Annotated in this window: 48 protein-coding genes and 1 tRNA gene; 30 read left to right on the forward strand and 19 right to left on the reverse strand. The window is 41.8% G+C overall.

Translation table 11 applies throughout. The features are described 5' to 3' along the window. The first annotated feature begins 602 nt into the window (after positions 1–602). The 5 genes from WHS63_RS08445 to WHS63_RS08465 all read left to right on the forward strand — a co-directional run bounded on the left by WHS63_RS08445 (position 603) and on the right by WHS63_RS08465 (position 7,594). Positions 603–1,484, forward strand: a complete 882-nt coding sequence (locus tag WHS63_RS08445; RefSeq protein ID WP_445204723.1) for a Cbp1 family collagen-binding glycoprotein adhesin — start codon at positions 603–605, stop codon at positions 1,482–1,484. A 120-nt stretch (positions 1,485–1,604) separates the two neighbouring features. Further along, positions 1,605–4,283 (forward strand): type IX secretion system periplasmic lipoprotein PorW/SprE, encoded by a 2,679-nt coding sequence (porW, locus tag WHS63_RS08450; RefSeq protein WP_445204724.1) that lies wholly within the window; start codon positions 1,605–1,607, stop codon positions 4,281–4,283. Between the two features lie 4 nt (positions 4,284–4,287). Further along, positions 4,288–5,838, forward strand: a complete 1,551-nt coding sequence (gene porX / locus WHS63_RS08455) for a T9SS response regulator signal transducer PorX (protein ID WP_445204725.1) — start codon at positions 4,288–4,290, stop codon at positions 5,836–5,838. Between the two features lies 1 nt (position 5,839). Beyond that, positions 5,840–6,265 (forward strand): tRNA (adenosine(37)-N6)-threonylcarbamoyltransferase complex ATPase subunit type 1 TsaE, encoded by a 426-nt coding sequence (tsaE, locus tag WHS63_RS08460; protein WP_369489478.1) that lies wholly within the window; start codon positions 5,840–5,842, stop codon positions 6,263–6,265. Between the two features lie 114 nt (positions 6,266–6,379). After that, positions 6,380–7,594: an alanine dehydrogenase gene (locus WHS63_RS08465; protein ID WP_445204726.1), complete on the forward strand. Its 1,215-nt coding sequence runs from the start codon at positions 6,380–6,382 to the stop codon at positions 7,592–7,594. 5 nt (positions 7,595–7,599) lie between these two features. Here WHS63_RS08465 and WHS63_RS08470 read toward each other — a convergent pair whose 3' ends face one another. Continuing rightward, positions 7,600–8,376, reverse strand: a complete 777-nt coding sequence (locus WHS63_RS08470; protein WP_445204727.1) for an energy transducer TonB family protein — start codon at positions 8,374–8,376, stop codon at positions 7,600–7,602. 868 nt (positions 8,377–9,244) lie between these two features. Between WHS63_RS08470 and WHS63_RS08475 the strand changes: the two genes are divergently transcribed. The 8 genes from WHS63_RS08475 (at position 9,245) to WHS63_RS08510 (ending at position 17,873) form a co-directional block, all read left to right on the forward strand. Next, a complete protein-coding gene (locus WHS63_RS08475; RefSeq protein WP_445204728.1) occupies positions 9,245–9,721 on the forward strand; it encodes a 3'-5' exonuclease in 477 nt (158 codons plus the stop codon). 4 nt (positions 9,722–9,725) lie between these two features. Beyond that, positions 9,726–11,423 (forward strand): DUF262 domain-containing protein, encoded by a 1,698-nt coding sequence (locus WHS63_RS08480; RefSeq protein ID WP_445204729.1) that lies wholly within the window; start codon positions 9,726–9,728, stop codon positions 11,421–11,423. Beyond that, positions 11,420–13,588: a DUF262 domain-containing protein gene (locus WHS63_RS08485; RefSeq protein ID WP_445204730.1), complete on the forward strand. Its 2,169-nt coding sequence runs from the start codon at positions 11,420–11,422 to the stop codon at positions 13,586–13,588. The genes WHS63_RS08480 and WHS63_RS08485 overlap by 4 nt, the downstream gene beginning before the upstream one ends. A 59-nt stretch (positions 13,589–13,647) precedes the next feature. Then, positions 13,648–15,318, forward strand: coding sequence for an ATP-binding protein (locus WHS63_RS08490; RefSeq protein ID WP_445204731.1), 1,671 nt, complete (start codon positions 13,648–13,650; stop codon positions 15,316–15,318). A gap of 5 nt (positions 15,319–15,323) precedes the next feature. Further along, positions 15,324–16,253: a helix-turn-helix transcriptional regulator gene (locus WHS63_RS08495; RefSeq protein ID WP_445204732.1), complete on the forward strand. Its 930-nt coding sequence runs from the start codon at positions 15,324–15,326 to the stop codon at positions 16,251–16,253. Beyond that, complete coding sequence (locus WHS63_RS08500; protein ID WP_445204733.1) at positions 16,231–16,530, forward strand: hypothetical protein; 300 nt, start codon at positions 16,231–16,233, stop codon at positions 16,528–16,530. The genes WHS63_RS08495 and WHS63_RS08500 overlap by 23 nt, the downstream gene beginning before the upstream one ends. Before the next feature lie 18 nt (positions 16,531–16,548). After that, positions 16,549–16,851: a hypothetical protein gene (locus WHS63_RS08505; protein WP_445204734.1), complete on the forward strand. Its 303-nt coding sequence runs from the start codon at positions 16,549–16,551 to the stop codon at positions 16,849–16,851. Between the two features lie 101 nt (positions 16,852–16,952). Continuing rightward, on the forward strand, positions 16,953–17,873 hold the full coding sequence (locus WHS63_RS08510; RefSeq protein WP_445204735.1) for a PD-(D/E)XK nuclease family protein: 921 nt from the start codon (positions 16,953–16,955) through the stop codon (positions 17,871–17,873). Between the two features lie 93 nt (positions 17,874–17,966). Here WHS63_RS08510 and WHS63_RS08515 read toward each other — a convergent pair whose 3' ends face one another. The 9 genes from WHS63_RS08515 to WHS63_RS08555 form a co-directional block, all read right to left on the reverse strand. Next, positions 17,967–19,214 (reverse strand): aminotransferase class V-fold PLP-dependent enzyme, encoded by a 1,248-nt coding sequence (locus WHS63_RS08515; RefSeq protein WP_445204736.1) that lies wholly within the window; start codon positions 19,212–19,214, stop codon positions 17,967–17,969. Positions 19,215–19,218: 4 nt separating this feature from the next. Continuing rightward, positions 19,219–19,572, reverse strand: coding sequence for a four helix bundle protein (locus WHS63_RS08520; protein ID WP_445204737.1), 354 nt, complete (start codon positions 19,570–19,572; stop codon positions 19,219–19,221). 81 nt (positions 19,573–19,653) lie between these two features. After that, a complete protein-coding gene (sufD, locus tag WHS63_RS08525; RefSeq protein WP_445204738.1) occupies positions 19,654–21,021 on the reverse strand; it encodes a Fe-S cluster assembly protein SufD in 1,368 nt (455 codons plus the stop codon). Between the two features lie 28 nt (positions 21,022–21,049). Continuing rightward, complete coding sequence (gene sufC / locus WHS63_RS08530) at positions 21,050–21,802, reverse strand: Fe-S cluster assembly ATPase SufC (protein WP_445201574.1); 753 nt, start codon at positions 21,800–21,802, stop codon at positions 21,050–21,052. Positions 21,803–21,891: 89 nt separating this feature from the next. After that, entirely contained in the window at positions 21,892–22,281 is a 390-nt protein-coding gene (locus tag WHS63_RS08535; protein WP_445204739.1) for a four helix bundle protein, read from the reverse strand. 87 nt (positions 22,282–22,368) lie between these two features. Next, entirely contained in the window at positions 22,369–23,817 is a 1,449-nt protein-coding gene (sufB, locus tag WHS63_RS08540; RefSeq protein WP_445204740.1) for a Fe-S cluster assembly protein SufB, read from the reverse strand. 230 nt (positions 23,818–24,047) lie between these two features. Further along, positions 24,048–24,296: a NifU family protein gene (locus WHS63_RS08545; RefSeq protein WP_369489466.1), complete on the reverse strand. Its 249-nt coding sequence runs from the start codon at positions 24,294–24,296 to the stop codon at positions 24,048–24,050. Between the two features lie 20 nt (positions 24,297–24,316). Continuing rightward, on the reverse strand, positions 24,317–25,423 hold the full coding sequence (locus WHS63_RS08550; protein ID WP_445204741.1) for an Mrp/NBP35 family ATP-binding protein: 1,107 nt from the start codon (positions 25,421–25,423) through the stop codon (positions 24,317–24,319). A gap of 367 nt (positions 25,424–25,790) precedes the next feature. After that, positions 25,791–27,053 (reverse strand): phosphoglycerate kinase, encoded by a 1,263-nt coding sequence (locus WHS63_RS08555; protein ID WP_445204742.1) that lies wholly within the window; start codon positions 27,051–27,053, stop codon positions 25,791–25,793. 181 nt (positions 27,054–27,234) lie between these two features. Here WHS63_RS08555 and holB point away from each other — a divergent pair, with 181 nt between their 5' ends. From holB to WHS63_RS08585, 6 genes are all read left to right on the forward strand, one after another. Next, positions 27,235–28,383, forward strand: a complete 1,149-nt coding sequence (gene holB / locus WHS63_RS08560) for a DNA polymerase III subunit delta' (RefSeq protein ID WP_445204743.1) — start codon at positions 27,235–27,237, stop codon at positions 28,381–28,383. 55 nt (positions 28,384–28,438) lie between these two features. Beyond that, the gene (locus tag WHS63_RS08565) at positions 28,439–29,599 is read left to right on the forward strand and encodes a PSP1 domain-containing protein (RefSeq protein WP_445204744.1); all 1,161 of its coding nucleotides are present in this window, start codon (positions 28,439–28,441) and stop codon (positions 29,597–29,599) included. Continuing rightward, the gene (locus tag WHS63_RS08570) at positions 29,586–30,062 is read left to right on the forward strand and encodes a gliding motility lipoprotein GldH (protein ID WP_445204745.1); all 477 of its coding nucleotides are present in this window, start codon (positions 29,586–29,588) and stop codon (positions 30,060–30,062) included. Before WHS63_RS08565 ends, WHS63_RS08570 begins: the two co-directional genes overlap by 14 nt. 14 nt (positions 30,063–30,076) lie before the next feature. Continuing rightward, on the forward strand, positions 30,077–30,781 hold the full coding sequence (trmB, locus tag WHS63_RS08575; protein WP_445204746.1) for a tRNA (guanosine(46)-N7)-methyltransferase TrmB: 705 nt from the start codon (positions 30,077–30,079) through the stop codon (positions 30,779–30,781). Next, entirely contained in the window at positions 30,759–31,121 is a 363-nt protein-coding gene (locus tag WHS63_RS08580) for an MGMT family protein (protein WP_445204747.1), read from the forward strand. The genes trmB and WHS63_RS08580 overlap by 23 nt, the downstream gene beginning before the upstream one ends. A 215-nt stretch (positions 31,122–31,336) precedes the next feature. After that, a complete protein-coding gene (locus WHS63_RS08585) occupies positions 31,337–32,317 on the forward strand; it encodes a LuxE/PaaK family acyltransferase (RefSeq protein WP_445204748.1) in 981 nt (326 codons plus the stop codon). 1 nt (position 32,318) lies between these two features. Here the strand turns inward: WHS63_RS08585 and WHS63_RS08590 are convergent, their stop codons facing one another. Next, positions 32,319–33,467, reverse strand: a complete 1,149-nt coding sequence (locus tag WHS63_RS08590) for an aminopeptidase C (RefSeq protein WP_445204749.1) — start codon at positions 33,465–33,467, stop codon at positions 32,319–32,321. Between the two features lie 82 nt (positions 33,468–33,549). On the opposite strand from WHS63_RS08590, the gene WHS63_RS08595 reads away from it, so the two are divergent. The 3 genes from WHS63_RS08595 (at position 33,550) to WHS63_RS08605 (ending at position 36,350) form a co-directional block, all read left to right on the forward strand. Beyond that, complete coding sequence (locus tag WHS63_RS08595) at positions 33,550–33,852, forward strand: hypothetical protein (protein WP_445204750.1); 303 nt, start codon at positions 33,550–33,552, stop codon at positions 33,850–33,852. A gap of 116 nt (positions 33,853–33,968) precedes the next feature. Then, on the forward strand, positions 33,969–35,588 hold the full coding sequence (locus WHS63_RS08600) for an OmpP1/FadL family transporter (RefSeq protein ID WP_445204751.1): 1,620 nt from the start codon (positions 33,969–33,971) through the stop codon (positions 35,586–35,588). Positions 35,589–35,645: 57 nt separating this feature from the next. Then, on the forward strand, positions 35,646–36,350 hold the full coding sequence (locus tag WHS63_RS08605) for a tetratricopeptide repeat protein (protein ID WP_445204752.1): 705 nt from the start codon (positions 35,646–35,648) through the stop codon (positions 36,348–36,350). Positions 36,351–36,392: 42 nt separating this feature from the next. Here WHS63_RS08605 and WHS63_RS08610 read toward each other — a convergent pair whose 3' ends face one another. Both WHS63_RS08610 and WHS63_RS08615 read right to left on the reverse strand, forming a co-directional pair. Beyond that, entirely contained in the window at positions 36,393–37,355 is a 963-nt protein-coding gene (locus tag WHS63_RS08610) for an L-threonine 3-dehydrogenase (protein ID WP_445204753.1), read from the reverse strand. Between the two features lie 153 nt (positions 37,356–37,508). After that, positions 37,509–37,582 (reverse strand) — tRNA-Ile (locus WHS63_RS08615). Between the two features lie 83 nt (positions 37,583–37,665). Here WHS63_RS08615 and WHS63_RS08620 point away from each other — a divergent pair. Next, entirely contained in the window at positions 37,666–38,325 is a 660-nt protein-coding gene (locus tag WHS63_RS08620; protein ID WP_445199458.1) for an HAD family hydrolase, read from the forward strand. Positions 38,326–38,746: 421 nt separating this feature from the next. Next, positions 38,747–38,956 carry a hypothetical protein gene (locus tag WHS63_RS08625; RefSeq protein WP_445204754.1) on the forward strand — a complete coding sequence of 70 codons (210 nt, stop codon included), beginning with the start codon at positions 38,747–38,749 and terminating at the stop codon, positions 38,954–38,956. A gap of 553 nt (positions 38,957–39,509) precedes the next feature. On the opposite strand, the gene WHS63_RS08630 is transcribed toward WHS63_RS08625, so the two are convergent. After that, the gene (locus WHS63_RS08630; RefSeq protein ID WP_445204755.1) at positions 39,510–42,299 is read right to left on the reverse strand and encodes an AsmA family protein; all 2,790 of its coding nucleotides are present in this window, start codon (positions 42,297–42,299) and stop codon (positions 39,510–39,512) included. Positions 42,300–42,491: 192 nt separating this feature from the next. Between WHS63_RS08630 and WHS63_RS08635 the strand changes: the two genes are divergently transcribed. The 6 genes from WHS63_RS08635 to WHS63_RS08660 are packed head-to-tail and all read left to right on the forward strand — an operon-like array spanning position 42,492 to position 47,760. Then, positions 42,492–42,707 carry a DUF4492 domain-containing protein gene (locus WHS63_RS08635; protein WP_445204756.1) on the forward strand — a complete coding sequence of 72 codons (216 nt, stop codon included), beginning with the start codon at positions 42,492–42,494 and terminating at the stop codon, positions 42,705–42,707. An 8-nt stretch (positions 42,708–42,715) separates the two neighbouring features. After that, entirely contained in the window at positions 42,716–44,278 is a 1,563-nt protein-coding gene (locus WHS63_RS08640; RefSeq protein WP_445204757.1) for a cytochrome ubiquinol oxidase subunit I, read from the forward strand. 2 nt (positions 44,279–44,280) lie between these two features. After that, on the forward strand, positions 44,281–45,432 hold the full coding sequence (locus WHS63_RS08645; RefSeq protein ID WP_445204758.1) for a cytochrome d ubiquinol oxidase subunit II: 1,152 nt from the start codon (positions 44,281–44,283) through the stop codon (positions 45,430–45,432). A 12-nt stretch (positions 45,433–45,444) separates the two neighbouring features. After that, positions 45,445–45,567 carry a hypothetical protein gene (locus WHS63_RS08650; protein ID WP_445204759.1) on the forward strand — a complete coding sequence of 41 codons (123 nt, stop codon included), beginning with the start codon at positions 45,445–45,447 and terminating at the stop codon, positions 45,565–45,567. 30 nt (positions 45,568–45,597) lie between these two features. After that, positions 45,598–46,599, forward strand: a complete 1,002-nt coding sequence (locus WHS63_RS08655) for a radical SAM protein (RefSeq protein ID WP_445204760.1) — start codon at positions 45,598–45,600, stop codon at positions 46,597–46,599. A gap of 51 nt (positions 46,600–46,650) precedes the next feature. Next, the gene (locus tag WHS63_RS08660) at positions 46,651–47,760 is read left to right on the forward strand and encodes a chorismate mutase (protein ID WP_445204761.1); all 1,110 of its coding nucleotides are present in this window, start codon (positions 46,651–46,653) and stop codon (positions 47,758–47,760) included. Positions 47,761–47,763: 3 nt separating this feature from the next. On the opposite strand, the gene purS is transcribed toward WHS63_RS08660, so the two are convergent. From purS to WHS63_RS08685, 5 genes are all read right to left on the reverse strand, one after another. Beyond that, positions 47,764–48,021: a phosphoribosylformylglycinamidine synthase subunit PurS gene (gene purS / locus WHS63_RS08665; protein ID WP_445204762.1), complete on the reverse strand. Its 258-nt coding sequence runs from the start codon at positions 48,019–48,021 to the stop codon at positions 47,764–47,766. 47 nt (positions 48,022–48,068) lie between these two features. After that, complete coding sequence (gene pssA, locus WHS63_RS08670; RefSeq protein ID WP_445204763.1) at positions 48,069–48,827, reverse strand: CDP-diacylglycerol--serine O-phosphatidyltransferase; 759 nt, start codon at positions 48,825–48,827, stop codon at positions 48,069–48,071. Between the two features lie 24 nt (positions 48,828–48,851). Further along, on the reverse strand, positions 48,852–49,415 hold the full coding sequence (locus tag WHS63_RS08675; protein WP_445204764.1) for a phosphatase PAP2 family protein: 564 nt from the start codon (positions 49,413–49,415) through the stop codon (positions 48,852–48,854). Positions 49,416–49,417: 2 nt separating this feature from the next. After that, the gene (obgE, locus tag WHS63_RS08680; RefSeq protein ID WP_445204765.1) at positions 49,418–50,410 is read right to left on the reverse strand and encodes a GTPase ObgE; all 993 of its coding nucleotides are present in this window, start codon (positions 50,408–50,410) and stop codon (positions 49,418–49,420) included. A 308-nt stretch (positions 50,411–50,718) separates the two neighbouring features. Then, the coding region (locus WHS63_RS08685; protein ID WP_445204766.1) for an IS4 family transposase at positions 50,719–51,350 on the reverse strand (632 nt) is incomplete at its 5' end.

The following is a 51,350-nucleotide window of genomic DNA, read 5'->3' on the forward strand; positions in this document are numbered from 1 at the left end:
GAAATGCCTAACCCGATGGGTGCCCCGAGGGTGGAACTGCTGCGCGATACTATTCGCCACGCCTGCGGCGTGACTCATGTGGTATCGCTTACTAGACCCACCGCCACGTTCCACCCCCGACCCATTGCCGGGTCAGGCTTTTATGCCACTGCTTATGGCATTCCTATTGGTTGAGGAATTTCATTAATAGAGGGAATGAAAGTATAAAGAGATGCTTCGGCTGTGCTCAGCATGACAATAGTTTCAAGAACAACGAATAACGCTTCCAGCCCCATAGGGGCTAAACATTTGTAACTCCATGGCTTATCCTACTGTAAAGCAATGCACGCAATACCTTTTCCAAAGAGCACCACTGAAACGTTGCATCGCAACATAAATGCATGGCAAAGAGAGATTGCCGTAAAACAATCAAAAGGGTTGAATGTTCCAAGAGATGCTTCGGCGCTGCTCAGCATGACAAATACCAAAAATCTTTAGCAGAACAGTAGTGATTCATAAAAATTTTATGCTATCCAGTTTATTCCCAAAATTCCTGCTCCCTAAAACTCAACTAAACAAAGTTTTACCTAAATTGCACACTTCAAACCAATTATTTTACACATATGAAAGCACTGGGTATAGCAAGAGTAACTATTGTAATAATGTTTGCCTATTTGCTGGTATCGTGCGATGGTTCAAGCAAGAAAAAGATTGAACTACTCACCAAGGAAAACGAAGCCTTACGCAACGAGGCAAGAATTAAAGATTCTACCATTAATCAGTTTTTCGCCTTTATGGGTGAGATTGAGCAAAACCTGAGTGTTATTAAGCAGAAGGAGCAAACCATTAGCAAGAATGCCATTGCTGGTAGTGAGCTAAAGCCCGATGTGCGCCAACAAATTGATGAGGATATCCAAACCATCAACATGCTGATGGATAAGAACCGCCAAACCATTGCGGCACTACGAAAAAAACTGAAAGAAGCTAACCTTAAGGTGGCTGAGTTTGAACGAATGATTGCCAATGTTACCCAACAGCTTGAGGAGAAGGAACATGAAATTGAACAGCTTAAGGAAAATCTTACCCAACTTAACTTTACAGTAACCCAGCTAAATGCGCGCATCGATACGCTAATGGAGGAAAAGGTTGAGATGAGTGTAAAAATTCAAAGCCAAACCGAACAGCTCAACACGGCCTGGTACGCCATTGGCACAAGGCGGGAGCTGATTGATAATAAAGTTATCGACAAAACCGGTGGTTTCCTAGGGATTGGCAAATCGAGCAAAATGAAAGCTGAATTTAACCAGAACTACTTTGTACGTATCGATATAACTAAAACCGTGAGCATCCCTCTTTCGGCCAAAAAAGTGACTGTTGTTACAACCCATCCCAAGGAGTCGTATACCCTAACAACCAACGAGAAGGGAATAATTGAAGAGCTTAAAATTACCGATACCCAAAAATTCTGGTCGGTTTCAAAGTATTTGGTAATTGAGGTAGAGTAGCGTTTTTCCGTTGAAGAAGGTAAAGGAATTAAACCCAAAGTCCACAATTATTTGTAATATTGTGCCCCTGTATACTTTTTGGGGCTATTATCCGTTTTTGTAATGCAAAATTGTTTTGAATTGATAAAATCAAGTTACACCCGATTGCTGCTACTGTTAAGCATTGTTTTACTATTAGGGGTATGGTCGTGCTCAACACAAAAGAATACGTTTGTGAGCCGAAACTACCATAATCTAACCTCATATTACAATTACTACTACAACGCCTACGATAGCTACAAAAGCGGTACCTATAAAGCCGAAAAAGGAATAAACTACAATTACACCCTGCCATTACCTGTTTTGCTGATAGGCGAAAGCCAAGTGCCCGGAATTGTATCAAGCGATATGGAGCGCACTCTCAACAAGTGTACCATGCTACTGGCGCGGCACTCGATAACCGTAAAACCGGCACGTACCAAGAACACCCTAAGCCCTAAAGAAAAGGATTTCATGAGCCTTAACGAGTATGTTAAATGGGCAAGGGAATCGTGGCTGCTGGTTGGTAAAGCTCATACATGGAAACAGGACTTGACTAAAGCCCGCTCAACATTTGAGTTTGTCATCAGGCAGTTTCCTGGATTACCCATATGGTTTGAGGCACAGGTTTGGTTGGCACGAGTTGCAATTCTGGAGGGCGATTATGTTGATGCGCAGGATAGGCTAAAATCGGTTGAAAGTAACCGTAAGCGCCCTCGTAACAAGGAGTTTAACCATCTTCTTTCATCAACATGGTCTTACTACTACCAAAAGCAGCAGCAACCCGATGCAATTCTCCCACACCTTAGGAAAGCCATTGAGCTCGCCCCCAAAAGGAACGATAAAATTAGGTACACCTACATTCTTGCCCAAACCCTACAGCAGGTTGGGAAAAATGGCGAAGCCCTGGTTGCCTACCAAAAAGTTCTGAGGTTGAACCCCGCCTACGATATGGCCTTTAGCGCACGCATCCAAATGATTGCGCTTAGCCAAAAACAGGGCGACGAACTTAAGCGTGAACTTATCAAGCTATCCAAGGACGCTAAAAACGCCGATTACCTTGACCAGCTCTATTTCACCCTTGGAAATCTGGAGAAAAAAGATGGCAATATCGATAAAGCAATTGAGTACTATACCCTATCAGCAAAGCATAGCAAAAGCAATAGCAACCAAAAGGGAATGTCGTACCTGGTACTGGCCGACTACTACTTTTCAAAGAACGACTACACCCGCGCCCAGGCCTACTACGATAGCTCATACAACTCGTTGGATAATACCTACCCCGAGTTTGAACGAATTGAGCAGAAAGCAAAATACCTCAACTCACTGGTTGAAAACATTACCACCATTAAAACCGAGGATAGCCTGTTAAGGATTGCAGCCATGCCCAAGGAGGAGCGCGATGCCCTTATCAAAGCCATTATAGCCAACATTGAAGTTGAGGAACAGCGAGCTCGTGCAATGGAGCAGGAAGAAAGGAACCAATCCCTGCTTTACCAGCAAACCCAGCGATACCGAACCGAGAACACCCAGGAGGGTGGCAAATGGTATTTCTACAACCAGGCATCGCTAAGCTACGGACAATCGGAGTTTCAGATGAAGTGGGGCAAGCGTAAGCTTGAGGACAACTGGCGCCGAAAAAACAAACGGGTGCTCAGCAGCGACGAGGTTACAGTGGCTGGAACCGGGAACACCTCAGGACAAGAGCCCCAAAAGCAACTATCGCCTAAAACACCCGAGTACTACCTGGTTAACCTACCTTTCAGCGACTCGCTGAAACAGCTTTCCGTTGAGAAAATTAAAAACGCCATGCTCAGGGTTGCTGAAATTTACGAGGTTAACCTTTCCGATTATAACGAGGCTAAAGCAGCATACCTAAAGCTTGCGCAGCGATTTGCTGAACTCGATATTGCTGCAAATGCATACTACAGGCTATACCGTATGGCATCGCAGTATAACCGGCAGGACGATGCAGCCCTTTTCAGGAGTACGCTTATTACAAATTACCCCAAAAGCCCTTATGCAATACTCCTCTCAAACCCGGCCTATTTTGAGCAGCTGAGCAAGCAGCAGAATGAGGGCGAAGCCCTTTACCAAAAAGCGTATGAGTTTTACACCAAGGGTCAACTCTCCGAGGCCCTAAGCATCGTACAAGGGGGCTTAGCAAAAACTAAGAACACTCCCCTTGAGCCAAAGTTTATGCTGCTTGAAGCGCTTTGCCAGGCAAAAACTGCGGAACTTAAGGTGTTCAAAACCTCTCTTTCCAATCTGGCTGCAAACTTCCCCAAAACAGAGGAGGGTCAGTTAGCTGAAGTGATGCTGAAACAGGTAGAGCAGCGCGAGCTGCAGCTCATTTCCGGGCAAACCGATTTGGATATTGCTCCGGTAACCCCGCAAACCGAAATACAAGCATCAATTTATTCAACTACCGATGGCGAGCACATGTTTGTGATGCTGGTTCCCAATCGCTCCAACATCAACCAAACCAAATTCAACATCATCTCATTTAATGTTGATGAATTCCTTGATGCCGACCTCAATGTAGCCAATCAACCCTTTACCGATTACATTGAGATGATTACGTGTACGGGTTTGAAGGATAAACAAACGGCCATAAAGTACTTTAAGATGATAAGCAAGGAGCCAAAAGTGTTTGCAGGACTTAAACCTACCGATTACCAAATGTTTGTGATAAGTATCGATAACTTTGCACGCTTTTTGAGCGATAAATCGATACCCGATTACCTGAACTTCTTTAAGGCAAACTATAAAACAGAGTAGAACAATGCAGCCCACCATTCTATGGGTAGATGATGAGATTGATTTGCTCCGTCCGCATATCATTTTTCTGGAGCAAAAGGGCTACCATGTTCTTACCGCCAGCAACGGACACGATGCACTTGAGCTGGTAAGCCAGAACCCTATCGATTTGGTGTTCCTGGACGAAAACATGCCCGGAATTGGAGGGCTTGAAACCCTCCCAAAAATTAAGGCGATAAAATCGGCGCTGCCTGTGGTTATGGTTACCAAAAGCGAGGAGGAGAATATCATGGACATGGCGGTGGGTGCACAAATATCCGATTACCTTATTAAACCCGTTAACCCCAAGCAGGTGCTGCTGGTTGTAAAAAAGTTTATTCATGGCAAGGAACTGGTAACCGAAAAGCAGCTTGCCGACTACCGAAATGAGTTTAGGTTGATATCGGACTTAATTTCGGCCGCTAAAACCCACCTGGACTGGACAGAGATATACCGAAAGCTTGCCATGTGGCAGGTAAAGCTATCGGGTAATCCGGACTCAAACCTCAAGCAGATGCTCGAGATGCAGTTCGAGGAAGCCAATCAGGTTTTTGGTAAATTTGTTAAGGCAAACTACCTGCAATGGTTCCAAACCCAAGGAGACAAACCCTTGCTCTCACCATCGGTTCTGAAAAGCAAAGTTTTTCCCATTATCAGCTCCGGCAGCAAGGTTCTGCTACTGGTAATTGATAACCTCCGCTACGACCAATGGAAAACCATTGAACCCATAATTGCCGAAAGCTGGCAGGTTAGCAGTGAGGATACCTATTTCAGCATACTCCCTACTGCCACTCAGTACGCCCGCAATGCGCTTTTTTCAGGTTTGATGCCACTCGAAATCCATAAAACCTACCCCGATTTATGGGTTTTCGACGAGGAGGATGAAGGTAAAAACCTTTTTGAGAAACAGCTACTTACTGCACAGCTTCAGCGGCTTGGACTAAACACTAACTTCACTTATATAAAAACCGATACCCTGAAGGGTATTGCCGGAGGCCTAAACATCAAGGAGTTTTTAGGAAGCAACCTTGCGGTGCTGGTTTACAACTTTGTGGACGTAATGTCGCACTCCCGAACCGATTCCGAGATGATGCGCGGGTTGGCCGCCGACGAATCGGCTTACCTATCGCTAACCCGCTCGTGGTTCCTGCACTCCGACCTAAAGAAGTTTTTGGACCAAGCCGCAAGCCAGGGCGTACAGGTGGTGCTCACAACTGACCATGGCGCAATTCGCGTAAAAAATCCGGTGAAGGTAGTTGGCGATAGAGCCACATCAACAAACCTCCGCTATAAGCTGGGACGAAGCTTAAACTACAACCCCAAAGAAGTTTTTGAGATTCGCAAGCCCGAGGAGGCGCATCTGCCCAAACCCAACATTAGCTCCTCGTTTATCTTTGCCCTGGGAAACGATTTTTTGGCCTACCCCAATAACTTTAACTACTACGCATCGTACTACCGCGACACATTCCAGCATGGAGGCATATCGCTTGAAGAGATGATAGTTCCGCTTGTAACCCTTAACCCCATAAAGAGGTAATATGACCACCATTGAAATAAAAAGCATACAGCAGATTGACGAGGCAGCCCAAAGGGTATTGAACGCTATTCATGGTAAAAACATAGTTTGCTTTTACGGCACAATGGGAGCCGGCAAAACTACCCTTATAAGGGCAATCTGTAAGGCGCTTGGCGTTGCCGATGTGGTTACAAGCCCATCGTTTGCGCTGGTTAATGAGTACACCGACCGAAACGGCAAGCCCGTGTACCATTTCGACTTTTACCGCATTAAACGTATTGATGAAGTTTACGATTTTGGTTACGAGGAGTACTTTTATAACCCCGAAGCCCTATGCCTGATTGAATGGCCGGAACTCATTGAGCAGATCCTCCCAACCCAAGGGGTTGTAAACATCCAAATTGCTGTGAATGCCGACGGAAGCCGCACATTACAAATATCGGATTAGCTATAACCTTAAACCTTTGTAAATCGTAAAAATCTTACATATTGCTTTTATACCCTAACAGGTTTGTGCATAAGCTAATATGTGCTAACTTGCATTTTTAAAAAACTAACGGGCATGAACAGTCCTAAATTTTCCGAGTTTCCCCATGCAAAGGGATTGCTAGTTCAGGAGGAACGCATTGAATATAAGAAGAAGTACAAACAGCTTATTATTGGAATACCCAAAGAGGTTGACCCCACCGAGAGTCGAATTCCGTTAACGCCCGAAGCCGTTGAGATACTTGTACAGAGCGGGCATCAAATCATCATTGAAAAGGATGCCGGAAGGCAGGCTAACTACTCCGACATGGAGTACAGCGAGAAAGGTGCAAGCATAGTAGCCACGGCATCGGAGGTTTACCAAAGCGATATTGTTCTCAAGGTGGCACCCCTTACCCCTAAGGAGTATGAATACCTGCGCGAAAACCAATCGGTACTCTCATCGCTGCACCTGAACAACCACACCGGCGACTACCTCAAAAGCCTTATCCAGAAGCGTGTTACGGCCATTGCCTTTGAGAGCATATCCGATGCTGACGGCGAATTCCCGTTTGTTCGGGCCATGAGCTCCATTGCCGGGAGTACATCGGTGCTGGTTGCCGCCGAGTACCTTAGCAACGTGAATAAAGGGAAAGGTGTAATGCTAGGTGGGCTAACAGGAATATCGCCCACTGAGGTGGTTATACTGGGAGCTGGCACTGCCGGTGAGTATGCTGCACGTGCAGCGCTTGGACTAGGAGCCACTGTAAAAATATTCGACAACTCCATCAAGAAGCTGATGGATATACAAAATATTCTAGGGCAACGCCTTTTCACCTCAATATATCACAAGCAGGTGCTTGACAAGGTTCTGAAAACCGCCGATGTTGTAATTGGAACCTTAGCCCCCGATGAAACCAACCTAAGCTACCTGGTATCGGAGGACCAGGTTAGGTTAATGAAACGTGGTGCTGTAATTATTGACCTGGGAATTGACCGTGGAGGATGCTTTGAAACCTCGGAGATACGCGACCATAGCAACCCCTCGTATGTTAAGCATGGGGTAATCCACTACTGTGTGCCAAACATCACTGCCCGTGTGGCCCGAACAGCCTCAATTGCCATGAGTAACGTTTTTGTTCCCCTAATGCTTCAAATTGCACAGAGTGGCGGCTTGCTTTCGCAACTCAAGGAGGACAGCGGCCTACGCCATGGAGTTTACCTGTTTAACGGTATTCTTACAAACGAGTATCTGGGCAAGCTTTACGATATCCCCTCGCGCGATATCAACCTGCTCATGGCTGCCTTTTAGGAACATTACTGGGGGACAAAAAGGTAGGTAATACTACCCCGCTGGCGCGCAGTTCCCGAAACGGAAGTAAAAATACTTGCCATGGCTGCCTGAATGGCTGCCTGATTTATGCAGTCGTCGTTTACCGAGTTGGCCCTGTCGATAACCGCATCGGCTACCCGTCCATCGGGCTTTACCTCAATGTTAACCACAACCTGCCCGCCAAGCTCGCATTTATACGAAGGGACAGGCAGGTGCAAGGCCTTACGGCCTAAGAGGTAGTACGAAACCACGGTTGGCCCCTTATACTGGCCCTCCTTCGATTTTGGCACTGTCTTTTCGGGTGTATTGGGTATGTTTGCCTCGATATCCTTTTGCGACTGCTCGTAAAGCTCCCGGTTCTGCTGCATGCGCTCGTACACCTGATTGGCCTCGCGGTAAAGCTCATCGGCATCGGTATTCTTTTCGTCGCTCAGGCCAGCGTTCAAATCGCTTTTTGAGGCATCAACAGCAAAGTTTCGTATGGCCTCAGTCTCATACTCCGGTTTTAGCACATCGGGCGGGAGTGTGGGCTCAAGCTTTTGCTGAACAATAGCCTCCTCCTTGGGCTCCTCAAACTCCATCTCGATGGTTGAGCCGTAGTACTCCTTGCGGGTTTCAATTTTTAGCACCAAAAAAACAACAATCAAAAGCAGGTGCACAACAATAGTGCTCAGTATCCCAACCTTATGGTGGTTAACCCCCACCGTTATGGCCGAGTAAAACCGCTCAATGGCATCCTCTATTTTCTGGGCAAAGGGCATTATGGAGGCAGCTATACTATTTACCTCACAAATATAGTGTCTTAGCGGGAAAATTGGCTAGCGATAATGAAAATAAGATATGATGTTTGCTTTTAGCCGTTGTGTTAAGGTTCTAGTGAGGGAATAGACTATTTGATAATTTTCTTGCAAGTAGAGCAGCCTAACCCGTTAAAGTTTGACTTAATGCACAGGATGGCAAACCACTATTGCTTGAGCAATGGTAGTAAATCAACTGAAATACACACATATACCTGGTAATAGTATGGAAAAATTAATGTCCTTTTGATAATTTGAAATGATTCTTTAATTTAGCAATTAGTATGATTCTTATCATACATATAAACGAGTTAGCAACAAGCCGAAAAAAAACGACACAGCAGTAATTTTGCTGCAAAAAGACAAGACAGTGGAAACAGCCGACGCACAAAACAGCACATTTGCAAATCGCACAAGCAGACTCACGACCAAAATTTGCAAAAGAGCTGTTTGTTCCACCGCACAAAGAAAATTGCAACAGTACGACATGGATTGGCTGACTTGAAATTTAATTTTGACCCTAAATAAGGAATACCGAAAACTTTTAGAGTAGGCGTAAATTAAAACTAAAAAACTTATGGCTATTTTTATTGCGAGTATTGCGAAACTAAATCATCAAGCGTTTCAAGCTTAACAGCAAGTTCATGTCCACGACACCCATGGACCAGGTAAAGGAAAACACAAACTTTATGAAGGTGGAGAAAAATCACAATATGTTTGTAAGTATTGTGGCACAAAATCATCAAGTATTTCCAGCTTAACAGCTAGTAGTTGTTCTCGTCATCCAAATGGAGCAGAAAAAAGGAAAACATGCACCAGCATTATAAATAATATGGATTGTTTTACTGCTATTGATTTTGAAACTGCACAAGGTTACCGTTGGAGTATTTGTCAAGTTGGACTTGTTAGAGTTGAGCATGGGAAAATAACAAATGAAGTAAACCTATTGGTACAACCACCCAACAATTACTATTGGGATAGGTTTATTGATATTCATGGAATTACACCTGATGATACCGCCAAAGAACCGACTTTTGATAAAGTTTGGCATAAAATAGAACCATTTATTAAAGAGCAAACCGTTGTTGCCCATAACGGTTTGTCTTTTGATTTTCCAGTATTAAATAAAACTCTTGAATATTACGGAATGCAAGCGCCTGATTATGAAAAATATTGCACATACCGTATTTTTAAAGATAATCTTGCATCTTTATGCAATTTTTACAAAATCCATTTAGACCATCATGATGCTTTGAGTGATGCAAGAGCTTGTGCGGAATTGTTTTTAATTCATTTACAAAAGAGATAGATATATGAGTTGTTTAACAGAAAAGACAATCGGAGAACTTTTAGAAAATAAATTCTTTATTCCTTCATATCAAAGAGGTTATCGCTGGACTGAAAGACAGGTTGAAGATTTATTAAATGATGTTTGGGATTTTATTACCAAAACAGGAAAAAAAGATAACGAATGGTATTGCTTGCAACCTGTGGTTGTGAAAAAAACAAATAATCATTACGAAGTATTAGACGGTCAACAAAGATTGACAACAATATTTCTGATTTTAAAGCACTTGGAACGTTTCATAGAAAGTGAAAGGAAAAGTTTTGAAATAGAATATGAAACAAGGAATACAGAAAGCTCTAACAGCAAACTATTTCTACAAAGCATTGATTTAAAGAGCGAAAAGGAATCTAAAGAAAATATTGATTACTTTCATATCTTTCAAGCATATCAAAAAATTAAAGAATGGTTTCAAACAAAGGCAAATCAAGGTTATAATTCAATAAGTTCTAAGTTTGTTACTCCATTTTTAGAAAGCACGAAAGTTATTTGGTATGAAGTTTCGTCCGAAAAAGATGCAATTGAAATCTTTACCCGTATTAATATGGGGAAAATCCCATTAACAAACGCAGAATTAATAAAAGCCCTTTTTCTTAATAGTTCAAACTTTCCCGATTCCGATACTGAAGAAATAAGATTAAGACAATTAGAAATTGCATCTGAGTGGGACAGAATGGAATACTCATTGCAAAATGATGAGTTTTGGTATTTTATAAATAATTCAGATAATGAGCTACCAACTCGTATTGAGTTCCTTTTCAACATTATGAAAAATATTGATGGTGTAAAAAACGGCAACGACCAATATTCAACATTTCGTTTCTTTTCAGAAAAATTCAAATCAAAAAGCAAAGATGAGATTGATACAAACTGGAAAGAAATTAAAAGGATATTTCAAACTATTGAAGAATGGTTTACAGACCGAGAACTATATCATAAAATAGGGTTTTTAATTTCAGCAAATTCAGATATAACAGAATTGCTAAAAGAGGTGAAAAACAAACAAAAACAAGAATTTAGAAAACTGCTTGATATCAAAATTGCAGAAAAAGTTGAATGTGAGAATTTGGAAGAACTGGAATATGGAAAGCATTCGGATTTGATTCGAAAAATTTTATTACTGCATAATATACAAACAATGTTGAATAATAAAAATGAAACTATTCGGTTTCCTTTTGAACGATATAAAAAAGAAAAATGGGATATTGAACATATCCATGCAATTGCAACTAAGGTTAAAGTAAAATCTAAAGACCAAAAAACGTGGTTAATTTACAACTTTGTTAAAACAGAACAACATACTAATTTAGAGCTTAATTCACAGATAGAGAACGCAATTAATAAAAATAATCAAATTGCAGAAGATGATTTTCAGTCAATTGTCGAATATGTTTTAGGTGATGATGATAATACCATTCGCAACCTATGTTTGCTTGATAGAGGTACAAACCGTTCTTATAAAAATGATTCTTTCAAAAATAAAAGGAATAAAATAATTGAGAATGAAAAAAACGGAACGTTTATTCCTGTTTGTACAAGAAATGTGTTTATGAAATATTATTCAAAAGAACCGAAGGATTTTGAAATATGGAATGAAAACGACCGAACTGATTATCTTGATGATTTAAAAAGAGTTGTTTACAATTTTAAAAGCCAAGTTCTATGAAAATTGAAAGAATCGAAAAAATTGCAAATAATATGAAAGATATTGACGGTAAGGTTTTAGCCAATGAATTGGTAGAACGTTTAAATTCCTCATCGTTTTGGGAATTACTTACCGAAATGACCAAGATTCAGATTCCGATAATTCAACGTGATTTTGCACAAGGTAGGGAAAATGAGAAAACCAATAAAATAAGGTCTTTATTCTTAGAAAGCATAATTGAAGCACTTGAATCTGAAAAAGGTTCGCTTGAATTGGATTTTGTTTATGGGAATGTTGAAAAAGATGTTTTTCAGCCATTAGACGGGCAACAACGTTTAACAACTTTATTCCTGCTTCACTGGTATATTGCTCTAAAAACTGGTGAATTGCCGAACACGAAAAAGCATTTTATAAAGTTTACTTACGAGACAAGAATATCATCTAGAGAGTTTTGTAATGAGCTTGTTGATAATGGAGAGTTTTTGGGCATCGGGGAAAAAATAAGTGAAAAAATTTACGATTCAAAATGGTTCTTTTTGTCGTGGAAAAAAGACCCTACAATAAAGGCAATGTTAGTAATGCTTGATGCAATTGAAGAACGATTACAAAGCAAAAATGATGAGGAGTTAAAGATTTTTTGGCAAAAACTGACATCAGAAAACCCACCAATTTTATTTCATTTCAAGCAACTTAATGATATAGGCTTAACTGATGACCTTTATATAAAAATGAATGCGAGAGGCAAAGGGTTAACTGATTTTGAGAACTTTAAAGCCAAATTTGAAAAACATATAAAGAAGAATGTCTTTGAAAAGGAGCTTGAATTAAGTGAGAATAATAAAGAAAAATGGAAGGAACTTACAGAAAAAACCTTTTCACATAGAATTGATACAGTTTGGACAGACTTATTTTGGAAGCATAGAGGTGAAGATAATATTATTGATAACGAGATGATAAAATTTATTGCTGGTATAGCAATAAATAACTATGCTCAAAATCTTGAAATCTTGGAAAATTCAGAAGATGAATTAAGGACAAGAAAAATTCTCGAAGAAAAGAAAGAAAAAAATATTACTGACGAAGCTGTTAAAAGAGAAAGAATAGAACGCAGAATTACAGCCCTTTTTAATAATCCTGCCGATGTTAGTCCTTATGATTTTCCTACGAAAGAATCTTTTGAATATTTAAAAAAATGTTTTGATGTTTACTCAAAAAATCAGAATGATGAATTACTTCCAGCCAATGTAACTTTATGGGATTTTTGTATAACCAAAAAAGTAAAAATCAACAGTGATACAGAAATTGATAATAACTTGTTCATTGAATTTATCAAAAAAAATGAAACTACTTATTCCCAAAGAGTATTGTTCTATGCACAAACACAATACTTGGTAAATTTGGAAAACTTTGATTCCGAATCATTTTCAAATTGGCTAAGAGTAGTGAGGAACATCGTCCAAAATGCTACAATTGATAGTGCCTCTGCTTTTATTGGTGCAATTGGTTTAATCAATGAACTTTCAAGTGGATGCGAAAATATTTATGAATTTCTTTCCAGTACAACGCTTAAATCCGGATTTGCGACAAAACAAATCGAGGAGGAAAAATTAAAAGCGGCATTGATACAATCTGATAATAATTGGAAATCACAAATATTCAAAGCAGAAGACGACATTTTCCTTAAAGGTGAAATTAAATTTCTATTAGATTTTTCTAAAGTTGGCGAGGAATATAAGATTCAAGAATTTACCAGTATTTCTGACAAATTTTTATTGTTATTTGAAAGTAAGGATGATTTATTACGAAAAGCCTTACTAACACAAGGCAAATATCCAATTTGGGACGGTAGGACATCTTCTCTTGGTTGGGCTCATAGATACTCATTATTGAATACTGAAAATGAATGGAAAGATGCTTTCAGAAAAAAATCGGATGAGTTTATAAAGGCAGTTTATAAGTTAATTTCCAATTCGTTTAATTTGAGTGATGACAGAATCACAATTTTAAAAAATGTGATTCAGAACGCTACACCTTTAAATGATTATCGAAGCCATTTAATTAAAAATGACTCTCTTTTGAGAGACTGCTATCATAAAAGAATATGTTTAAACGAAAAAGAAACCATACTATATGTACTTGAGAAAACGAGGGTTGTAGGTGAAAATTACAAAGAAATTAAAGTATAAAACAACTGCGACATATATTGTCACACTCTGCCAGTATCTTTGTTCAAAATATTACAGATATGGAGCAGAATATAAAATTTAGATTATTGGAAAGTATAGGCAAAGTATATGAGCAATCAAAAGATTGCAAGCTTGATTCAGCATTTTTTGAGAAAGTTGATGTTGAATTAAAACATCTTTCCGATTATTTTAAGGTTTCTAGAAATCAGTCATTAATTGTCGCAATGGTTTTCGCCCTCAATTACAAAGGTGATACTGTTGATTTGAAAGACCTGATTGAGTATTTTGACTGTAATCCAATGAAATTATTGGAATTCAGTGATGATTTCGATGTGTTATATTCAAAGGGCATTTTAAAAAAGCAAAAATCTTCACACAGAGTTAGATTAGCTCTTTCAAACGACCAGTTTACAATAAATGAGAAAATTACAGAAGCAATCTTGAACAATAAACCAATGCCTGTAATTGAGCGTGAAGGATTTAAAGATGTGATAGAACTTCTTGAAAAATTTCATAAGTTAGGCGAACAACGAGATAGCGAAGAACTATCTACTTTTGAGCTATTCGCCCAAGCTAAAGAGCTTATTTCTTCAAATTTACATTTCCCTCTTATCAAGAAAATAAATGATTACCAGTTTAGTATCGAAGATACATATCTATTCCTTTACTTGATTTGGGAAACGATAACAGGGAATGAAACTACTGATATTGGACGTGTGACAGAGAGTATATTTGATAATCCTTCTGAAAGAGTTAAATATGTTCAAAAGATTATGTCGAATGAAAATAAGTTAATCAGTCAAAATCATTTAGAAATAGTCGAAGCTAATTTCTTTAGTTATACCGAAATGAAGCTATCTGAATCTTCGGTTAAGATGCTACAAGAATTAGGGTTAAAACTTTTCGCTAATATAAAGAAACGTGATAATATTATTGAACCAGCAAAAATAAACTCTAAAACTCTTTTTTTTAATGAATTTGAGAGTAAACAGCTCGATTTATTAAAGACATTGTTACAGGAAGATAATTTCAAGGAAACGCAAAATAGATTACAAAGTAAAGGTTTGCCGAAAGGTATTACTGCTTTATTGCATGGTTCGCCTGGCACAGGAAAAACAGAAACTGTTTTTCAAGTTGCTAAGGACACTAATAGGGAAATTGTGAAAGTTGATATTAGTCAATCAAAATCAATGTGGTTTGGTGAAAGTGAGAAAATTATAAAACGTATTTTCACTGATTACAAGGCTTATGCAAAAGACTGTGAGCGAATGCCCATTTTATTGTTCAACGAAGCCGATGCAATTATTACGAAACGGAAAGAGAATAGCACCTCGAATGTTTCACAAACCGAAAATGCAATTCAAAACATTATACTTGAAGAACTTGAAAGTTTTGAAGGTATATTTTTTGCCACAACCAACCTTGCAAAAAATCTTGATTCGGCATTTGAAAGGCGTTTTTTATTCAAAATTGAATTTCAAAAACCTGATATTTCGGTAAAAGCCAAAATATGGAATTCAAAATTACCAAGTCTTTCTGAATCAGAATGTGAAATACTTGCAAACCGCTTTGATTTCTCTGGAGGCCAAATTGATAATATTGTTAGAAAGGTTGAGATACATGAAATAATTCACGGTATTACAGTAGATTTTAATAGTATTCTTGATTTCTGCAAAACGGAATTATTATCAAAAAACAGAGGAGTTCGAATAGGTTTCACAAAAGCATAAAAATCATGTCGAAGAGAGAATCAATTGCACGATATAACCTGATAATTAAAAAGCTCAGAAAACAGCCGTCTTCATTTTCGGAAATTTCTGACTATCTCGCTTTTGAATCAGATTTGCAGGAATACAATTTCAATGTATCAAAACGCACATTTCAAAGGGACATCGAAGATATTCGTTCGATTTATAATATTGATATTCAATATGATTTTTCGAAAAAGGTTTATTATATTGACTTTGACGAGCAACCAGAAGTAAACGAGAGAATTTTAGAGGCTTTTGATACTTTTAACGCTTTAAATATTAGCGACAGGCTTTCAAATTATATTCACTTTGAAAAACGGCGGCCTCAAGGCACCGGAAATCTATATAGTTTGCTACATGCTATAAAAAATAAGGTTCAAATATCATTTTCTTATCAAAAATTCTGGGAGAATACGTCAACCCATCGAGTTGTAGAACCCTATGCTCTTAAGGAATTTAAAAGTCGATGGTATTTACTTGCTAGGGATTTAATGGATAAAAAAGTTAAAAGCTTTGCTCTAGACCGTTTAACACAATTAGTAATCACAAAAAAACAATTCGTATATCCTATTGATTTTGATGTGAATGAATATTATAGGTATTGCTTTGGAATAATTGGGCCGAATGCGAAAGAGCCTCAAGAAGTTATTTTGACCTTTAGTCGCTTTCAGGGGAATTATATTAAATCTTTACCACTTCATGAAACTCAACAAATAGAGTTTGAAAATGAAAATGAACTGAGAATAAAGTTAAAAATATTCATCACCCATGATTTTATTATGGAATTACTGTCATTTGGGGAGAATGTTAAGGTTATCAAACCAGAAAGTTTAGTTAATAGCATTAAAGAAGTGTATAATAAAGCGTTAAACTTGTATAAACCAAATCAAAATGAAAAAGGGAAGAGTGATTAATGTTACTTCAACATTGGAAGCAGCAGATTTCCATCTGCTTTCTGATGATTTCCAACAAGAACCAAATCAATCACATTTCTGTAAGAAAGGAATACATAAGAACTTGCATGTAGTGGGACTTGGAGGAGGAGGTTCCCTGACATTAGAGCATTACTACAATCAGGGGTTGCAAGCTAAATTGACATGTATAGCATCAAAAGAATTTCCAAAGCTTCCTTCAAAAATAAAGTCTATTCACTGCAACGTTCCCAAAAAATATGACAGCATAGATGATTAGTCGAATTACTACATAGCTTTGCCCAATGAAGTGAAATCGGTGTTTGACTCAAATGAGCATTTTATAATTTTAGTCGGGCTTGGAGGTTTAACAGGAACACTTCTAGGAAAATCTATTTTCAAACTTCTTAATAACAGAAATGCAAATTTTGAATTTATATTTAGTTTCCCTTTTAAGGGTGAGGGAAAAATGAGAATAGCTCGTGCAAAATCGGCTTTTGAAGAGTTTAAGGACTACCGCCAGTTTAAAAGTTTCTGCTTAGACGACTTGATTGAATATGGAAACTTAACCGTGTGTGATGCATTTCGAAAAGCAAATTAAATAAGTTATAAAATTTTCATGAATTCACTTTGATAATTAGAAAGAAAAAAATACATTCACCACAATTAATACGTCGTTAATAATAATGCCAAACAAGTTCAATGCAAAGACAACAAATGGTAATTCCAGAAATAATTTTCAATGAACCGCAAAAGACCTTCATGGAGATACTGAAAGTACATAACAAAGAAGTGCCTTTTGCTAATTTGCTGGCTTTCTTCTTCAATCCAAAAGAAGAACACAATTTAGAAACATTGTTTATCGACGCTTTACTTGAAAGTAATTTTACTCATAAAGGGGAAAATGCAAATAATGAAACATGTATAGGTAAAATTGTATACAATAAAAATGAAGTAAAAGTAAAAACTGAGGTACTAACTCACAATAAGAAAAGAATTGATATTCTAATTATTTCAGATGTTTTTGTTTTTTGTATTGAGTTTAAAATAAACCATGATTTAAATAATCCACTCGAAGATTATAAACAATATATAGAAAAGGAGTTTCCAAATAAACATTATTACTATTTCATATTAACTCCTTACGTAAAAGAAGTTATTGGTTCTGCTAAAGAATATTTTGAAAAGAATAATGAATTCAAACAAATTATTTTAAGCCATTTTATTAAAAATGTCAATGAAAAGTTGCAAGAATTATATCCAACATATGAAAGTGAAAATATGTATTATAAATATTATTTCAAGGACTTTATACAAACTGTTGAAAATAGAAAAATTCGTTCAAAAAGACACGATGTTTTTACATTTTTAAAGGAAAGAATAAATGAAAAAATTAAACCCTTTAATTGTGAATTTCATAAAAAAGGGTTTCTTGAAATTAGACTACAACATTTTAATTTAAAAATTAGGATAAAAAATTCAGGTTGGCAAATTGAAAAATGGTTTAAAGATGAAAATGGAAAATGGTTTAAGGATGAAAAAATAGTTTATATTGAAAAAAATAAAAATTATAATGATATTGTAAATGAAGTTGAGAAAATAATCAACAAAACTTACAATTAAAGTATGAATATCAGTGCCTAATTTTATTACAAACGTTGCGGACTTTTTCCCAAGCCTTTATCTGAAATTTACGCACACAAACAATGGTGGAGCCTAGCCAAACATCTCCTTTACTTTATGGAGGGCTTCCACCAGTCGGTCAATTTCCTCAAAGGTGTTATAGAAAGCCAGCGAGGCACGCACAGTGCCATCGATGCCGAAGTGATCAATAACGGGTTGGGTGCAGTGGTTGCCTGTACGAACGGCTATGCCCATCTTATCGAGTATCATGCCGGTATCGTACGGATGAATTCCGTTGAGCAAAAACGAGATGATGGCTGCCTTTTCCGGTGCATTTCCGTAAATGGTTAGCCCATCTATCTCCGTTAGCTTTTGGGTAGCGTATTTTAGCAGCTCATCCTCATATGCGGTGGCAATATCAGGGCCTATGCTTGAATAGTAGTTAAGCGCTGTAGCCAATCCGGCTGCGCCGATGTAGTTGGCTGTTCCCGCCTCAAACTTGAACGGTAACTCGTTGAAGGTGGTTTTGGCAAACGATACGGTTGCAATCATATCGCCACCACCCTGCCAGGGCACCATACGCTCAAGCCATTCCTCCTTACCGTAAAGCACACCTATACCGGTTGGGCCATAAATCTTATGCCCCGAGAAGGCATAAAAGTCGGCATCGAGCTGCTGAACATCAATTTTACCATGCTTTACCCCCTGAGCGCCATCAACCAGCACGGGGATGTTTTGGCTGTGCGCTATGCGCACAATCTCGGCTATAGGATTAACCGTTCCCAGGGTGTTCGACACCTGCGTTACAGCAACTATACGGGTTTTTGGGGTAAGTAATTCGGGTAATTTATTGAGCATTAGCTCGCCATTGCTATCAAAGGGAAGCACCTTTAGGGTTGCGCCCTTACGCTCGCAGAGCAGCTGCCAGGGCACAATGTTGGAGTGGTGCTCCATTTCGGTTACCAGCACCTCATCGCCCTGGCGGACAAACACCTCGCCAAACGAGTATGCCACAAGGTTGATTGATGCGGTAGTCCCAGAGGTAAATATTATCTCGGATGTTTTTCGGGCATTAAGGAATTTCCGAACAACCTCGCGAGCATTCTCGTACTCACGGGTCGATTCCTCGCTAAGCTTATGAACCCCACGATGAATATTGGCGTTTATCTCCCTGTAGAACCGCTCAATGGTTTGCAGCACGCAAAGGGGTTTCTGGGTTGTTGCCCCATTGTCAAAGTAAACCAAAGGCCGCCCGTAAACCTCGCGGGAAAGGATTGGGAAGTCAGAGCGACGGCTTATTAGGTTGTTCGTTGTTCGTTGTTCGTTGTTCGTGTTAAACATCTCTTTACTTTTTTTGATAGTAATTAATGAAGCCGTTTATTAACATTTTGCAGTTTTGTAGCTTTTGGAAGAGAGCGTCATAATCATTAGTATCTACTTTAAAAATCTCCTTGCACAAAATAAGTTGAGTTTCAAGTTCAAAAATAGAACCTCTTGCAATAAAAAGGAACTGGATTGTTTCTTTTGAAGTGTTTCGCCCAATACCCTCGGCAATATTTGAAGGAATTGAGATAGCTGCGCGTCTCATTTGATGGGATAGACCATATTCTTCATTTGATGGTAATTGCCTAGTGAAATGGTAAACTAATTTTGCCAATTCAATTGATGACTTCCACACATCAAGTTCCTTATAGTCCATATATTAAGGCGTTATTTCGAACAACGATCAACGAACAACTATCAACGAACCTTCCCCTCATCAACCCCTTTCAGTCCCTCCCTAACAGCAATGCATTGGGCAGTTGTGGCAGCGCGATAGTTCACCGCGAAGGCGTTTGTTGACCATATCGTCGATGCGCTCCCTGAGGGTGTCAATGGAAATTCGCTTAACTACCTCATGGGCAAAACCGAACATCAGCAGCAGCTTTGCCTCGCGCTCGCCTATGCCACGAGCCCGCATGTAGAAAAGGGCTTCGTTGTCGAGCTGGCCAACCGTGGCTCCATGGGAGCATTTAACATCATCGGCGTATATCTCAAGCTGTGGCTTGGTGTTCATACGGGCATCGGCTGTGAGCAGCAGGTTGTTGTTCGACTGGTAGGCCTGTGTTTTTTGGGCATCGCGCCTAACCATGATCTTGCCGTTAAAGGCACCGGTAGCCTGATCGTCGAGTATTCCCTTGTAGAGCTCATTGCTGGTGCAGTTGGGAACAGCATGGTCAATGAAAGTAAAGTTATCGGTATGCTGGGTGCGGTCAGTAAGGTAAAGACCGTAGAGCTGTGCATCGGCGCCCTCACCTGCAAGTGTAACAGCAAGATTATTGCGAATAAAACCACCGTGAAGCGAAAGAACGTTGGTAACCAGTCTGGAATCGGCCTGCAGGTGTGCAAAGGTGTGGGTAAGCTGAGCCGCATCGTTATGCTCATTCTGCATCTTCACAAACTCGAGCTGGGCATTGTTGCCCACAAAAATCTCTGTAACCACGTTTGATAGGAACCGCTTGGGTGAGAGGGTGTGGTCGCAAATTAGGACATTTGCCTGAGCGCCTTCCTCAACCACAATAAGGTTGCGATACTGCACCAGCTGATTCACATCGGACATGAGCAGGTTGATAATCTGAATGGGCTTGCTCTCCACCACATTCCGGGGGATGTAAATAAAAACACCATCCTGGGCAAAGGCTGTGTTCATGGCCACAAGACCATCGGTTTGGTTTTCGGCCAGAGAGTTATATCGATCCTTAACCAAATTGGGGAACCTAACAGCCGCTTCGGCTAAACTCCCGAAAATAACGCCATTGGGCAAGGTGATTAGCTTTTCGCCTTTGGGCAGGTAAAATCCGTTAAGCACCAATGCCAAATGGGTATCGAGTTCGGGAATATCGCAACGAAAAATATCATCTACATTAAACGCAATGCGTTTAGGTGCAAAATACTTTTCGTATTCGTAGGAGAAAAGCGGTTCAATTTTACTGTATTTATACTTTTCGTTTTTTTGTGAGGGAATTCCAAGCACGCTGAAATGCTTTAAAGCCTCTTGCCTGTGCTGATTAAGTATATCGGCACTTCCTCGGGTTATTAAATCGAGATTGTTCTGATATAGGTTAATCAGTTCCTCACGTATGGGTGTTGCTATTGTTTTATCGGACATATGGTTGCAGTTTTACCACCAAATTGATTTAGGCATTGTCGCCATTTTTAATCCAATCGTATCCCTTTTCCTCAAGTTCAAGGGCAAGTTCTTTCCCAGCACTTTTAACAATGCGACCATTGTAAAGGATATGTACATAATCGGGAACTATATAGTCGAGCAAGCGCTGGTAGTGGGTAATTACAATAACTGCATTATCGGGGCGTTTGAGCTTGTTCACACCATTTGCCACCACGCGTAGTGCATCGATATCGAGGCCTGAGTCGGTTTCGTCGAGTATGGCGAGCTTGGGTTCCAGCATGGCCATCTGGAAAATTTCATTTTTCTTCTTTTCGCCACCGGAAAAGCCTTCGTTCACCGAGCGGTTGGTAAGAGCCGAATCTATTTCGACCAGTTCCTTACGCTCACGCATCATCTTCAGGAAATCGGAAGCCGATAGGGGCTCTAATCCCCTGTACTTGCGGTGCTCGTTAACGGCAGCTTTCATGAAGTTAACCATGCTCACACCGGGAATCTCAACCGGATACTGGAAGCTAAGGAAGATTCCCTCGCGTGCACGCACCTCGGGCGACATCTCCAATAAATCCTTACCATTGAAGGTAACGGAGCCGTGTGTAACCTCAACCAGCTCACGACCGGTTAAAACCGATGCCAATGTGCTTTTTCCCGAGCCATTGGGCCCCATAATAGCATGAACCTCCCCGGCTTTTACCTCAAGGTTGATGCCCTTGAGAATCTCTTTATCGTTGATTTTGGCGTGTAAATCCTTGATTGTTAGCATATGTTTATGGTTTACTTATTTGTCATTATTTGCATTTAAAATTGATTCGGAATAAATCGGAATGATTCGGAATTACCGGAAGGATATAATTAAGTGTCTTTGTTTGCAATTGATTTCTTAATACTGTCATAGTATGAATTAAGTAATTGACTAATATCTGTGATCTGAAGCATCCAATTTTTAAAAATACCCTCATCAATGTACCCTAAATCTTTTGAAAGAATAGTGTAGTAGCGCGATTCCTCTAAACTACCCTGAGCGATATTGAAAAATCGCAATTTATCTAGTTTGCTGATTTTCTTGTATCCTTCAGCGATATTTGCAGGAACCGATCGGATAGAGTTGCGGAATTGAAGGGTAAGCCCATAAATTTCGTCTTTCGGATAACCTTTAGTAGTCCTGTATACTTCGAGCACTAAACTATGTGCCTTTTGCCATACAAGCAAATCCTCAAACGATTTTGATGCCTTCCTTTCCATTTTATTTTAATTCCTGATTAATTAGTTTCTTTCCGATTCATTCCGTTTCATTCCGAATCATTCCGTTTCATTAATAACTATTTTTCCTTACCCCACACTCCCTTCCAAACTTATCTGTAGCAGTTTTTGTGCTTCAACGGCAAACTCCATGGGTAACTTGTTGAGAACTTCCTTGGCGTAGCCATTAATTATCAGCCCAACAGCATCCTCGGTTGACAATCCGCGCTGGTTGCAGTAGAATATTTGATCCTCGCCTATCTTTGAGGTTGTGGCCTCATGTTCCACCACAGCCGTTGGATTATCTACCTCAAGGTAGGGGAAAGTATGTGCTCCGCACTTATCGCCAAGCAGTAGTGAGTCGCACTGCGAGAAATTGCGGGCGTTTTCGGCACCTTTGAGTACCTTAACCAGTCCGCGGTAGCTGTTATTGCTATGCCCTGCCGATATACCCTTTGAAACAATGCGGCTACGGGTATTCTTGCCAATATGAATCATCTTGGTTCCCGTGTCGGCTTGCTGACGGTTGTTGGTAACGGCCACGGAGTAAAATTCGCCGTATGAGTTATCGCCAAGCAGAATACAGCTGGGGTACTTCCAGGTTATGGCCGAGCCGGTTTCAACCTGTGTCCACGATATTTTACTGTTTCTGCCCTTGCATATGCCGCGCTTGGTAACAAAGTTGTAAATACCGCCCTTACCATCCTTATCGCCGGGGTACCAGTTCTGTACAGTAGAGTATTTAACCTCGGCATTTTCCAGTGCAACAATCTCAACAACCGCAGCGTGTAGCTGGTTCTCATCGCGCATGGGTGCGGTACATCCCTCAAGGTACGATACGTAACTATCATCGTCGGCAACAATGAGCGTACGCTCAAACTGACCGGTATTGGCTGCGTTTATACGAAAGTAGGTGCTAAGCTCCATGGGGCAGCGCACACCCTTTGGAATGTAACAAAACGACCCATCGCTGAATACAGCCGAGTTGAGCGCCGCAAAGTAGTTATCGGTCACCGGAACTACCGACGCCAAGTACTTGCGGACTAAATCGGGATGCTCACGAATGGCCTCACTCATTGAGCAGAAAATGATTCCCTGCTCAGCCAGGGTCTCACGGAAAGTAGTTTTAACCGAGGTGCTATCCATTACTGCATCAACTGCAACTCCCGCAAGCACCTTTTGCTCGTCGAGTGGGATCCCAAGCTTATCGAATGTTGCCTTAATTTCAGGATCAACATCATCCAGGCTGTTAAGCTTTGCATTTTGCTTTGGCGCAGCGTAGTAAATAATATCCTGGTAGTTAATTTCAGGTATCTCAAGGTGTGCCCATTTGGGCATTTCCATGGTTTGCCAATGCCTAAATGCCTTAAGCCTGAATTCAAGCATCCAATCGGGTTCCCCTTTCTTTTCCGAAATCATTCGGATTATATCCTCATTAAGTCCTTTAGGTATGGTTTCGGTTTCAACGTTGGTTACAAAACCGTATTTATACTCGGAACCAGTAACCTCTTCAAGTATCTTATCCTGTTCTTCTGCCATATCGGTTTAACACTTTAACAAAATAGCAACAAACTACAAAGGCTAATGTTTAGCGATTCACAGTTAAATTAGATTTAATCTAAATTAGGTGCAAAGATATTTGCTTTAAGTTGAATATGAAAAGGAAATGACCTAAAATAATGGTATGTTTTATATCAACTTGTATATCTCAGAATGTCAGTAAAATAAAAAGCCCCAACCGGGGCTTTAATCAAATAACTGGAATACCTTTAAAAGTTCAGGTTCACGGCAACCACTTCCTTAATTTCAGGAACATCGCGAATAATAGCTTGTTCCACACCATTCTTAAGGGTCATAATGCTATATGGGCAACTACCGCAAGCACCATGAAGTTTAACTTTAACAATGTAATCGTCCGTTACCTCAACAAGTGAGATATCGCCACCATCGTTCTGGAGGAATGGTCTGATTACTTCAATTGCCTTTTCTACTTTGGCTACAACTTGTTCTTTGGACATGACATGTATAATTGATTTGGTTATTTATGTTGAACATTAACTATCTGAGTGGGAGGTAACTCCCTGTTGCGCCACTCAACGCGCTCAATCAGGTTTTTAGCAAGCTCATCGAAGGCCTTACCGGTGATTGAGGCATGAATTGCCACGGGCTCACCATAATCGCCACCCTCGCGGATGCTTTGAACTATGGGAATTTGACCAAGTAGGGGTATTTTCATTCTATCGGCCAGCTTCTTGCAACCCTCCTTGCCAAAAATGTAGTATTTATTGTTTGGCAGCTCCTCAGGGGTGAACCATGCCATGTTCTCAACTAAACCAAGAACGGGCACATTGATGCTTGGGCTGGTAAACATGCTAATCCCTTTCACCGCATCGGCCAAAGCTACATCCTGTGGAGTGCTAACTATAACCGCACCAGTTACCGGAACTTCCTGAACCAAAGTAAGGTGAATATCGCTGGTTCCCGGAGGCATATCAATGAAAAGGTAATCGAGCTCACCCCAGGCTCCCTGATGGATTAGCTGCTTAAGCGCACTGGTAGCCATTGGCCCGCGCCAAACAAGAGCGCTATTGGGGTCAACAAAAAAGCCAATGGAAAGCAATTTAACACCGTAATTCTCAACCGGAACAATAAGTTCCATTCCCTCTTCCTTAACAATCTCGGGCTGGGTGTGCTCCATGTTGAACATCTTGGGGATTGATGGGCCATAAATATCGGCATCAATTAAACCAACCCTGGCTCCTGTTTTTGCAACTGCAACAGCAAGGTTAGCCGCAATGGTCGATTTACCTACACCACCCTTACCAGAGGCAATGGCAATGATATTCTTCACCTTACTGATTGATGCCTTCTGCTTCAAGGGTGATACCTTGGGTGCCACATCGGCAACTACCAAAATATCTACCTCTACATTCTCGCCAAACTTCTGCTGGATGGCTTTGGTGGCAGCTTTTTTCAACGATGATGCGAATGGGTCATTGCTCTTTGTTAGCTTAAGAGTAAACGATACCTTACTGCCTTCAACGATTAACCCCTGCACCATTCCCATGCTTACAATATCCTTACTGGTTTCGGGGTGCAAAACAGTAGAAAGCACCTCATTGACCGAATCCAACGATAAAACCATAGTTTTTATTTAGTTTAAATTAACCGCAAAGTTAGCTTTTAAATTGAAACATCGAAAGTTAAACAGCTAAAGTTGTAAAAGGTTGATGAAGGGGAAAAGGAGATATAAGTTTTAGCCCGTTAAACGTGAGCCGCGAAACTTTAAAAGTTAAATGTGTGACTTTAGGGGGGAATGAGTCAGAATAGAAAGAATGTGAAGGAGTTAAAGGAAGTTAGAGGAAGTTAGAGGAAACGTAAAAAAGCGAGGCCGAGATTGCATTAATCAACAAATTCAACTATATTGATATCAATACTTTTTTATGAAATATACGAATAAAAATGCCCTAAACTTTTTATGTTTAGGGCACAATATGGGTTTTATAATAATGTTAGCCTCTGATGGCTTTAATGCCTGGAAGTTCCTTGCCTTCCATATACTCCAGCATGGCACCACCGCCGGTTGAAACATACGATATTTTGTCGGCAAGCTTATTCTTGTTTACTGCGGCTACTGAATCGCCACCGCCAACGAGGCTGAATGCCCCTTTTGCTGTAGCCTCGGCAATAGCCTTAGCAATTTCCGAGGTGCCCTGGGCAAACTTATCCATCTCAAAAACACCCATTGGGCCATTCCAGAGTATGGTTTTGGACTTTAGGATAACATCGCTGAAAAGCTTAACGGTTTCAGGGCCGATATCGAGCCCCATCCACCCCGCAGGGGTTTGGTCAATCTTGCTGATATTGGTATTAGCATTTGCATCAAATGCATCGGCGTTTACGGCATCAACCGGCAGGTAAACATTAACTCCTTTGGCCTTAGCCTTAGCAAGTAATTCGCGGGCAAGGTCTAATTTATCGTCTTCACATATCGATTTTCCAATTTCACCGCCTTGCGCTTTAATAAAGGTGTAGGTCATTCCACCACCTATAATCAGATTATCAACGCGCTCAAGGAGGTTTTCAATAATGAGAATTTTATCGGAAACCTTAGCGCCACCCATGATGGCTGTGAAAGGTTTTTCGGGTGCTTTAAGCACCTTATCCATGGCCTTTAGCTCACTCTCAATCAGGTAACCAAACATGCTGTTACCGGGGAAATGAGCAGCAATTAACGCAGTGGAAGCGTGGGCACGGTGTGCAGTACCAAAGGCATCGTTAACATAGCAATCGGCAAGGCTGGCAAGTTTTTTTACAAACTCCTTCTGGCTCTCTTTAACTTTTGCCTTGGCTTCCTTTTTTTGCTCCTCACTAGCATCTTCGGGTAAACTATAGGGCTTGCCCTCTTCCTCCTCATAAAAACGAAGGTTCTCGAGCAATAGTACCTCTCCGGCCTTGAGCTCAGCAGCAAGCTTTTTGGCTTCATCACCTACACAATCGGGAGCAAACTTGATGCTCATCCCTAAGTTCTTTTCAATTGCGGGAATAACATGCTTTAACGAATACTTATCTTGTGGTTTCCCATCGGGGCGGCCAAGATGCGACATCAGAATGGCGGCACCACCGTCGTTCAGAATCTTCTTGATTGTTGGCAATGCGCCACGAATACGTGTATCGTCAGTAACCTCAAAGGTTTTCTTATCCAGGGGTACATTAAAATCAACCCTAACTATGGCTTTCTTCCCCTTAAAGCTGTAACTGTCAATGCTTATCATATTGAATTGTTTTTAGTGGGTTTGAAGCAAAAATACAAAATTCGAAGTGAATTGCAGAGTTTAAATCAATATTTTTCACGCAAACGGTTGAAAACAAAGCCTTGGGAAAGGCTTTCAAACTATAAGTTGACTATACCATAAAATTGCTAACTTTGGAGTTTAGTCAATAATTTGGAACGATATGTTTTTCAGCGATATAGTTGGGCAGGAGCAGGTTAAGGAGCGGTTGCTATTGCAGGTAAAGGAGAACCGTGTGCCACATGCAATGCTGCTTGCAGGACCTCCGGGTACAGGAAAACTTGCGTTAGCAGTTGCCTTTGCACAATACCTAATGTGTACTAACAAAAACGAGAATGATTCGTGTGGGGTTTGCCCCGCCTGCAAAAAGGTTTCGAAACTTATCCACCCCGACCTGCATTTTGTATACCCCGGCAAGGCAGGCAAGGAGAAATCCGATACTGCCGATGGCGCTACGGAAGCCGGCACCGACGTGCTTGCCATTTGGCGTAAAATGTTACTGGAAAACCCCTACATGGGCGAAACGGACTGGTACGACGCCATTGACCTTAACAACAAGCAGGGTATGATCAACGTGGCTACTGCCTCAGAGGTAATTCGCAAGCTCAGCCTAAAAAGTTACGAGAGCGATGTTAAGGTTATGATTATTTGGCTGGCTGAACGTATGAACGTGCAGGCATCCAATAAGCTTTTAAAGTTGATTGAGGAGCCCCCCGCAAAAACCTTTTTCATACTGGTTAGCGAAAACACAAACCTCATCCTCAAAACTATCCTTTCCCGCACCCAACAGGTGTATGTGCCACCCCTGCCGGCAAGCGAAATAGCCGTTGTTCTTACTGAGAAACATGGTATAGCACCTGATAAGGCTAGGGATATAGCCCGTATTTCGAATGGTAGTTTCTATGAGGCCCTTCGATTGATTAACCAGAACACAGGAGAGTATTTTGAGCAGTACCGAAATCTGATGAGGCTGTGTTATGCCAAACGTTACATTGACTTGCTAGATTGGGTAGATGATATCTCGCGCCTTGGGCGCGAGGAACAAAAGGAGTTCCTAAGCTACTCCCTAAAGCTTACCCGCGAAAGCTTAATGCTTAACATGGGGCTCGACAATATTACCTACCTGATGGGCGACGAAGCCGATTTTGGCAAAAAATTCTCCCCTTTTCTGGGGCCAGCAAATGTTAACCAGGTCACCAAAGCATTTTCCCATGCCTACGAGTGCATTGCCCAAAACGGTAATCCCCAAATCACCTTTGCCGACATGGTGTTTAGCCTGAGTAAGCATATTGGACCCAACCCTAAAACATAGTAGTTGGTTTTACGTTTAATTAGTTAACTTTGCAAGGTTTAGCTTGATATTGAATATGGAAAAAATATATACCCCAAGGGGCAACGCAGTTTACATAAACGAGGTTACTGACCATAGCTCCTGCGGCAATTGCTGCTCCAAACTTGGTGTTTACGATTGGGTTCAGGACCTACCGGAAACGCTCCAGGAATACGATATTGTTGAGATACAGTTCAAGAACACCCGTAAGGGGTTTTACCGCAATGTAAATCAGATAAGCCTACAGAAAGGCGATATTGTTGCCGTTGAGGCATCGCCCGGTCACGATATTGGTGTAGTATCGCTAACAGGATGGCTGGTTGAGCGCCAGATGAAGCGCATGGGTGTTGATCCCAAAACAGCGGAACTAAAAAAGATATACCGCCGGGCAAAAAAGGCCGATATTGAGAAGTGGGTCGAAGCCATGGCGCTTGAACACGATACCATGATCCGCTCCCGCAAGATAGCCGAAAGGCTAAAGCTCGACATGAAGATTGGCGATGTTGAGTATCAGGGCGATAAAACCAAAGCCATATTCTACTACATTGCCGATGAACGTGTCGATTTCCGTGAACTTATCAAGGTTCTTGCGGAGGAATTTAAGATACGGGTTGAGATGCGGCAGATTGGTGCCCGACAGGAAGCTGGTAGAATTGGAGGCATCGGCACATGCGGCCGCGAACTTTGCTGCTCTACCTGGATTGCCCAATTCGATTCGGTTACCACAAATGCAGCAAAAATTCAGGAGCTATCACTTAACCCCCAAAAATTAGCTGGCCAATGTGGTAAGTTGAAGTGCTGCTTGAACTACGAGCTTGCAAGCTATGTTGATGCCCGTAAGGACATACCCGAAGGTAACATACAGCTCGAAACCAAAGATGCCACTTACTATCACTTTAAAACCGATATTTTCAAGCGTAGTATGTGGTTTGGCTCAGAGCCATCGTCATCGGTAAACCTTATTGAGGTTCCGGTGGAACGTGTAAATGAGATAATTGAGCTAAACCGAAAAGGCATTAAGGTGCCCAGCCTACTCGATACTAATGTTGCCCCCCAAACTGCGGTTACCCATATCGATTTTACCGATGGCTTGGAGGATGATAGCATCACCCGCTTCGATAAGCAATCGAAACCAAAGCTGAAAAAACGTCGCAAACCCAAAGGACAAAACAAACATAAAAACGATGACAAAGCATAAGCTCTTAGTCATTTCGGCCATAACCATTGCGCTATTTGCCGCATGTTCCGATAACTATGTATACAACGGATACGTTGCTTTACCGCAAGAGCAATGGCATGCCGATAGCATTGCCAGTTTTCGAATTCCCGTATCGGATACAATGACCTACTACAACCTTTACGTGAACGTTAGGAATACCACCGATTACCCATTCCAAAACCTTTACCTGTTTATAGATATAGCTGCGCCCAATGGCGCAATTGCTCGCGACACATTTGAATGTTACCTTGCCGATGACCATGGCAAATGGTTAGGGAAAGGAAGGGGTAAATACCGCGATAACCGCTTTACCTACAGGCAAAATGTAAGGTTTGGTGCCGAAGGTGAGTACAGGATTACCCTGCAGCAAGCCATGCGGGTTGAGCAGTTAAAGGGTATCTCCGAAATTGGATTTAGGGTTGAGCTGGGAAGTAATAAATAAAGTTTGATTTTACTGTGGGGAAAAATAAGCTACGTCGTTTTGCCGAAAACGAAACTTTTGAGAACCTTTTCCAACCTTCGTTTCAGGAGGTTTTCAACACCGATTACAGATTAAAGGGACAATGGCAATCGGGTTTCTTTAAAAACCAAAACCCTATTGTCCTTGAACTTGGATGCGGAAAGGGCGAGTACACCGTGGGTTTAGCCCGAATGTTCCCTGATAAAAATTTTATTGGTATCGATATAAAGGGAGCCCGAATGTGGCGGGGTGCAAAAACAGCCCTTGAGGAGGGCTTGAAGAATGTGGCTTTTATCCGAACCCGCATTGAGCATATTAAGTCATTCTTTGCCCAGGACGAGGTTGATGAAATATGGGTGACCTTCCCCGATCCCCAGCCACGCCCATCGAAGGCAACCAAACGTTTAACATCGAGCCGATTTTTGAATTACTACATACAATTCCTAAAACCAAATGCCATAGTTCACCTTAAAACCGATAGTCAACCCTTACATGCCTACACTAAAGCATTGGTGGAGCAAAATAACCTTAAAATGCTGGTTTGCACCAGCAATCTTTACTCCGAGGTAAGCAACGATCCCATTCTAGGCATTAAAACCTTTTACGAGCAGCAGTTCCTTGACCAAGGGTTGCCAATTACTTACATTAAATTCCAAGTAAACCATTCAGGCCCTTTCCATGAGCCAAACATCGAGGAATAACGATAATTTCTTTGAACGGGTTTACCAGGTAACCCGGTTGGTTCCCTTTGGTCGTGTAACCACCTATGGAGCCATTGCCCGATACCTTGGAGCAACCCGCTCAGCCCGAATGGTTGGTTGGGCGCTAAACTCATCATCGATCCAGGAGGATTGGGTTCCTGCACACAGGGTGGTAAACCGAAAAGGTTTGCTAACCGGAAAAATCCACTTCCCCGGTAGCAATACCATGCAGCAACTCCTTGAGGCGGAAGGCATAAGGGTTGAAGATAATGCTGTGGTTGATTTCCATAAGCACTTCTGGGATCCTAACGTTGAGTTAGTAAAAGGAAGCAAAAAATAGAATAAAGTCGCATATTTGATCAGGTTCTTGAACTCCATAAACCAGAGCAGGCACTTGAATCTCGCTAACTCGGGACGGGTTTTGGAATCTTAAATTTGAAATTTGGAATGACTCAACAAACTCTAAAATTCGGGTTAGCATGATTAAGGAAGTCAACATTTTAGCTATATAAACCAAACCCCGTTTAACGATTAATGGTTCACGATTTATAAGCAATGGAAGTAGAAAAGATTTTTAATATAAGTTCTGATGCTGAATTTGAAAACCTTGCCCTTGAGGTATTTAGATTTCAGTATAAAAATGTTGATATTTACCGAACCTATATTGATTTACTAAAAGTTGACCCCAATAAGGTTGTGGAAATCAATCAGATTCCATTCCTTCCCATTCAATTCTTTAAGAGCAATCAAATACTTGCCAATGGGCTTTCGCCCGAAATAGAGTTTACAAGCAGCGGAACCACAGGTTCCGAAACCAGCAGGCATTATGTGGCTAAGGTTGACATTTACAAACAAAGCTACACCCTGGGTTTCCGCCACTTCTATGGTAACGAGCAGCAATACTGCATACTAGCTCTACTACCAGCCTACCTGGAACGCACCGGATCATCGTTGGTTTACATGGTCGATGGTCTTATCAGGCAGTCGGGAAACCCACACGGTGGTTTTTACCTCAACCAGCTTAACGAGCTAGCGGCAAAGCTTCAGATGCTCGATGAATCCGGTCAAAAGTGCCTGTTAATTGGAGTATCATTTGCCTTGCTTGACCTTGCCGAGATGCACAACCTAAGGCTTAAAAATACTATTGTTATGGAAACTGGCGGCATGAAAGGCCGCCGTAGGGAAATGGTTCGCGATGAGTTACATGGAATACTTACCGAAGCATTTGGCGTTGATAGTATCCATTCCGAATACGGTATGACCGAGCTACTATCGCAAGCCTACTCAAAGGGAAAAGGAATTTTCAGCTGTCCACCCTGGATGCGTGTTTTAATTCGTGAAACTAACGATCCGCTTACTATAGCGCCTGTAGGAGCTACTGGAGGAATTAACATAATCGATTTAGCAAACCTATACTCATGCGCTTTTATTCAAACGCAGGATTTAGGTCGACTGCATCACGATAGAACATTTGAGGTGCTTGGCCGTATGGATTCTGCCCCCATTAGGGGCTGCAACCTACTTGTTTACGGGTAGGCTACAATTCTAGCTTTTTCTTTATCTCCGCAGGAATGGCATTTTTGTGAACCATCACAGCTATGGTTTTCATACGCACATACGATTCGGACATGTATAGATAACCATCGTACACACCCTCAGTTCCCCAGCTGTTCTTGGTTAAAAAGTAAACCGTTCCATTCTGATCGGTAGCCATACCGGTTAGGTGCATTAAGTGGTCGTCGGTGGAGGTTAGGTTGTCAAAATTTGCCTGGCGGTTTTCCTGAGTAACCTTAATTTCGGGAACAGGTGCGTCAAAATTTGCCATGCGTGCGGTAAAATCCTTTTCAGTAATACCAGTCCATCGCTCCTTATCGGACCCACTAAGCTCTTCGAATTTTGAAACGGGCAACAGAGCCACACCCTTGCGGTATGCAAAACTCTTTTCGCTCACATCGCCATCCCAGCAAACGGAATAGCCATTCCCCAGGGCGTAGGTTATTACCTGCATCATCTCATCGAGCGGTAGATTGTAGTAAAGGTCGTGCGACCAGTTATCGGGAATTTCAAGCGATACCCTTTTGTAGAACGGATGATGGTTGAATGAGGTAAACTCAATGTAATCGTCAGGATTAAAGGGGACTTTTGATAAAGGTGAATTTCCTTTATCGGGGACAGCTCCAAGGTAAGCATCAAGAATTCCGCGGTATGCAGGGAACCATGCGGTTGACAATTTTTTGTTTGGATTTTTCACCACAGCATCCAGAAATGCTTTAAGCACAGCCTCAAGCTCAGCATGGGCGTGAACCTCGGAGCCGTAATTCAATCCCGGATATTCCTTTTCGGTTACCATGCCATACTTACGGATAATATTCATTACATCGTGCGCTTGTCCACCCTGACCAAAATTGTTGGCCCCCTGGAACCTAACATAGTTCTGTGCCTTCCCCTCATAGGCATAGCGCACAAAGTACATCTCGGAGATATCAAATACGGGCTGTCCCATTCGTATAAGCTCAGTTTCAACAAACGACGTGGTTGCAAAGCTCCAGCAGGTGCCAGTACGTTGCTGATCCTTTATGGGCGAAGTAGGTATCTCATACTTTACTGTAAACTGAAAAGAATCGGTTTGTGCATTTACTGCCTGACAGAGCATAAGCAGGAATGGCAGAATTAACTTTTTATACATACAGCTCGGATTTATTTATGCAAGTTATGCAAAAGCAATTAAAACCAACAAACGTTTTCATGTAATTATTTTACAAAAAAGTGTGATAGTTGAAAATATATCGATAATTATCTATATTAGCACCAAATATTCACCCTACTCGATGCGCAGGGCAAAAATTTATCTGGCAATTGTTGCATACTTTACTCTAGTAAAGCGGTTCTTAAGCAAACCGCTCTATAGGTTTGTTATGCGCATCAAACAAAAACTTGGCATAAAGTCGGCCTCCAGTTGTTCATACGATGGCAGGGTTTTACCGGCTGGATTTGAATTTTTCTTTAACGGAGGTAGCCACCTCAACCTTGGCCTTGAGCAAGGCTTTTTAAATCAGTACCTAAGGAATTGATTTCCATCGTTTAGCCTATCAACAGGGGAACATTTTTCGTTCTTCTTTCAAACCATCGTTCAATACAAACGTTTAAATCAGAATATAATCTATTACTAACCTAAACAAAGCGAAGTATGAGAAAACAACTACTAACCATTATTGCAACCGGTTTAACCACGCTGGTAATGGCCGGTGGTATTGTAACCAACACAAACCAAAGTGCAACCTACGTGCGAATGCTTGCTCGCGATGCATCAACCAGTATCGATGCTGTTTATTTTAACCCTGCGGGGTTAGTAAAAATGGAAAATGGTTTTCATCTCTACCTGAGTAACCAAACCATTTTTCAGAAAAAAACTATCGAAAACAAATTTCCGCTTTTAAATGAATCCAAATATGTTGGAGACGTTGCAGCGCCTTTATTTCCTGATTTTTATGCAGTATACAAGAAAGATAAACTAGCATTAGGTTTTGGCATTCAACCCAATGCAGGAGGTGGCTCTGCAAAGTATAATACAGGTTTACCAAGTTTTGAAATCCCAGTATCTGTAATACCTGCAAGCCTAACAGCTAATGGAATTACTACTACTAAATACTCTGCAGATATTAACTTTGATGGGTCAAGTGTTTTTTGGGGTGCACAAATTAATGCCAGTTACGCTATTAACGATATGATTTCACTCTCACTTGGTGCACGAGCAATTTTGGCCAAAAACACCTATAATGGCTTTCTTAAAAACATTCTAATAAATCCCAACCAACCAGCTTTTGGTGCAAATTACAATGGCGCTAATATGGTTCCTGCTACACAATTTTTTACCGATGCAGCAAACACCCTTAATGGGTGGTCTGTCGGTGCAACCAGTTACTACAATGGCCTAGAACCAATAGTTAATGGAGGAGGAGGTTCAACATTACTAGTGAATGGAACAAGTGTTGGATTAACATCTGAACAAATTACTCAAATTTCTGGACTCCTTGTAGCTGCAGGAGTTCCACAATCGCAAATTGGTTTAATTGATATTCAGACAGCTCGAGCAACTCTGGGCGCTGCCGCCCCTGTATTTGCCGGAAAATCTGCAGCCATGGCAGCAAATGCCACAGCTACTGCTGACAAGGAGGTTGATGCTATTCAAACTGGAACAGGTTATACTCCTATAATTGGTGCTAACTTGACTTTTGGCGATAAACTTAACATTGGTATTAAATATGAATTCCGAACAAAACTAACACTGACCAACGACACAAAGGTTGATGGTACTGGCTTATTCCCCGATGGAGGAAAACTTCGTTACGATATTCCTGCTATCCTATCGGCAGGTTTTGAATATAAAATTTTACAATCCTTGCGCTTTGCAAGCGGATTTCATTACTACTTTGATAAAGATGCAGTTATTGAAAGCGCGCCAGGCGTTAAAAAGGATATCGAAGGAAATCTTTACGAAATTGCTGCAGGTTTGGAATATGATATTACTGATAAAATACTGGTTTCGGCTGGTTACCTTTACGCAAAAACAGGTGTGGGTAAAGGCTTTCAAACCGATTTAACCCATAGCTTAACATCTAACACCGTTGGCTTTGGAGGAATGTTCAAAGTAAACGATAATCTATCGCTTGAACTTGCAGGATTGTTCACCATGTATAATTCTGATTCAAAAGAAATCGATTATTCTACTTATGGGATTCCCTCAGCTATTGAAACCTATAATAGGACCAATGTTTTATTCTCAATAGGTGCTGCCTATAAGTTCTAAATGTTAATTAATTATACTAATTTAGGGGTTGGTTCTCAACCCCTAAATTTTTTCTATATGGTTCTAAAATCAATCATCCTATCATTTTTACTTTTACTCCCTTTATGGGTTTTACCGCAAACCATTATTGAAAAACCCTTTGCGGCTGAACTCTCGCACCCAGAGCTTACCATTGAACATATTGCCATTTATCCGGATTCAACGGTTGTAAGTCTAACGGTTGTGAATAACGCTGATAGCAATGGCTGGTTTTGTGCCGATAAGAATATCTACATTGAAAACCTGAATACCCGCCAACGGTATTACAGGATTGGCTCACACGGTATTCCAACATGTCCTGCAACCCATAACTTTAGCCGTAAGGGCGAAACCCTATCGTTTAAACTTATTTTTCCTCCAATTCCAAAAAACCTAAACAGTATCAACCTTATTGAGGATTGCAATAAAGCCTGTTTCTTTTTTAAGGGCATAATACTAAGCAATAAGTTAAACTCCGATATAAGGTTATTCAACCTGGGCATGGAGTATTACACCAAAAACGATATTGCACAAGCAGTTGAATGTTTCAGCAAGGTAGTTGAGGAAATACCTGCTAATCCTACCCATGTTTATGGGTACGCCTACTACCATTTGGTAATGATTTTCTATACTAAGGGCGATAAGCTCACTGCTAGCTTCTGGCTGAACCAACTGAAAACATCAGCTCTTCCTAACAAGGACTACTTCGTTCGGATGGTTAAGCGCGATACGGGAATGGAATAAAAAAAGGAGGCTCAAAGCCCCCCTTCAAAAAATTGGTAAATTCTACTTTAGCACACCTGCCTTATACTTTTCGCCAATCACCTTAAGCATATCGTCGGTCATGGTTTCCAAGTTCCACTTGGGATTCCATCCCCACTCCTCACGGGCGCAACTATCGTCCATGTAGTTGGGCCAGCTATCAGCTATGGCTTTCTTTACAGGGTCAATATTGTACTCCATAGTAAAATCGGGGATACGCTTTTTAATGGCAGCATAAATTTGTGAGGGCTCAAAACTCATTGCAGTTACGTTAAAACTGTTACGGTGCTTGAGCTTTGATGGGTCTGCCTCCATGAGCTGAACGCAAGCATCAAGGGCATCGGGCATGTACATCATATCGAGGTATGTACCTTGGGGCAATGGGCAAACGTAATGCTTCTGTTGAATTGCTCCATAGTAAATCTCTACTGCGTAATCGGTAGTACCGCCACCGGGGAGAGTAACATTTGAAATAATTCCGGGGAAACGTACACTGCGGGTATCTACTCCATACTTAAGGAAGTAGTAATCGCTCAGCATTTCGCCTGTTACCTTACAAATTCCGTAAACAGTAGTTGGGCGCATAACGGTATCCTGAGGGGTGTTGTCCTTTGGCGATGTTGGGCCAAAAGCCCCAATGGAACTGGGGGTAAATACAGCACAATGGTTCTCGCGAGCAATCTCAAGCGAATTCATCAGTGCTCCCATGTTTATCTTCCAGGCCAGCTGTGGATTTTTTTCGCCGGTAGCTGAAAGTAATGCAACCAGGTTGAAAATAGTATCAACCCTATACTTCCTCACCAATTCAGCAAATTTTTTGGCATCAAGAGCATCGAGCACCTCAAACGGACCATTCTGAAAGTGATGGGCGCAGCTTGTGTTGATATCGGCAGCCACAACATTGTTGGTTCCATATATCTTTTGGAGATGCGGCACCAGCTCTGAACCAATTTGCCCACCGGCACCAACAACCAATATGTTTTTCATGCTTTTATTTTTAGAAGGTGATTATACTTATGATTTTTCGCAAATGTATAGTATTTGGTTAACACTTCAAACCCAAAACCCACGTTTAAATTTATATTTTTAAGCAGATTTTTTGATGGAGTGAATAAAAAAAAACCGCCTTGCGGCGGTTTGTGGGCCCAGCTGGGCTCGAACCAGCGACCCTCTGATTATGAGTCAGATGCTCTAACCTGCTGAGCTATGGGCCCAAAAAACAGTTTTTACTGTTTTTATTTTGGTTTGCAAAATTACATATTTGCATTTGAATTTTCAAATAGGGAGTCCAAAAAATATGAGTATTAGCAGCAATACAAAACCTGACAATCTGATTATCAGAAATATAATACTTGATTTAGGTGGAGTGGTACTTGATATTGATTATAGCCTTACCCTAAAAGCCTTTGAAAACATGGGTGTTTACCTGGGCAATCATACTACACTTACAGGAAGTAACGAGCTTTTCAACCAGTTCGATTGCGGTTTGATTAACCCTGATACCTTTAGGCAGGAGTTCAACCAAATGTTTATGGTTGCTCTCAGCCCCAAGGAGTTCGATAAAGCATGGAACGCTTTGCTTCTGAGTTGGGATACCGAAAGGCTCAAATTAATTGAACGATTAAAAAAGAATTATAGGGTATACCTGCTAAGCAACACAAACGTTATCCATTTTAACCACTACAACAGGCTGCTTGTTGAGGAAACAGGCAAAGAGCTTAAGGATTACTTCCACAAGGCATACCTCTCCTTTGAAATGGGCATCAGGAAACCACAAGTTCAAATCTTTCAGCGTGTGTTAAGCGAGAACGGCTTAATACCTTCAGAAACACTTTTTGTTGACGATACCCATGAGCACATCGATGCTGCTAAAGGGTTAGGGATACGTACAATCCACCTGAAAGGCGGAAATATGGCTAAACCGCTTGCTGAGGCGCTTAAGGGGCTAGTGGGCTGAAATGGCAAGGTTAAAGGTTAAAGGATAAAGGATAAAAATTTAAAATTTCAGATTTAAGATTTCAGATTCAAGATTTTAGGTAATCTATTATAAACTATCAACTATCAACCAACAACCATCAACTAAATTGGTATCATAGGGTTACACAGAGTTTACCCAGTGTTTCACAGAGCGTGTGACGTGATATTCACGAACAACGATTCACGAATAACGAACAACGTTTCCAGCCCTGTAGGGGGCAATATTTTTAACCCAGTGGCTCCCTCCTACATGTATAGCGATGCACGCATTGCCTTTTCCAAAGAACGACCTTGAAACGTTGCATCGCAACAGAAAGCATTGCAAAGAGCGGTTTACACGTTCTTTCTTGTCTTGATACAAGAAAGAACCAAAGAAAATCAAGGCTGAAAAGCCCGACCCGATGGGTGCCCCGTGGGTGGAACTGCCACGCGATACTATTCGCCACGCCTGCGGCGTGACTCATTTGGTATCGCTTACAAAACCCACCGCCACGTTCCACCCCCGACCCATTGTCGGGTCTGGCTTTTATGCCATTGCTGCTTTTTCCACTCCATTCTCTCTTAGGAAAAAGGGTTTGGGTGAGGTCGTTTTCCATATTCAACCTAGATGACCCCTCTTAATCTCCCCTAAGAGGGGAGACTTTAGCCCTGCAACAAGGTTCCCTAATTGCTTCTCCCCTCTCCTGTCAGGAGAGGGGCTTGGGGTGAGGTCATTATCAACAAAAAACGTTCCCAGCCCCATAGGAGCGAAACATTTGTAAACCAATAGGTAATCCTAAAAGAAAAATGATGCACGCTAAAGTATTCCAAAGAGCAACCGTGAAACGTTGCATCGCAACAGAAAGCATTGCAAAGAGCGGTTTTCGCAAAACCAATCTAGGTATAAAAAGGAATGAAAGTACAAAGTGATGCTTCGGCTAGCTCAGCATGACAAAGGGAGCGTGGATGTTAAAGGAATTGTCATTCCGAGCTAGTCGAGGAATCTTATTATAATCGAGTTAAAGTACAATGAGATGCTTCGGCTAGCTCAGCATGACTAGGGGGCTAAATTCTCTTTTACAAACAACCACCAACTGTCAACAATAAACTAAATCATCTGCGTCATTTGGGCTCCATTTCAAACGCTAAACACCAAATACCAAAAGTAATCAACCAAAATTCAAGCTACTCCAGCTTAGCTGCTTCGGCCTTAGCTTTGGTTACAACAGCATTGGCTTTTTCATCGGCTTCAGCAATAACCTTTTGGGCAGCAGCCTCGCCGTTCTGCCGTATCTTTTTTGCAGCCTCCTTTGCTGCCCGCTCGGCAATTGGGCCCTTCTTTTGACCCTCAGCCTCAGTTTTTTTGGCTTGAGCCTCAGCTTCAGCCCTTATCTGCTCTGCACGCTTTGCTGCTTCGGCCCTTATTTGTTCTGCTTCCCTCTCGGCATCGGCAATTAACTTATCGGCTTCAGCCTTGGCTTTCTGACGTGCCTCAACCTTGGCTTCATCAACCTTTTCCTTAACAGCCTCCTTGGCTGTTTCCTTTACCGAAGATGAGCTTTCTGCAGAACCACCACCGGAATCGAGCTGTACCTCGGGTTTAGATGAAGTTCCTAAAATCTTAAGATTTACATCGATAGTTTGGGGCAGCTTTGCACCATACTTACCGAGCAAATCGTTGGCAAGATTAGCCACCCCGCCTAAGTACGACGAGGGAACTGAAACTTTTGCCTTTAAGTTAAGGGTTTGGTCAATACCCATATCACCCCCAAAGTTCATTTTGGCCTCGGCAATTTTGGTGTCGAATGGTTCAATGTAAATCCTTCCGTTCTTTATACTGAAGCTAACATTCACATCCTTAAGGCTTGGATTGCGGAACTCCTCCTTTTTCAGGAAATCGGCTAGCTTGGCAAATGCCTTAGAGTTACTAACCCCAATGCTTTTTGATTGCAACTTACCGTAAGCATTTATACTATTCAAAACCGGCATCATAGTGGTATCGAGCATGGAAGTAAACTTGAATTGGGTCGATACATTTCCTGTCATATCCTTAACCGTAGGTGCTATTTTCTGGAGCGATGTAAACGATTTGAAAGCCGTGGGTATATCAATGTTGCGCATGTCAAAATCAAAATTAACCACAGGGGCCTTTACATCCCTTGGGTCATAGGTTCCTGACATACGAACATCACCCTGTAGCATATTCATCGATAGATTTTTTAGGTCGGCCACGCCACCAGAGAGCGCTACATTACCTGCAAGATTTTCGATATTTAGCTTATCGTAAACTATCTTTTTCATATCAACCCGGGTAGAAAAGTTGATGTTATGGGGCAATTCAATAACGCTAAGGGCTGTGGTATCGGTAACTTCCTCCTCGGGAGCACTTTCACCAGTAAGCAGCTCATTAACATCGAGCAAGTTCGAGTTAACGTTAAGATTTCCGCTAAGGGTTTCATCCTTAAAAACGTAAGGAATAAAATTTTCCAGTCGACCGTTCATGCGTATATCACTTGAAGCAATGGACATATCGAAGTTTGCAAGGTTAACGTACTGGGGTGTAAAGTTGAGCGTAACCTCATTTAATTTTACCTCTGCAGGTATATCGGGCGACTTGAATTTGAAACGCGACAATTTAAGCAGGCCATCGGCCTTAAAGCGCTCATACTGCTCCTTCTCGATAAACGAGAGTTTTCCACCAAAATCGAGGTTCGACTCCAGCAATCCTTCCATATATGTGCTATCCATCGGAATTACGTCCGAAAGGGTTGCAAAATCAATTTGACCGGTGATGTTACCATCAACCTGCATATCGCTGATTGGGGTTGCCACACGCATGCGCATGCTGAATGGGTTTCCGCCTAGGTTCAAGGCAAACCTATCAACATTCACCGATGTATTATCCATGTTCACGCCATCGAACCAAATCTTTGTGCTAATATTTACATCGGTTACCGATTTGGGCAAGTCGGGATATTTGAACATTCCGTTATCAACGTTTATGGCAACAAATGCGCTTGGCATTTGGCTATCGTTATAGGTTCCGCGAACATAGCCCTCAATGCCAAACTTACCAGAGGCCTGAAGTCCTTCAAAATCGGTCATGTACACTGCTGGCACCATTGATAAAAGCGCCTTGAAATCGGTTGAAAGAGTTTTAAAGTTAAGGTTGATATCGATATCGTTACCGGGCATTCGAACTGAACCGTCGAATAGTAGTTTTAGCTGATTGATGCTAAACGCATTCTCCTTAAACGTGTAGTAGCTGCTATCGAGATTTGCTGCAATAATGGCATCGAAACCAACTGCTGAATTTTTCAGATATCTGATTCCATCCATCCAGAAGTTGAGCGATTCAATGCTCGACTTCAGCTTGAGCTCAGTTTGGCTCATGCCCATGTTACCTGAAAGGGTTAGGTTAAAGTTTTGAATGGTTGCCTTCATGTTCGACGAATCGTCGATGTATGCAATGTTGGCATTGCGAATCTCAAACCTTTTAAGTGATACCTTTGTGCTAACGGTTGTAGCTGCAGCAGTGTCTTCCATCTCGGTTTCGGGCGTTTCCGATGGCTTCATGATATCCCAGTTAACACGGCCATCGGGCAGCACGTGCGCATTTACCCTTGCCTCATCGAGCAAAATTGATTTCACCTCAATATCTGTCATATCAATTACACTCCAGAGGTTAACCTTAACGCCAAACTCCTTGAATGCTAGGAGAGTGTCGTTAGCGAAGCTATCGATTCCCACTACGGTTAAGCCTTTCATGCCCACGTAAAGGTTAGGGAAACCCTTAATTAGCGATACCTGAAAATCGGTAAAGTCAACCTTTGCATTCAACATGCTGTTAGCCTCTTTCTTGGCAACTTGCATTAGCTGGGGCTTAAATATTATTGGCAATACAATTGCTGCAGCTAAAAATAGCGCAACCAACGCAGCCAAAACCTTTAGAGTGATACTGAGAATCTTTTTCATGGCTGTATAATTATTTTAGCAGTATAATCAATGTTTGAACTATTTATACAAATTTAGTGAATCAAACTGAAAGGTGGCACTTTTTTTATCATTCTTAACAGTAACATAGCTTGAACAAACTCCAAATACAAATGTTACTGACAGCGTTGTGCCATACTAAAAAAAGTTTAAATTTGCTTAACATAGAATGCCATGAACCTCATCAAAAGAATTTTTCGATTCTACTACGAAGGTTTTAAAAGCATGACCATTGGGAAAACGCTTTGGTTAATAATCCTTTTAAAACTCTTTGTGATGTTTGCCGTACTAAAGGTTTTCTTTTTCCCAAATATTCTTAAACGCAACTTTAAAACCGATGAGGAGCGGAGCAAGTATGTAATTGAACAGCTAACAACTAAACCTAAATAGCAATACGCATGGAACATTTCGACCTATCGTTAGTCAACTGGTCGAGGGCACAGTTTGCCCTTACGGCCATGTACCATTGGGTATTTGTCCCTCTCACGCTGGGGTTGGCTTTCATAATGGCGTTCATGGAAACGCTATACTACAAAACCGGCGACGAGGAGTGGAAACGGATAACCAAGTTCTGGATGACACTCTTTGGTATCAACTTTGCCATTGGCGTGGCAACCGGTATTATTCTGGAATTTGAATTTGGAACCAACTGGAGCAACTACTCCTGGTTTGTAGGCGACATTTTTGGTGCACCCCTTGCCATTGAGGGCATCATGGCGTTCTTCATGGAGTCGACCTTTATTGCCGTGATGTTCTTTGGGTGGAACAAGGTTAGTAAAAAGTTTCACTTACTCTCAACATGGCTTGTGGCTCTAGGAGCCAACCTATCGGCACTATGGATACTTGTGGCTAATGCCTGGATGCAATACCCTGCCGGAATGTTCTTTAACCCCGATACGGCTCGTAATGAGATGCATAATTTCTGGGAGGTATTGCTTTCGCCTGTGGCTGTAAACAAATTCCTCCATACCATATCGTCGGGGTATGTGCTGGCTGCACTTTTTGTTGTTGGAATTAGTGCATGGTACCTTCTGAAAGGTCGAAATGTATTGCTGGCCAAACGAAGCATTATTGTTGCCTCAGTGTTTGGATTGATAACATCTGTTTTCCTTGCCCTTACTGGCGATGGCTCAGCGTATCAAGTAGCACAAAAGCAGCCCATGAAATTGGCTGCCATGGAAGGTCTTTACGAGGGCAAAGAGGGTGCCCCATTAATTGTAATTGGAGCACTTACCCCCGGTAAGCAGTATAACGACGATAAAGACCCATACCTATTCCGGATTCAAATTCCAAAACTCCTCTCGTTCTTGGGTTACCGTTCAGGCGATGCCTTTGTTCCTGGTGTGAAAGATATTGTTGAAGGTGGATATACCTACACCGATAAGGACGGCAACCAGAAGGTTGCCCTTTCGGCTGAACAGAAAATTGAACGTGGACGAATTGCCATACAGGCACTTGCCGACTATAAAAATGCTAAGGAACTTGGCGATACCACAGCCATGGCCTACCACCGTAAGTTACTGGATGCGAACTTTGAGTACTTTGGCTATGGTTACCTAAACGACCCCAAGAGCATTATACCAAATGTTCCGCTTACCTTTTATAGCTTCCACATCATGGTTGGGTTGGGTTTTCTGTTTATCGCCTTTTTTATTCTAGTACTTTACCTAATCTTTTTCAAGGAATTTAAAATTAACAAGTGGTTGCTTCGCACGGCAATTCTCATGATTCCCCTTGCCTACATTGCCAGCCAGGCTGGCTGGATTGTGGCTGAGGTTGGCCGCCAACCTTGGGTAATTCAGGATATTCTACCAACGGTTGCAGCAGTATCACGTATCGATGCGAGTGCCGTTCAGGTTACATTCTTCCTGTTCTTCATAATCTTCACTACACTCCTCATAGCGGAATTACGAATTATGTTCACCCAAATTAAAAAAGGACCTAAAGATGGAGGGAAATAGCCATGGTTGACACAACATACATTTTCTTACAGCACTACTGGTGGTTAATTATATCGCTACTGGGTGCGCTGCTGGTTTTCCTACTTTTTGTTCAAGGCGGACAAACCCTGATTTATACCCTTGGGAAAACAGACATGGAGCGAACAATGATAGTTAACGCTCTTGGCCGGAAGTGGGAGTTCACGTTCACCACACTGGTTACATTTGGTGGTGCTTTCTTTGCTTCGTTTCCCCTATTCTACTCTACCAGTTTTGGTGGAGCATACTGGGTTTGGATGGCCATACTGTTCTGTTTTGTTGTTCAAGCAGTTTCCTACGAATACCGCAGTAAACCCAACAACTTCTTAGGCCCTAAAACCTTTGAGGTATTCCTTTTCATAAACGGACTTTTTGGAACCGTGCTACTTGGAACTGCCGTGGGAACATTCTTCACGGGTTCGCAATTCTCTGTTGCTAAAATCAACCTCACAAACATCAGCAATCCTGTTATTTCATCGTGGGAAACACCATGGCATGGACTTGAGGCAGCCCTAAACTTGCATAATGTTGCCCTTGGTCTTGCAGTATTCTTCCTGGCAAGGGTTTTGGCAATTCTTTACTTCATGAACCATATCAATCACCCTGAAATTTTTGCCCGCTCCCGCAAACACTTGCTGTATAATGCCATTCCGTTCCTTGTTTTCTTCCTAACCTTTGTAATCTGGTTGTTTATACGCGAAGGTTTTGCAGTAAACCCCACCACAGGCGATGTTTTTATGCAGAAGCATAAGTACTTGCTCAATCTAATTCAAATGCCTCTTGTTCTGGTGCTTTTCCTTGGCGGAGTGGTTCTTGTGCTTTGGGGTATAGCAAAATCGCTGGCTAAGCCATACACCAAAGGGATTTGGTTTACCGGTATTGGTACTGTGCTAACCGTACTCTCGCTCTTCCTGATAGCTGGTTATAACAACACAGCCTACTACCCATCTACCTTCAACCTGCAGCATTCACTTACCATTTTCAATAGTTCATCCAGCAAGTTCACTTTAACCGTGATGAGCTTTGTTTCCTTACTTATTCCATTTGTTGCAGCATATATCTGGTACGCATGGAAGAGCATCAATGTTAAAAAGATAGATGAGGAAGAGATGAAAAACGAAACCCATGTATACTAAAACCTACTGACTATGCGATTTTTAAACGAAATACTTTGGTTTGCCAGCTGGCCGGTACTCATTTACGTGAGCTACTTGTTATCGGTTTGGGCTGTAAAGTTGTGGGAAAAGAAGAACCCCGATCAGTTAAAATGATGTAGATTTGCCTGCATCAACAATGGTTTAATGAACATTTATAAGCTACTTAAACTTAACCGCGATATTAGGAGTAACCGTTTAAAGTTACTCCTAATCTTTATGGCTCAGCTGCTGAACAGGCGATACTACTCGGTTAGGATTGACCCTATTTTTGCCTGCAACCTACGCTGCCTGATGTGCTACTTCAGTAAGAGTAGGAAAGCGCAACCCAAAACATTTTCAAAAGAAGAGCTTGAGCTACTGGCAAAAAATCTGTTTGGTAATGCCCTACAGGTAATGGTTGGATGCGGTGCCGAGCCTACCATTCATCCTGATTTTATCTATTTAGTTGAGTTGGCCAAAAAACATAATGTTCCCCACGTTGGAATTGTTACCAACGGGCAACTGCTTTCAAAAAACGACCTGCTAACCCTTAGCAGTGCTGGGCTAAATGAGCTTACACTCTCGATTCATGCTACGCAAAAGGAAACCTATGAAAGATTTATGGTGGACGCCAAATGGGAAAAGCTTATTGGTCTTCTTGAAAATATTAAAACCCTTAAGGATGATAGTAAAATTGCTTTTTCAATACGTATGAACTTTACGGCTAATCCTGACAACATTCAAGAGCTGGAGCAATTTTTTGATGTGTTTGGGGACTACCCAATTAATACTCTTCAGGTTAGACCAATAATGGAAATTGGAGGTGCCTATTTTAAGCCGTTTAGCGGCGAGAGCCTATCATTGTATAACCGTGTAATTGAATCGCTGCGCACTACGTGCAAAAAACATGGCACCACATTACTTGCCAATACACAAAATCCTAGTAGTCAACAAAAGAGGAATCCAGTAATTGCACAAACCTACAAGTATGTATCGCCACAAGTTGTGGTTGACAACAATTTCTTATGGCAAACCGAAACCTACAGGCAATTCCTAAAACGTACAGGTTGGCATAAAGCTATGCTTAAATCCATTTTCTCAATCCAACCGAATAATTCAACTACCGACCTTGCAGAACGTTTCGGTGGGCAATACGATGTTTTGTAAACAAAACATAAATTTTGTGGTTAACTTTGCTGCCTGAATACTAAAACTGAATTGGAACCCAGAATTGAAATATCGCCCTTAACCGAGTGGGGATTAAACCTAAATTACCCCCTAATTATTGCCGGGCCATGCAGTGCCGAGAGCGAGGAGCAGGTACTTACTGCGGCCCATGCGATTGCCCGCAATGGGAACGTTAGGGTTTTCCGTGCTGGTATATGGAAACCACGAACCCGCCCGGGAGGCTTTGAGGGTGCCGGCGAAAAGGGTTTGCAGTGGCTTAAAAGTGTAAAAGATGAAACCGGTTTGGCCGTTGCCACAGAGGTGGCTATGCCTCAGCACCTGGAACTGGCGCTTAAGTATGGAATTGATATGGTTTGGGTGGGAGCACGCACAACCACAAACCCATTTCTGGTTGAGCAGCTGGCCTCGGTGCTGGCAGGAACAAGCATCCCGGTACTGGTAAAAAATCCCATTACTCCTGACCTTGAGCTATGGATTGGAACCCTTGAACGCCTCTGGCGTTCAGGCATCACACGCCTTGCTGCCATACACAGGGGTTTTCACCCTTACGAACGTTCACGCTTACGCAACATCCCCAAGTGGGAGCTTGCCATCGACCTCAAAAGTCGTATCCCCAGCCTACCCATTATTTGCGATCCCAGCCATATTGCCGGAGCGGCTAACCTTGTACCCGAAATTGCTCAGCATGCACTCGACCTATCCATGGATGGGCTAATGGTCGAGGTTCACCCCAACCCTGCTATTGCCCTTAGTGATGCCCGTCAGCAGCTTACCCCCGATGCCTTTACAAATATGCTTTCGGAATTAACTTTCCATCAGAACACATCGGTTAATAACGAGTTTGCCAACTTCCTTGAACAGGTTCGCAACAAGATAGACTCCATTGACCAGCAAATTATTGAATTGTTAGCTAACCGTATGCGGTTGGTTGAGCAGATTGGTGAGTATAAACGGACTAATAACGTTACAATTTTTCAGCTACGCAGGTGGGAAAAAATTCTTGAGTCGCGCATTGAGTGCGGGAAGCGTTTGGGGCTCGATGAAGAGTATATAAAAAGCCTGCTTCAGCTGGTTCACAAGGAATCCATAAAGAAACAGGCCGAAATATTACGTGGCAACCGTTTAACCAACGGTGAGTAAGCCTTATTCGGTTATCTCGGTTATCTTAAAATCGTACCCTTCCATTACTGGGTTCGAGAGCACCTTTGAGCATATTTCGGTTACCTTTTCCATGGCCACCTCACGGTTTGCTGCTTCAATTTCAAGGTTGATGTGCTTCCCAATTCGGACATTGGATACTTCCTTGAACCCAATCCCATGTAGGGTTGCATTAACTGCCTTTCCCTGGGGGTCGAGCAGAGCCTTAAGCGGCATCACATTGATTTCTGCTAAAAACTTCATTTTATATAGATTTTACTTCGGACAAAATTAGCCAAAATTTGCATTAATCAGCTCTGAAAATCTTTATTTATCAACTTATCCCATAAATAGTAGATAGTTGATAGAACGATATACCAAACAATGATAATTGAAAGCGCTGCCTTTTGAAAAATGGCAATAAATACAACAGCTCCAGCTAGAAAGGTAAGCTGTTTGTAGGCCAATGATGGCTTTAATGACTTGATTTTAAGCGAGAACATGGGTAATTCACAAACCAGCAAAAACGAGGATAGAATTGCTAGAAAAATCAGGACTACTGGCGAACCAACAATTGGGTTAAACAAACCACTCCAGCTACTGTTTGCCCCAAAAACCAATCCAATAATCAGAAAAGCATTTGCTGGTGTTGGCAATCCAATAAACGAACTTGTTTGTCGCTCATCAATATTGAATAAACCAAGACGAAGCGATGAAAAAACAGCCACAAGAAAAGGAATTACTAATATAAAGTACCCCTCAAAAATGCCATGACAATCACTAATTCCAATACTCTGGCGAAGCATGTGATAAAGAATTACGGCTGGCGCAACCCCAAAGCTAACCACATCCGAAAGCGAGTCAAGTTCCTTGCCTAACTGGGTATAAGCACCAATCAATCTTGCCGTAAAACCATCCAGGAAATCAAGAACACCGGAAATAATGATAAGCAAACCAGCAAGTTCCAGTCGACCTTCGAATGCTGCCACAATTGAAAGGCTACCCGAAAATAGGTTTAGCAGAGTAATTCCATTGGGAATATGTCTTGTAACACGGGTTATTCTGTTCATATACAAAATTAATTCATTCAAATTTTAGTTTTTGGCATACCGCTCCATCAACCAGATTGCTGGTTTCCATAATGCAAAACCCACCACGCTGCCAAGTATTGCACCAACAATTACATCGGCAGGATAATGCACCCCAAGGTATATACGACTATACGAAACAAACCCTGCCCAAATGAGCAAACCAACTCCCGCCCAAAGGTTCCTGTATAACATACTCAAAAAGACTGCAACACCAAATGTATTGGCTGCGTGCGACGAAACAAAACCAAACTTACCCCCACATCTACCCACAAGATGGATTACGCCACTTAAATCGGGGTTGTGGCATGGCCTTAACCTTTGAAAAACATTTTTAAAGAGATGTACTGAGAGCTGGTCGGCTACAAGAACAACAACTGCAATTGCCAGCAGCCACCAAAGGGTTTTCCACTTGTGCTTTCGGGCAATAAAGTAGATTAGCAACAGGTAAAACGGTAGCCATGTTAGCTTTCCCGATGCAAAAAGCATTACACTATCCCAGAAAGGGCTATGCAACCCGTTAAGGAAGATAAATAGGTCGGTGTCGAGCTTTACCAGGTAATCAATCATAATTACGGTTGGTTAAGATTATCCCAAAGCACATCCTTTAACCGCTCAATACCCTCGCCGGTTACCGACGAGATAAACACAGCAGGTATATCGGGCAGATGCTTTGATATTTTCTTTTTTGCCTGTTCGTCCACCAGGTCGCATTTAGTGATGGCAAGAGCCCTTTTCTTATCGAGCAGCTCCGGGTTGTACATTTTTAGCTCGTTCACCAGTATTTGGTACTGCCCGTAAATATCGTCGGAGTCGGCTGGTACCATGAAGAGTAGCATGGAGTTGCGCTCAATGTGGCGCAAAAATCGGAGTCCTAGCCCTTTCCCCTCATGGGCACCTTCAATAATACCAGGGATATCGGCCATTACAAACGACCTATCGTCGCGGTAGCGAACAATTCCAAGGTTTGGCACCAAGGTGGTAAAAGGGTAGTCGGCAATTTTGGGTTTGGCTGCACTCACCACCGACAGCAATGTCGATTTACCGGCATTTGGGAAACCAACCAGTCCCACATCGGCCAGTATTTTTAATTCCAGGATAACGTAGCCCTCCTGTGCGGGTTCGCCGGGTTGAGCAAACCGGGGGGTTTGCAGGGTTGCCGTCCGAAAGTTCCAGTTACCCAAACCTCCACGCCCACCCTTCAAAATCATCTCTACCTGGCCGTGCTCGGTAATTTCAGCAATCACCTCATTGGTTTCGGCATCGCGGGCAATGGTGCCAATGGGCACCTCAATGTAAACATCCTCGCCATCCTTACCCGTACAACGGGCGCCACTCCCCGATTCACCATCGCCTGCAAAAATATGACGTTGATATTTCAGATGAAGTAAAGTCCATAGCTGGCTGTTCCCCTTCAGGTAAATATGGCCTCCGCGGCCACCATCGCCACCGTCGGGGCCACCTTTGGGTACAAACTTCTCCCTGCGGAAGTGTACGCTCCCTGCACCACCCTTGCCTGATCGGCAAAATATCTTAACGTAATCTACAAAGTTGGAATTTGACATGTCCAGCAATAAACTACCCGCAAAGTTACTTTAAAAAGGTGGAATGGGAAAGCAGAACAAAAAAATGATGCTGGCTAATAGTAAAACAACAATCGCATGGAATTCTATTCCGCGCTAACGGGTTGTCATAGCATAAATAGTAAAGTATTGAAAAGAACGCACGCCTCCTCCGACGCTTACAAACAGTAGAACACCGAACACTTTTTTTAACAAAAATCACAGCTGTCCAAAATAATTTAAAATCAAAAAATGCCTAATTGTTAATCAGGTGGTTAGGGTTCAAAAGTAATCAATTTTAAAATTAGACCCTACCCTGAAAACAGCTTTAGCTGTACCGCATCCTCTTTTCTGGGACGGACAAAGGGCTGGTTTAGCCATTCCCACAGGTTAATCTTCACGAAGAGGTTCAACCGAACAAAGCTAACCAGGTTCGACATGTGCCACTGGTACTTGGCCTTGGCCTTCAGGAATGTGAGCAGCAGTATAGTGATCAGCGCCGTCCAGATCTGGATCTGCACCGCGTTTTCGGATGTGCCCACAAACGACTTAATCCTAAGGTTCTGCTTGATTAGCTTGAAGAACGACTCGATGTGCCACCGTTCCTTGTAGATGCGCGCCACGGTGGTTGCTGTCCAGGAACGGTTGTTGGTAATGAAGACCAGCTCGTTCTTATTGACCTCGTCCCAGTACCTCACCCGGCGGAGCAGCCTGGGGTAATCGTGCTGGCTTTTTACCCCGGTAAGGCGTATGTTGGAGTCCTGCAGCACATTCCTATCCCTTTCCCCCGACACGTCAAAGTCCTCGACCAGCTCGTAGTCCAGGTTATCCTTGGAGCGGGTGACGAACCAGGTGTTCATGCTGTCCAGCTTGTTCCACCAGGAAAAGTCGTAGTAGCCCATGTCGAATACCAGAATGCTACCCGAGGGCAAGCTCATGCTCC

The organism is Tenuifilum sp. (genome assembly GCF_037481895.1).
In the GTDB taxonomy this organism is placed as follows: domain Bacteria; phylum Bacteroidota; class Bacteroidia; order Bacteroidales; family Tenuifilaceae; genus Tenuifilum; species Tenuifilum osseticum.

Bases quoted from the DNA above. Each gene is read 5' to 3' on its own strand.
- pssA (WP_445204763.1), bottom strand. From the start codon at position 48,827: ATGAACAGAATAACCCGTGTTACAAGACATATTCCCAATGGAATTACT.
- WHS63_RS08555 (WP_445204742.1), bottom strand. From the start codon at position 27,053: ATGATAAGCATTGACAGTTACAGCTTTAAGGGGAAGAAAGCCATAGTT.
- WHS63_RS08520 (WP_445204737.1), bottom strand. From the start codon at position 19,572: ATGGACTATAAGGAACTTGATGTGTGGAAGTCATCAATTGAATTGGCA.
- WHS63_RS08535 (WP_445204739.1), bottom strand. From the start codon at position 22,281: ATGGAAAGGAAGGCATCAAAATCGTTTGAGGATTTGCTTGTATGGCAA.
- WHS63_RS08610 (WP_445204753.1), bottom strand. From the start codon at position 37,355: ATGAAAAACATATTGGTTGTTGGTGCCGGTGGGCAAATTGGTTCAGAG.
- WHS63_RS08675 (WP_445204764.1), bottom strand. From the start codon at position 49,415: ATGATTGATTACCTGGTAAAGCTCGACACCGACCTATTTATCTTCCTT.
- WHS63_RS08570 (WP_445204745.1), top strand. From the start codon at position 29,586: ATGACAAAGCATAAGCTCTTAGTCATTTCGGCCATAACCATTGCGCTA.
- sufD (WP_445204738.1), bottom strand. From the start codon at position 21,021: ATGTCCGATAAAACAATAGCAACACCCATACGTGAGGAACTGATTAAC.
- tsaE (WP_369489478.1), top strand. From the start codon at position 5,840: ATGACCACCATTGAAATAAAAAGCATACAGCAGATTGACGAGGCAGCC.
- holB (WP_445204743.1), top strand. From the start codon at position 27,235: ATGTTTTTCAGCGATATAGTTGGGCAGGAGCAGGTTAAGGAGCGGTTG.
- WHS63_RS08630 (WP_445204755.1), bottom strand. From the start codon at position 42,299: ATGAAAAAGATTCTCAGTATCACTCTAAAGGTTTTGGCTGCGTTGGTT.
- WHS63_RS08480 (WP_445204729.1), top strand. From the start codon at position 9,726: ATGAGTTGTTTAACAGAAAAGACAATCGGAGAACTTTTAGAAAATAAA.
- WHS63_RS08470 (WP_445204727.1), bottom strand. From the start codon at position 8,376: ATGCCCTTTGCCCAGAAAATAGAGGATGCCATTGAGCGGTTTTACTCG.
- WHS63_RS08490 (WP_445204731.1), top strand. From the start codon at position 13,648: ATGGAGCAGAATATAAAATTTAGATTATTGGAAAGTATAGGCAAAGTA.
- WHS63_RS08580 (WP_445204747.1), top strand. From the start codon at position 30,759: ATGAGCCAAACATCGAGGAATAACGATAATTTCTTTGAACGGGTTTAC.
- WHS63_RS08655 (WP_445204760.1), top strand. From the start codon at position 45,598: ATGAACATTTATAAGCTACTTAAACTTAACCGCGATATTAGGAGTAAC.
- WHS63_RS08635 (WP_445204756.1), top strand. From the start codon at position 42,492: ATGAACCTCATCAAAAGAATTTTTCGATTCTACTACGAAGGTTTTAAA.
- WHS63_RS08650 (WP_445204759.1), top strand. From the start codon at position 45,445: ATGCGATTTTTAAACGAAATACTTTGGTTTGCCAGCTGGCCGGTACTC.
- WHS63_RS08645 (WP_445204758.1), top strand. From the start codon at position 44,281: ATGGTTGACACAACATACATTTTCTTACAGCACTACTGGTGGTTAATT.
- purS (WP_445204762.1), bottom strand. From the start codon at position 48,021: ATGAAGTTTTTAGCAGAAATCAATGTGATGCCGCTTAAGGCTCTGCTC.
- WHS63_RS08565 (WP_445204744.1), top strand. From the start codon at position 28,439: ATGGAAAAAATATATACCCCAAGGGGCAACGCAGTTTACATAAACGAG.
- WHS63_RS08465 (WP_445204726.1), top strand. From the start codon at position 6,380: ATGAACAGTCCTAAATTTTCCGAGTTTCCCCATGCAAAGGGATTGCTA.
- sufC (WP_445201574.1), bottom strand. From the start codon at position 21,802: ATGCTAACAATCAAGGATTTACACGCCAAAATCAACGATAAAGAGATT.
- WHS63_RS08600 (WP_445204751.1), top strand. From the start codon at position 33,969: ATGAGAAAACAACTACTAACCATTATTGCAACCGGTTTAACCACGCTG.
- obgE (WP_445204765.1), bottom strand. From the start codon at position 50,410: ATGTCAAATTCCAACTTTGTAGATTACGTTAAGATATTTTGCCGATCA.
- WHS63_RS08550 (WP_445204741.1), bottom strand. From the start codon at position 25,423: ATGGTTTTATCGTTGGATTCGGTCAATGAGGTGCTTTCTACTGTTTTG.
- WHS63_RS08625 (WP_445204754.1), top strand. From the start codon at position 38,747: ATGGGTGCCCCGTGGGTGGAACTGCCACGCGATACTATTCGCCACGCC.
- WHS63_RS08590 (WP_445204749.1), bottom strand. From the start codon at position 33,467: ATGTATAAAAAGTTAATTCTGCCATTCCTGCTTATGCTCTGTCAGGCA.
- WHS63_RS08545 (WP_369489466.1), bottom strand. From the start codon at position 24,296: ATGTCCAAAGAACAAGTTGTAGCCAAAGTAGAAAAGGCAATTGAAGTA.
- WHS63_RS08620 (WP_445199458.1), top strand. From the start codon at position 37,666: ATGAGTATTAGCAGCAATACAAAACCTGACAATCTGATTATCAGAAAT.
- porX (WP_445204725.1), top strand. From the start codon at position 4,288: ATGCAGCCCACCATTCTATGGGTAGATGATGAGATTGATTTGCTCCGT.
- WHS63_RS08475 (WP_445204728.1), top strand. From the start codon at position 9,245: ATGGATTGTTTTACTGCTATTGATTTTGAAACTGCACAAGGTTACCGT.
- WHS63_RS08500 (WP_445204733.1), top strand. From the start codon at position 16,231: ATGAAAAAGGGAAGAGTGATTAATGTTACTTCAACATTGGAAGCAGCA.
- WHS63_RS08495 (WP_445204732.1), top strand. From the start codon at position 15,324: ATGTCGAAGAGAGAATCAATTGCACGATATAACCTGATAATTAAAAAG.
- sufB (WP_445204740.1), bottom strand. From the start codon at position 23,817: ATGGCAGAAGAACAGGATAAGATACTTGAAGAGGTTACTGGTTCCGAG.
- WHS63_RS08605 (WP_445204752.1), top strand. From the start codon at position 35,646: ATGGTTCTAAAATCAATCATCCTATCATTTTTACTTTTACTCCCTTTA.
- WHS63_RS08510 (WP_445204735.1), top strand. From the start codon at position 16,953: ATGCAAAGACAACAAATGGTAATTCCAGAAATAATTTTCAATGAACCG.
- WHS63_RS08515 (WP_445204736.1), bottom strand. From the start codon at position 19,214: ATGTTTAACACGAACAACGAACAACGAACAACGAACAACCTAATAAGC.
- WHS63_RS08485 (WP_445204730.1), top strand. From the start codon at position 11,420: ATGAAAATTGAAAGAATCGAAAAAATTGCAAATAATATGAAAGATATT.
- WHS63_RS08585 (WP_445204748.1), top strand. From the start codon at position 31,337: ATGGAAGTAGAAAAGATTTTTAATATAAGTTCTGATGCTGAATTTGAA.
- WHS63_RS08445 (WP_445204723.1), top strand. From the start codon at position 603: ATGAAAGCACTGGGTATAGCAAGAGTAACTATTGTAATAATGTTTGCC.
- WHS63_RS08640 (WP_445204757.1), top strand. From the start codon at position 42,716: ATGGAACATTTCGACCTATCGTTAGTCAACTGGTCGAGGGCACAGTTT.